Origin of the sequence: Kitasatospora sp. A2-31, assembly GCF_022288725.1 — a bacterium.
Taxonomy (GTDB): Bacteria; Actinomycetota; Actinomycetes; order Streptomycetales; family Streptomycetaceae; genus Kitasatospora.
Window position 1 is genome coordinate 798,294 of the sequence record NZ_JAKNTA010000002.1, and the last position, 48,653, is coordinate 846,946.

Genomic DNA, 48,653 nt, shown 5'->3' on the forward strand with positions numbered 1-48,653 from the left:
GGCCTCGACATGGAACCCGATGAGGTCGGTGTCGGCGGTGTGGCCGGAGGCGGTTCGGAACTGCCAGATGTCGACGTGGTCGTTCATGCGCTGCCCTCTCGCTCGGGACCGGGTCGGACTGACCGGTCTTCGGGCTTCCGCGTGCCCCCACCCGTGCGTTCCATGTGCTTCCGGCCCTTCGGCGGGATCGGCACGGCACTGACGCGACCTCGGCGGCAGGGGGGACGAGGTGACCGCGGCGCGGCGTCAAGATCACGTTCGGATCGTGGCCGGCCGCGTCAGGGTCCCGTCAAGGCCGCCCGGACCGGCCTCCTCCTGCGGCTTGGCTGGTGGCCGTCGGCAACGGCCGACGAAGGACGGGTCGACCGCAGGGGCGTGAGGACGGGGCATGAACGGCAGCCACGGGAAGGACGAGCGGCCCAGGGGCCGTGTGGTGGTCGGCGTCAGCGGCTCCCTGGGCAGCCTGGCCGCCCTGCACCGCGCGGTCGCCGAGGCCCGCCGGACCAGGGCGGAGCTCGTCCCCGTACTCGCCTGGGAACCGCCCGGCGGTGAGTACGGCTACCGACGCTCCCCGTGCCCGCCGCTGCTCGCGGCCGTCCGGGAGGCCGCCGCGCAGCGTCTGCGCGACGCCCTGGACGCGGCCTTCGCCTGCGGCGACCCGAACGTTCCGGTGCATCCCCTGGTGGTCCGCGGCGAGACCGGCCCCGCGCTGGTGCAGACCGCCGACCGCCCCGACGACCTCCTCGTGGTGGGGCCGAGCGGCGGTCTGCTGCGCCGTCGACTGCAGGGTTCCGTGACCGCCTACTGCCAGCGGAAGGCCGGCTGCTCCGTGCTCGCCGTCCCGCGGCCGGAGTTGCTGCAGAGCCTGGAGGCCCTGCACCGGCGCAGACACCGGCGCCTTGCGCTCGGGCTCGGGTCCGAGCCGGTCCGCGTGAAGGGATAGCCGGTCGTGCGGATGTACTCGGCCCGCCCCGGCGGGCACCGCTTCCGTCCGGCGCTGGACCGGCTGCCCGTCGCGGTGTCGGGCGCGGTGACGGTGGTCGCCGGCGGCGTCCTGGCGCTCGGCCTGGGCAGGCTCGGCCAGCTGCACTGCGGCTGGTTCGCCTATGCCGCCTACGCGGGGTTGAGCGCGCTGCTCGGCGCCTTCTCCCGGCCGTCGGCGGCACCGGTGATCGGCATGGCCGCCTGGCTGTGCTGCAACGCCTTCGCCGAGCACCGCCGCGGTGAACTCGGCTGGTCCGACGTCGGCGCGGAGAGCGGCCACTTCGCGCTGTTCGCGGCAGCCGCGCTGCTGCACTCGCTTCCCGCGGCCCTGCCGCGCCGGGCCGTCCGGGTCACCCGACTGCCGATCGCCTGATCGTAGCCAGTGGGCCGGTGCCGCCTCCGTCCGAGGCGGCACCGGCACGCCCGCGTGCGGAGCGGCGTGACGGATGGGGACTCCCAGGCCGTAGGAGCCGGGACCGGTGGCGGCGTGAAGAGGGACCGACGGCCCCTGGGCGCGGGTCGCCCCGCCGATCGACGATCTCTACCAGCGGACGGAGACGTTCGACCGCAGCGCCCGCCTTCCCGCTCACCGCTTAAGGAGCCCGCTCATGTCCGCGTCCGATCGCGCAAGACCAGCAGCCGAACAGCCGACCTCACAGGGGGACAAGGCCTTCGGGCTGCCCGCGGCGACCGCTCTGGTCGTCGGCAGCATCATCGGGACAGGGGTGTTCGCGCTGCCGTCGGCGCTCGCGCCGTACGGGCCGATCGCGCTGGTGGCGTTCGTGCTGGTGACCGTCGGGGCGCTGGCCCTGGCGGTGACGTTCGGGCGCCTGTCGGAGCGGGTGCCGGGCAGCGGTGGCCCGTACGTCTACGCCCGGGAGGCGTTCGGCGAGTTCGCGGGCTTCCTGACCGCCTGGTCCTACTGGATCACTGCCTGGGCCGGGAACGCGGCCATCGTGGTGGCCTGGGTCGGCTACGTCGAGGTGTTCGTCAACAAGGGCCACCACACGGGGACCTCGATCGCCATCGCGCTGGCGGGCCTGTGGGTGCCGGCCTTGGTGAACCTGGCCGGGGTGCGCAGCATCGGGGCCTTCCAGGTCGTCACCACGGTGCTGAAGTTCCTGCCACTGGCGTTCATGGCCACCGCCGGCCTGCTGTTCGTCAAGTCCGGCAACTTCGGGGCGTTCAACGCGAGCGGCAGTTCCGCGCTGGGAGCCGTCTCGGCTGCCGGGGCGATCGCACTGTTCAGCTACATCGGCCTGGAGACCGCTTCGGTGGCGACCGGGCGGGTGCGGGACCCGAAGCGCAACGTGCCCAGGGCCACCGTGTACGGCACCCTGGCCTGCGCGGCGATCTACCTGCTCGGCACCCTGGCCGTGTTCGGCCTCGTCCCGCACGCTGGACTCGCTTCCTCGACCGCGCCGTTCACGGACGCCATGAACAACATCGCGGGCGGCCAGTGGGCCGGGAACCTGGTCGCCGCCGCCGCCATCGTCTCCGGGCTCGGAGCCCTGAACGGCTGGACCATGATCTGCGCGGAGATGCCGATGGCCGCCGCACGCGACGGACTGTTCCCGGGGGCCTTCGCCGGAACCCGCGGACGCGACGCGGTACCCGTGTTCGGCATCGTCTCGGCGACCGTCCTGGCGTCGGTGCTCACCGTGGTCAGCTACACCAGCTTCACCCGGGTGTTCACGGAGATCGTGCTGCTGAGCGTGCTCACCGCCGTCATACCCTATCTGGTCTCGGCCGCCGCCCAGCTGTTGTGGCTGGTCCGTCGGGGGCGGGAGGAACTGGACCGGCGCCGCCTCGTGCGGGACACCGTCCTCGCCCTCCTGGCGCTCGCCTTCTCCTACTGGTCGATCCAGGGCAGCGGCTACCAGACGGTCTACTACGGCCTGTTCACCATCCTGCTCGGCATCCCGGTGTACATCTGGCTGCAGCGACCGCACACCCGAGCCGTGACCGGCGCCCTGACCGCCGCCGGCGCTGCGCCTGCCGCGGACGCCCCGCCCACCGCCGGGACCCCGCCCACCGCGGACGCCCCGCTCACCGGCGGCGGAGCGACCCACCGCGGCGGCCCGCTGCCGAAGGCGGCCCGGACCGGCCGGCCCGTCGGCCTGCCGACCGTCCTCCGGCGCGTGCTCGCCCTGCGCCACCAGCACTGACCCCTCATCGCGCCGACCGGCGCCGACCTTCCCTCCCCGCACCGACGTACCAGGAGCTCCTCCGATGTCCACCCTGCGTGTCGATTCCGAAGCCGGCCGCCTGCGCCAGGTGATCCTGCACCGCCCCGGCCTGGAACTGGCCCGGCTGACCCCCCGCAACGTCGACGACCTGCTCTTCGACGACATTCTGTGGGCCAAGCGCGCCCGCGAGGAGCACGACGCCTTCGCCCAGGTCCTGCGCGACCACGGTGTCCGGGTCCACCACTACGCCGACCTGCTTGCCGAGACCCTCCAACTGCCGCCGGCCCGAGCCTGGTTGCTGGGCCAGGTGGTCACCCCGGCCGCCGTCGGCCCGGCCCTGGTCGAGCCGGTGCGGGAGCTGTGCGAACGCCTCGACGGCGACACCCTCGCCGAGTACCTGATCGGCGGCGTCCTCAAGGAGGACCTGCCGCTGAAGAACCCCCACAGCCTGCTCTGGAACACCCTCGGGGAGCAGGACTTCGCCCTCCCGCCGCTGCCCAACCACCTCTTCCCGCGCGACAACTCCTGCTGGATCGGCGCCCGGTACAGCCTCAACCCGATGGCGAAGCCGGCCCGCCGACGGGAGACCCTGCACACCGCGGCCATCTACCGCTTCCACCCGCTGTTCGCCGAGACCGCGCCCCCGCTGCTGGACGGCACCACCACCGCGTCCGGGCTCAGCGTGGAGGGCGGTGACGTCCACGTCCTCGCCCCTGGCGTGGTGATGGTCGGGATGGGCGAGCGCACCACCTCGGCGGCCGTCGAAAGCCTCGCCCAGCAGCTGTTCCTGACCAACACCGCGCACCGGTTGATCGCCGTGAGGCTGCCGGAGAGCCGGGCGTTCATGCACCTCGACACCGTCATGACGATGATCGACCGGGACACCTTCACGCTCTACCCCGGCCTGGCCGGCGCGCTGCGCTCGTGGACCCTCACCCCCGCGCCCGAGCGCCCCGCCGGCTTCGACGTCCGCCCCGACGCCGACCTCGCCGCCTCGCTCGCCGAGGCCCTCGACCTGGACAAGGTCCGCTTCCTCTCCGCCGAGCAGGACGCCCGCGCCGCCGAGCGCGAGCAGTGGGACGACGGCAGCAACTTCCTCGCCCTCGAACCCGGCGTCGTCGTCGGCTACGAGCGCAACACCACCACCAACACCCACCTGCGCAAGCAGGGCATCGAGATCGTCACCATCGCCGGCTCCGAACTCGGCCGCGGCCGCGGCGGACCGCGCTGCATGAGCTGCCCGATCCAGCGTGACCCCGTCAACTGACCACCCGTCCACCGAGGAGCAACCGCCATGACCATCGACCTCACCAGCCGCCACTACCTGCGCGAACTCGACTTCACCGCTGCCGAGATCCACCACCTGCTGGACGTCGCCGCCGAACTGAAGGCCGCCCGCCGGACGGGCACCGAGACGCCCCGGCTGGGCGGCCGCAGGATCGCCCTGATCTTCGAGAAGAACTCCACCCGTACCCGCTGCGCCTTCGAGGTCGCGGCCGCGGACCAGGGCGCGACCACCACCTACCTCGGCCCGGACAGCTCCCACATCGGCCACAAGGAGAGCACCGCCGACACCGCCCGGGTGCTGGGACGGATGTACGACGCCATCGAGTACCGCGGCTTCGACCAGGACACCGTCACCGAACTCGCCGCCCACGCCGGCGTCCCCGTCTACAACGGCCTCACCGACCAATGGCACCCCACCCAGAGCCTGTGCGACGTGTTCACGATGCGCGAGCACAGCGACAAGCCGCTGGAGGAGATCTCCTTCTGCTACCTCGGCGACGCCCGCAACAACACCGCCCACTCCCTGATGGCCATGGGCAGCCTCCTCGGCATGGACGTGCGCATCGCCGCCCCGCGCGACCTGTGGCCCGACCCGGCGCTCGTCTCCGAGTGCCTGCTGCTCGGCAGGGAGAGCGGTGCCCGGCTCACCCTCACCGACGAGGTCGAGGAGGCCGTGTTCGGCGCGGACTTCCTCTACACCGACGTGTGGGTGTCCATGGGCGAGGACCACGCCCAGTGGCCGGAGCGCATCGCGCGGCTGCTGCCCTACCAGGTCAATGCCAAGACGATGGCGGCGACCGGAAACCCCGACACCGCCTTCCTGCACTGCCTGCCGGCCCTGCACGACCGCCGCACCGACCTCGGGGCCGAACTCGCCGGGGAGCACGCGCTCGAAGGCCTGGAAGTCACCGACGAGGTCTTCGAGTCGCCGGCCTCACTGGTCTTCGACCAGGCCGAGAACCGCATGCACACCATCAAGGCGATCCTCGTCGCCACCCTCGGGAGGAAGTGACCATGCGCATCGTCGCCGCCCTCGGTGGGAACGCCCTGCTCCAGCGGGGCGAACACCCCGACGCCGCCGTCCAGTCCCGACACGTCCACGACGCGGCCCGCTCGCTGGCCGAACTCGTCACGGCCGGGCACGAGGTGGTGATCACCCACGGCAACGGCCCGCAGATCGGCCTGCTGGCCCAGGAGAGCGAGACCGACCCGGCGCTCACCGCCCCGTACCCGCTCGACGTCCTCGGGGCACAGACCCAGGGCATGATCGGCACCTTGCTCGTCCGGGAACTCATGGGCCGGCTGCCCGGCCGCGCCGTCACCGCACTGGTCACCCACACCGAGGTCGACCCCGACGATCCAGCCTTCCACCGGCCGGGCAAGTTCATCGGCGGGCAGCTCACCGACCGTCAGGCCCGGATGATGCAGATCGAGCGCGGCTGGGCCACCGCGCGGGACGGCGAGCGCATGCGCCGGGTGGTTCCGTCCCCGCAGCCGAAGGCGATCGTCGAGGTGGCGGCCATCCGTGCCCTGCTGGCCACCGGAACGGTGGTCGTCGCCGCGGGCGGAGGAGGCATCCCGGTCACCCGTGATCCGAACAGCGACCTGGTGCGCGGCGTCGAAGCGGTCGTCGACAAGGACCTCACGGCCGCCCTGCTCGCTCGCCGGCTCGACGCCGACGCGTTGCTGATCCTCACCGACGTGACCCACGTGTTCACCGGGTACGGCACGACCCGCCCGCGCCCGCTGGTCGCCGTGACCCCCCGGCAACTGCGCGCCCTCGACCTGCCCGAGGGCTCGATGCGGCCCAAGGCCGAAGCCGCCGCCGGATTCGTCGAGCAGACCGGGCGGATCGCCGCCATCGGCCCCCTCGACAACGCGCTCGGCATCCTGCTGGGCACCACCGGGACCACCGTCCGGGCGGCCGTCACAGGCGCGGGGACCGCCCCCGGGGCCCTGCCCGCCGGTCCGCCGTCGGCCCGGCACGCCGCCGACACCCGCACCACCGTCTGACGCAACAGGAAAGGACGCACGATGAATCCGCTCCGGACCCGACCCGCCGTCGACCTCACGGTGACCACCCGCGGCGAGGTCACCCTGGCCGCGCCGGACTACGCCAGGACGAAGCTGCTCAACGTCATCGAAAGGCTCCACGAACCGGTTCTGGCCGCCCGGGTGAAGCTCACCCAGGAACCCCACCACACCGTCACCAAGCCGTCGATCGCCCAGGCCACGATCGACCTGAACGGCCGACCGGTGCGTGCCCACGTCGCGGCCGCGACCATGCAGGAGGCCATCGACCTGCTCCAGGAGCGGCTCAGGGCCAGGATCGAGCGCGTGAGGGCCCACGGGCACCACGTCCGACACCCCGAGCGGTTCGCCGCCGGGCGGGAGCACCGGCCGCAACGTCGCGAGCCGGCCGGCGAGGAACACCGCATCGTCCGGCACAAGTCCTATGCGCTCGGGCGTCGGACCTCGTGGGAGGCGGTGTTCGAACTGGAGTTGATGGACTACGACTTCCACCTCTACACCGACGCCGCGACGGGCGACGACCGCGTCGTCCGGCACGACGGGGCGACGGGGACGTACCGGATCGCCTCGGCCGGAGCACCGCCCGAGGCCGAGCCGGGCATCTCGGTCAGCACCCGCGCGGTGCCCGAACTGACCGTGTCCGAGGCCGCTCTGCGGCTCGACCTGGGCGGCCTGCCGTTCGTGTTCTTCATCGAGGCCGGGACCGGCCGCGGCAACGTCCTGTACCACCGGTACGACGGCCACTTCGGCCTCATCACTCCCGCCCGCTGACCGGCGCGAGGTACGAGCGCGCCGAAAGCCGGATGCCGCGCCCACCGTGAGGTGGGCGCGGCATCCGGCTTTCGGCGCGGCCAGGTGTCGCGGCGCGCAGCTGCGGTGTCAGTCGTGCGGGATGACGGCGACCGGCGCCTGGGCGTGGTGGATCACCGCGTGGGCAACCGGGCCGAGCCGCATGCCGGGCCGGTGGCGGCGCAGCCGGCGGCCGACCACGAGGAGTGCGGCGTTGCCGGAGGCGTCCACCACCGCGCCGGCGCCGCTGCCGATCCGGCTGTCCTCGATCACGACGACCTCCGGGTACTTCTCCCGCCAGGGGGCGAGCGCCTGGCTGAGCAGCTCCGCCTCGATGCTGCGGAACTGCTCGGTCTCGACCTCCGGGGCCGTCCAGCTCGCGTATCCCCAGACCGCCGGCGGAGTCCAGCCGTGGACCGCGCGCAGCACGGCGTCCCGGGCCGCGGCCTGCCGGAAGGCGAAGTCGACGACCTCGTCCGCCGGAGCACGGGTGTCGACACCGACGACCACTTCGGCGGTCTCGCCGGCGCCGGCCTCCTGTGGCCGGGCGGCCCGGACCAGGACGACGGGCACCTCGCACCGTGCCGCGACGTCGAGACCGACCGATCCCACCAGCAGGCCCTCGAAGCCGCCCAGGCCCAGCGAACCCACGGCCAGCAGCTCGGAGTCGGCCGCGGCGGCGAGCAGGGATGCGGCCGGCTCGTGACCGGTCAGCAATCCGGTGTGCAGCTCCAGCTCCGGGTGGGCCGAGCGCACCTTCTCTGCGGCGCGGCCGAGCATGCAGTCGGTCAGGGTGCGCACGTGCGCCGGCTGGCCGGGATCGGCGTGGATGTCGTCCTGCCAGGTCCAGGCGTGGACGAGCCGCAGCGCGATGCGGCGGCGAGCCGCCTCGTCCGCCGCCCACAGCGCCGCCGCGGTGCTCTCGGGCGAACCGTCGATGCCGGCCAGTACGAACCTGCTCATGGTGGGGCCTGCTTTCCGTTGCCGGGGTCGTGCCCCGGGTGCAACTGCTCGGGGTGCGGTACCAGCGTCGCCCGGCGTGCCCCCGGGCCCCAGGGCCTGTCAGGACCCCGTACGGGGCCCAAGGTCCCGGGTGCGTGCGCGAAGCGCGCACCCGGGACGTCCGCAAGACCCGGTCTCGGCGTACACCCGAACGCACGCGGTCACGTACAGGTGAACGTGCTCACGGCTCAGGGTCACCGCCGGCTGGTGGACACGACCGACTTGCACACCCCTCGCATGCGCAGCACCGCGTGTGTTCGTGGTGCGGCCGCCATGCCCGGGTCCTGCCAGGGATCGTCGCCGAGCGCGGCCCCGGCCCGGTCGCGCACCGTCGCCAGCGCTCCGACCAAGGCCGACGCGTGAGCCCGGACGACCGTCACGTCCCGAGTGGTTGGCACGTGGTCCCAGACGGTCGACGCGGCGGTCGCCGCAGTCCAGGGATCCACCTCCGGTGCGCCTCCGGCTGACGGGGGACCGCCGTAGAGGTGTAGGTTGACGGTCCCGCCTTGGACCACCGGCCCGTGGAAGGTCCCGCTGTCCACGAGGTTGCGGATCTCTGTGTCCCCCATAGCGGTAGTCATAGCACGGACGGTCAGCGGCATGTGAACCAGGATGGGCCCCGTCCAGGGGGCCAGAACGGCCGTTGCGGGCGCGCTCTTGGCTGTGTCAGGCCATTGGGATGTGGCGGCTGAGGGGATCGCGTCCGGGCGAGACCGGGTCGAAGGGGGAGTCCTCAAGCACCGCAAGGGCGACGGCGAGGGCGGCTGCGGTGAGGACGGCGGTGACGGCGTTTTCCCATGGGTCGCCGGGCTCGGTGTCCTCCAGCAGAGCGTGGGCGCCGGGGAGGTCACCGGTGGTGGCGCGGGCGAGGACGGCGACCTGGCGGCCGTCGAGGATGCGTCGGCCGATGCCGCAGTGTTCTTCGATGTGGCGCAGGGCTCGCTCCAGCGGCCGGCGGTGGTGAGGGCGCGGGTGCCGTCGGCGATGACGACGCGCCACAGCCGTGCGACGACTTCGGCGCGCTGTTCGGGGGTTTCGGTGAGATGGGCGGGGAGGGTGATGCCGTCGAGCGTTGCCTGGGTGGAGGTGATGACGGGGCGGTAGAGGTTGAGGAGGAGTTGCGGACGGGTGCCCGGCTGCTGTGCGTCGGCGGGGGCGTCGCGATGAACTGCGTCAGCATCGGAAAGATCATCGCCTCCGGGCTGTTCGACAGGTCGCCGTCCCGCCGGCTCCTGGCGACCCCGGCACGGCGATCGGGGCCGCGGCCGCCGTCCACCTCGGCCGGCACCGGAACGGGCCGACAGGTCATCGGCATCCCGCCGTCGGCCGCAAGGTCCTGCTTGTCGCCGCCCCCGACGTCGCGGACAGCCCTGTCTCGCCGACCGCACGGTCGCGGAGGCTCACCGGTCTCGCCACCGCTGCTCACCATTGCGCAGGCCGGACCGGCTTCACAGCGCACCTGCGCACGGGGATGGTGCGCAGCGCAAGGTGGTCCCTTTTCGCGTCAGAAGTGCGTCACGGTCCTGGGCCTGACCGCTCCGTCGGTGCTGGATCACGTCCAGCGGGACTTCTCCGCCGGCTTGGACGAATGTCGGTGCGGCGGCATCACTTCCATCCGGGCCGCGGCATGCTGTTGGACCCGCCGGGCGGTGTCCACGCACGGCCCTCGGAGCACGCCTACCCCGCGGTCGACTTCCGGACGGCGTCGAGGACCGAGCCGGCGCCGAGGACGGCGAGCTTGTCCCGGACCAGCACGATCGGCCCGCCGAGCTGGAGGCGGGTCCTCAGAGGACGATGTCGGCGGCCTCGTCGAAGGCGCTGGAGCCGCGGGCTCCCATGGCCGCGCCCACATCGGCGGCCGCCCGAAGGGCGCGTCGTTGACGCCGTCGCCGACCCTGACCGTGACGGCGCGGTCGCGTTCGCGTTCGGCGCGAACGGCGGCCACGGGCAGGGGCGCTGCCGGTGGTGGCGAAGGCGTCAGCTCCCGTCGGGCAGGTCCTGCTCGGTCCAGATGGTCTTGCCGGTGGTGGTGTAGCGGGTTCCCCAGCCGCGGGTCACCTGGGCGATGATGAACAGCCCGCGTCCGCCCTCTTCGTCGGTGGCGGCGTGGCGCAGATGGGGCGAGGTGTGCCCGGTGTCCGACACCTCGCAGACCAGGCCGCGGTCCCGGATGAGGCGGATGCGGACTTGTCCGCGGGCGTACCGGACGGCGTTGGTGACCAGCTCGCTGACGATGAGTTCGGTGGTGAACGACAGTTCGTCCAGGCCCCAGTCGCGCAGCTGTCCCGAGGTCAGCCGGCGCGCGGTGGAGACGGAGGTGGGCTCGGCGGACAGTTCCCATTCGGCGACCTGTTCGCGGTCCAGGAGCCGGGTGCGGGTCAGGAGCAGCACCGCGTCGTCGTCCACCGGGCCGGGCAGCAGGGTTTCCAGGGCCCGGTCGCACAGTTCTTCCAACGAGTGCCGGTGGGGCTCGAGGACGCCCGCCAGCAGCTCGCGGCCCTCGTCGGCGGCGTGGTCGGGGGTGTGGATCAGGCCGTCGGTGAGCAGGGCGAGCAGAGTGCCCGGGGGGAGGGCGAGCTCGGTGCTCCGGTACGGCGGTCCGTCGACTCCGAGCGCCGGCCCGACCGGGAGCTCCGGGTGGATGACGAGACCGCTCGCCGGGTCGACGATCGTGGGCTGAGGGTGTCCCGCGAGGGCGAGGCAGCACCGGCCGGTGACCGGGTCGTACACCGCGTAGAGGCAGGTCACTCCCACGGCCCCGGTGGCGGGGTCCTCGGTCCGGTTTCTCGTGGGGTCCTCGGTGTCCTGCCGGACGGCGTCGTCGAGACGGCAGAGCAGGTCGTCCGGGTCGAGGTCGAGGCGGGAGAGCACGCGCACGCTGGTCCGCAGGCGTCCCATGGTCGCCGCTGCGGCCAGCCCGGACCCGAGGACGTCGCCGACGACCAGGCCGACCCGGCTGCTGGAGAGCGGGATGACGTCGAACCAGTCCCCGCCCACGCCGGAGCGGCCGTCGGCGGGAACATAACGGTTGGCGTGCTCGACGGCCGGGTGCGGCGGCAGCAGGCGCGGCAGCAGCCGCCGCTGCAGGCGAAGGGTCGCCGTGTGCTCGCGGGTGACGAACGGCATGAGCAGGGCGCCGATCAGCAGCGCTCCGAGCCCCATCACGGTGACCCCGCCGGTCCGGCCGATGACCGGCAGGTCCACCGTGGTCGCGCCGTAGCCGGGGGCGGCGTACACGTCGAAGGCCGCGTAGCAGAACAGGCCGAGCATGATGAGCCCGCCGATGCCCGGCAGCACGCCCTTGAACAGGAGGTCCCGTCGGCTGCGGGTGAGCACCCGGCGGTAGAACCAGACGCATGCGAAGCCGGTGAGGCCGTAGTAGAAGGCGATGGCCAGGCCGACCGAGGCGATGGAGTCCGCCAGGACGTGGTGGCTCACCGCGGTGAGCACCACCAGCAGGCCGACCGACGCCAGGCCCATGCCGACCGTGGACCAGGTCGGGGTGAGGTACCGGCGGTGCAGGCGGGCGAAGCGCGAGGGCAGCGCCTTGTGCGCCGCCATCGAGAAGACCGTGCGGGCCACGGGCAGGATCGTGGTCTGCGTGGAGGCGGCCGCCGAGGTCAGGACCATGAAGATCAGCAGCTTGGTGAGGAACTCGCCCGTACCCTCCCCGCCGAAGACCGACCGGCCGAGGCCGGAGAGCACGTCGTCGGAGTTGGCGGCGTTGCCGAGGCCGATGCCCTCGCTGCCGACTCCGGCGAACGCCTGCGCGGAGGTGGACACCAAGGTGTAGACGATCAGGAGGAGCACCGTCGACATGACGGCGGCGCGGCCCGGGATGCGCTTGGTGTCGGCGGTCTCCTCGTTGACCGCGACCGCGGTGTCCCAGCCCCAGTAGACGAAGACGGCGGCCAGGAAACCGGTGGTGAACGCCTGCGGAGAGGCGATCCGGGTCGGATCGAACCAGGACGCGGAGACGTGGACGGCCGTCGCCGGGCCGTCGGCGCTGTAGGCCTTCACCAGCGCGACGACGGCGAACAGGAGCAGCACGGCCACCTCGATGCACAGCAGCCAGCGCTGCACGGCGGCCGAGATCTCTATGCCGAGGTAGCAGATCGCCGTCATCACGGCGATCCAGACGGCTCCGGCCACCGTCGTCCACAGCCGGTCGTCCGCGAGCGAGTCCGCGCCCACCAGGCGGAAGCCGTAGATCCCGGCGATCTCCGCGAGGTTCGCCATCACGAGGACGTCGGCGACGATGATGCCCCAGCCGCCCATCCACCCGGCGCGGGGCCCGAACGCGCGAGTCGCCCAGGTGAACGTCGTCCCGCAGTCCGCGTCGGTGGCGTTGAGCTCCCGGTAGGCATGCGCGATCAGCAGCATCGGCACGAAGGCCAGCATGATGACCACCGGTGTCTGCAAGCCCACGCCAGCGGCGATCAGGCCGAGCGTCGCGGCGAGGCTGTATGCGGGGGCGGTCGACGAGATCCCCAGGACCACGGACGAGAAGAGCCCGAGGGCACCGGCCCTCAGCCCCTTTTCGCCGGCGCCCGCACCGGGCGCCAGTGCCCCGGGGGACGCGGCGGGACCACCGAAGAGCTTCACATCCGCAATCCAGACACCGGCTGTTCGTGATCACCATTATCCGCGCCCCCGCCGGGGCCCGCCACGGCACCGTCGCGGGCCACGGCCTCGCCGCTGGTTCCCGGCACGGCCTGGGTCACACCGCAGCACACCGGCCGACCGCCGCCGTGAGTCCGGCCCGGACGCGGCCGGGCCGGACGCGCCCGTAAACCGCCCGCCGCGTCCGTACGTCCCGGCCGCCCCCCAGCACGTCGAGCAGGGCGGAGGCTCGAAGGGGCCCGGCTGGGGAACCCGGCCCATCGGGCCTGCGGGGCGGGTCGGCGGGCTCTTGCTGACAGAGGGGGCTCGGAACGCCCCGCAAGGCCGAGTCTCAATAACTGGCCTGGAGCAAGATCGTCGGTGGGGAGCGGACGGGGTGGTGGTGGTCTTCTCCGGCTCGCGCCGCTCCGGTGGTGACCGCCGCGCCGGTGGGGACCGTCCTTCGGCGGCCGGCGAGGGGACGGGGTCGGGGCATCCGCCGGTTCTCGCGGCGGTACCCGGCGATGACATCCCGGGCTGCGTGAGTGTTCCGGTCATTTCTGATGGACCGTCAGCAAACTCAGCAGTGGGTCAGCATTGGTCCTGGCAGGCGCTGTCACGGATGGTCGAACGATGTCACGCGTCGAGTGCGGCGGCTCGTGTCGACAGGGGTGGCTCGGGGCGGCCCCAGGGAGGTTCCGACTCGGGGGTGCGGTGGGCCCGGTTGCCGCACCCCCGACTGGCAAATGCCCTGGTCAGCGCTTGTTTCCGCGGGGCTTGAGGGGGATTCCGGGGAGCTCCGGGGCGGGGAGGCGGTCGCCCGGGTAGCCCTCGACGGCGCCGAAGCGGGCAGGGTTCGCGGAGCCCATCCACTCCTCGCGGGCTCGGGTGATGTCGTCCATCGACCGTCCGATAAAGTTCCACCACATCACGATCTGCTCCTCGAACGGCGTTCCGCCGAGCAGGATCAGGCGGGCGGGCGCGTCCGAGGTGTTGGTGATGGTCAGGGTCTCGGCGCCGGGAGCGAGGTAGCCGAGGTCGGCGGGGCGCAGTGGGGTGCCCTCCAGCAGGACGTCGCCGCGGTCGACGAGGAGGCCGTGCTCGAAGGCGGGGTCGACGGTGAGGGTGGTGGCGGCGCCGGGGGAGAGGGTCAGCTCGGCGCCGAGCAGCGGGGTGAAGGTGGGGACGGGCGAGGTGTCGCCGGCGAGGGAGCCGAGGAAGACCCGGGCCTCGCCGCCGGGGACGGGCACCGGGCTCGGGGCGTGGTGGTGGAAGTCGCGGCCGGTGTTCCGGTGCTCCTCGGGCAGTGCCAGCCAGAGCTGGACGCCGTGCAGCACGGTGGTCGCGGGGGTCGAGACCTCCGAGTGGCTGATGCCGTGCCCGCTCGTCATGAGGTTGAGCTCGCCCGGGCGCACGAACGCGTGGATGCCGAGGCTGTCCCGGTGCTCGATCTCCCCGGTGAACAGCCAGCTCACCGTCTGCAGGCCGGTGTGGGGGTGCGGGGCGACGTCCATGCCGCCGGTGTCGGCGACGTCGTCCGGCCCGTAGTGGTCGGCGAAGCACCAGGCGCCGATCAGGGAGCGGTTCCGCTGCGGCAGGGTGCGCCGTACCGTCATCGCCCGGGGCCCGCCCAGGGGCACGTCCCGCGGGGAGAGGACCTCCACGCGCGGTGCGGACGGCCGGGCGGCGGCCTCTGGCGCTTTTGTTTCGGATTCAACTACCATGGAGTCGATCATAGCCGCCGAGACCGGTCGGCGCACCCATGCCCGAGCGGCCGATGCCGGCCGGCCCGGCCGAAGGGCCGTCAGCGGCCCGCCCACCGAAGGAGTCCACGTGACCACCGCGAGCCAGACCCGCGTCTTCGTCGACAAGCAGAGCCCGAAGGCCTTCCACGCGCTGGTCGCCACCTCCGAGGCCGTCCGCACCGTCGCCGCCGACGCCGGACTGGACCGCAGGCTCGTGGAGCTGGTCAACGTCCGTGTCTCCCAGATCAACGGCTGCGCCTACTGCCTGGACGTCCACACCCGGGCCGCCCAGCGTGCGGGGGAGACCGCGCAGCGGCTCGGCGTGCTGCCGGCCTGGCGCGACACCGAGGTCTTCACCCCGCGCGAGCGCGCCGCGCTCGCCCTGGCCGAGGCGACCACCAGCCCCGCCGACCGCGCCGCGCAGGACAGCTCCTACCAGCTCGCGCGCGAGGTGCTGACGGAGGACGAGATCTCGGCGGTGATCTGGGTGGCGATCACCATCAACGCTTTCAACCGCGTCTCCATTCTGAGCAAGCACCCCGTGCACCCCGCGCAGCCTTCTCCGGCGTCCTGAGCCGGAGCAGGCACCGGTCCGCGGGTCGGCTCGCGGGCCGGAGGCCGCCCCCGCGGTGGGCGGCGTCGTCGGCGGCGTCTGACCGACCCTAGGCGCCCGGTCGGGATCCGCTTGCTCCCCGGTGCCACGGTTCCGGCCCCGGAGCGCCCTCTGGCGGGCGCCGCCCGGGGCCGGTTCTCACAGGGTCGCCCGAGTGATCACGCCGACGAGGCGGAGGATGGCCTGGCCCCAGGGGGTCGCGGCGATGAGGACGCCGAAGACGGTGCAGAGGACGACGGTCAGCCGCTCGTCGGAGCGGCTGCGGGACTCCGTTCGGCGGGCCAGGCGGATGAAGATGACGACGGCGAGCGCCGCGGATGCGCTGATGGTCATGCGAGGTCCTCGTCTCTGGGGGGCGGTGGCGTGGCCGGAGCGGTGACCGGCTCGCCGGCTCAGTGGCGGTGACCGCTGCGCGGTGCCGGGATCCGGGGGAGCAGTTCCCAGAGCGGCAGGCCGCTGGAGGCCCAGCGGCCGAGGAGCGCGCGGTCGACGAGGGCGACGTTCTGGTCGAGGCCCCACCGCACCGCCGGCGCCGAGAACCTGCCGTTGGTGACGACGACGGGCACCTGGGCCCGGTGCACGCGCTCGTTGGCGCCGACCAGCGCGTACAGCACTCCCACGCCGACCGCCGCGCCACCGACCGGGTCCTGCTTGTGCTTGCACTGCAGGACCCAGCGCCGCCCCATCGGGTCCGTGGCGAGGACGTCCGCGCTCTGATCACCGCCACCGCCGACCTGCTCCGCGCGGCAGCCGTCGCGGCGCAGGAGGTCCCGCACGGCGAACTCGAAGGCCCGGTGGCCCATGTGGTCCAGGCCGCCGGGGCCGGTGAGGGCGAGCCGCAGGCGCCGCTGCCGTTCCAGGGCCGCGGCCTGCTCCGCCAGCCGGGCCCGGACCACCACCGCGGCGACGGCTCCGCCCGCCACCAGCAGCAGGAGCGGGATCCACCAGTGGGCGAGCAGCCAGCGGACCAGCGCGAGTGCGAGGCCGAGGGCGAACACGGCGCCCGACAGCAGTGCAACGGCGGACTCGCCGCCGCTCTTCCCCGGACGTCGACGACGCGCCGGTGGTCTGCGCGATCCCACCCGTACCCCCGTGATTCAGCCGGCAGTCGAACGATTCATGACACCAGCCGTCACGGGTGGCGCAGGAAGCGCGCACGGGCGCACGGGGGCGGCGTCCGGCCGGCGCGTCGATCGAACGGTCGGCGTTCCGCTCCGACTTGGGCTCGGTTCGGCCCAGTTCGGCTCGGTTCGGTTCGGTTCGGTTCAGTGGGGATCGGGTTCGGTCGGGATCAGCCGGACCGGCGCGGCACGGCTTCGGCGTGGCACCGCTCCGGCTCGGTTCGGCTCCGGCACGGCTTCGGCCCGGGTGGGCCCGCCGCCGAACCGGACCTCCCGCTCAGCCGGCGTGGTCGGCGAGGACCTCGGCGACGGCGCGCAGTCCGAGCTCCGCCATGGGCGGATTGCTGTCGCGGTAGTAGTCGATCCCGCTGACGAAGGTGAGCGCCCAGCCCCGGCCGCGAGCCCAACTTGCCTCGTCGAAGCCTCCCGCCGTACGGAAGGTCCGGCGGGTCTCGGCGGTCAGCAGCGTCCAGGCCGCGATGGCGTCGCAGGACGGGTCGCCCACGCCGGCCGTCCCGAAGTCGATCACCGCCTGCAGCCGGCCGCCGTCGGCCAGGACGTTGCCGGGGATGAGGTCGCCGTGCGCCCAGACCGGCGGCCCGTCCCACTCCGGCTGGGCGAGCGCGTGCTCCCAGGCGGCGAGTACGGCGGGAGCGTCGATCACGTCCGCCGCCTTGGCCGTCCATTCGCGCACCGACGTGTCGCGGCTGCGCAGCGGCACGCCGCGGTAGCCGCGCGGGGCGCCGGTGGGATCGGCTGCGCGCAGCGCCGCCACGAACTCGCCGAGGTCCCGGGCGAACCGGTGGTCGGCGCGGTCCTCCTCCGTCAGGTGCGCGCCGTCGATCCACCGGCTGACCGCCCACGGGAAGGGGTAGCCGAGTCCCGGCTGTCCGACGGCGATCCGCTCGGGGACGGCGACGGGCAGGAGGGGGGCCAGTCGCGGGAGCCAGGTCTGCTCGAACTCCACCTGCTCGACGGCTGCTTCGAGCCTGGGCAGCCGGACGGCCAGGTCGTCGCCGAGGCGGTAGATCGCGTTGTCGGTGCCGGCGGACTGGATCACCCGGACGGGCAGGTGTGCCCACTGCGGGAACTGCTGGGCCAGCAGGCGCGTCACCAGCGCCGGGTCGGTGGGGGTCTCGTTCGCATGCATCATAGGTCGGCGATGCTAGTCGGGAGGCGGGCTGTGCGGCATCGATTAATCGACGGTCTCCGGAGACCTGCTCTCCGCGTTTCCGAGCCGCGCCCGTCCACAACTTGCTTGTATTGCAGAGGGTTTGACGTCAGATCCACTCCGGCCTTTGGTCCAGACCATTGACGGAGTCGGTGGGTGGAGCCTAGGGTGTGGGGCGCCGCTCTGGCGCAGACACGCCAAGAGATCCGTGGCAGGCGCACCCCCACGCGCTCTCTGTGCCGGGCCTCCTCGTACCCATATCCGTACTCGCACTCGCACTCTCCATCCACCCCCACGGAGGAGCACCATGCGCAGGCGTCACATCGTCGGTGCCGTTCTGGCGGCCGCGGCCGTCCCGCTCGCGACGGCCTTGCCGGCCCAGTCGCACGGCTTCATCAACCTCCCGCCCAGCCGTTCCGCGCTCTGCGGCGCGGGCGTCGTCACCGACTGCGGCGACATCCAATGGGAACCGCAGAGCGTCGAGGGTCCGAAGGGCTTCCCGAGCAGGGGCCCGCCGACGGGACCATCTGCGCCGGAGCCGACGCCCGCTGGGCGCCGCTCGACAACCCCCGGAACGGCACCTGGCCGACCACGAAGGTGACGGCCGGCCAGCAGCTCAAGTTCACCTGGGAGATCGAGGCCAGGCATGCGACCACGAACTTCAAGTACTACCTGACCAAGCCTGGTTACGACCCGGCCCAGAAGATCACCCGGGCCGGCCTCGACCTCACCCCGTTCCTGACCGTCCCCTACAACGGCCGCCAGCCCGCGGCCACGACCACCCACACCGCGACCCTCCCCACGGGCCGCACCGGGCACCACGTGGTGGTCGCGGTCTGGGAGATCGCCGACACGGCCAACGCCTTCTACTCCTGCACGGACGTCCTGTTCTGAGCCGCGTAGCAGGGGCGGAGCCGGTGCGGACTGCCCCCGCACCGGCTCCAACCCTGCGCGGCCCCGCGTCGCCCCGCGTCGCCCCGCGCCATCCCCGCACGGGCCGGGGCGGGTCTCAGGACGCGACGGGCGCCGGCTCCAGACGCTCGGCGCCCGTGTAGACGTTCATCGACGCCCCGCGCAGGAAGCCGACCAGCGTCAGCCCGCTTTCGGCGGCGAGGTCGACGGCGAGGGAGGAGGGGGCGGAGACGGCCGCCAGCATCGGGATCCCGGCCATCACCGCCTTCTGCACCAGCTCGAACGAGGCTCGGCCGCTCACCATCAGTACCGTCCCGCGCAGTGGCAGCATGCCCTCGCGCAGCGCGTGGCCGACCACCTTGTCCACCGCGTTGTGCCGGCCCACGTCCTCGCGCAGGCAGAGGAGCTCGCCGTCCGCGGAGAAGAGCCCGGCCGCGTGCAGACCGCCGGTGGTGTCGAAGACCCGCTGGGCCGCCCGCAGCCGGTCGGGAAGGGCGGCGAGTACGGCGGGCGTGGTGCGCAGCGGGTCCTCGTCCACGGACCAGGCCGCCGTGGTGCGGACGGCGTCGAGGCTGGCCTTGCCGCAGAGCCCGCAGGACGAGGTGGTGTAGAAGTTGCGCTCCAGCGAGGCGTCGGGCGCGGGCACGCCCGGGGCGAGCGCGATGTCCACGACGTTGTAGGTGTTGCTGCCGTCGGCCGTGGCGCCCGCGCAGTACCGGATGGCCGCCAGGTCGTCGGCGGAGTGCAGGGCTCCCTCGCTCACCAGGAAGCCGGCCGCGAGGTCGAAGTCGTCGCCGGGGGTGCGCATGGTCACGGTGAGCGGGCGCCCGTTGACGCGGATCTCCATCGGCTCCTCGGCCGCCAGGGTGTCGGGGCGGTGGGAGTGCGCTCCGTCCCGGATGCGCAGCACCCGCCGTCGCACGGTCACTCGCCCCATGGTCTCGCTCCTTCGTCTGTTGCCGGTGCCGCCCCGGCGGCCGCGCCGGGTCGTGATCGCCGGGCACGGCAAGCCTACGGCCGGTGGCGTGTCGCGGGGACGCGCGGGTACGGGGAGCCGGGCCGCTTTCCCATTGTCCCTCTTCATCGGGGGGCTTTCGAATTCGTCGGCGGAAGTCGGGCTGCAGATTTCTGGAATGATCGGCGTGAATCCTCCGGGAATTCGGTGATCGTGATTTGTGGGATCGAGGGGATGCGCCAAATCCACTCGAACACACGGTGATTGGGGAATCGGCAGGCGTACTCTCCTGGTCACGGGCTTGACCGGTCATGCGTTCTTGACGGGCCTCGGCGGAGGTGTCGATGATGGTCGCCGGGCAGAATTCCTTGAGAGCGGGGGAGTGCGGGAAAGCGCCGTCCTGAACGACCGATGAACGCAGAAGGGTGCACCGGATGAAGGACTGGCTCGACGCGGTCAAGGCCGGCCTGGGGGTCGACCTCGACATCGACGTGGCGGGGCTGCTCGACATGACCAAGGTCGTCGCCCACGGCGTGGCCCGTCCCGCAGCCCCGCTCACCGCCTTCCTGGTCGGCTACGCCGCCGCGCAGACGGGCGGCGGGCCCGCCGCGGTCGCCGAGGCCAACCGCAAGGCCGCGGCCCTCGCCGAGCAGTGGACGGTCGAGCAACGATCGGCCGAGCCCGAGCCCGAGCCCGAGCCCGAGCCTGTGGCGCAGGCCCAGGCCCAGGCCGGGACCGGGACCGGGCAGGCCGGGAGCGGGCCCGTATGACCAACGCGATCGGAGCCGACGCCCGGCCCGTCGCCGCTCCCCGACCCGGCCCCCGCAGAGCCGGCCCGACGCCGCGCCCCGCCGTCCCGTGGGAGGAGGCACGGGACACCGCCCGCGACAGCGCGGGCCGCCCCATGCCCGCCGTCATCCGCACCCTCTCCGACGCGCTCGGCCACGCCCTCGCCGAACCGCTGACCGCTCTCACCGACCTGCCGCCCTTCGACACCTCCGCGATGGACGGCTGGGCCGTCGCCGGCCCGGGCCCCTGGAGAATGCCGCCCGGCCGGACCGTCCTGGCCGGCGTCCGCCCCGAGCCGCTGCCCGACGGAACCGCCGTCCCCATCGCCACCGGCGCCCAACTCCCGTGCGGTGCGACCGCCGTGCTACGCCGCGAGGACGGCGCCCCGCACCCGGTCGACGGCCTGCTGCACCGCCACGCGCCGGACCCGCTGCCGCTGCGCCGCGACATCCGGCCGCGCGGCCAGGAGTGCCGCCGCGGCGAGCCGCTCCTGGCCGCCGGCACCGCCGTCACCCCCGCCGTCCTCGGTCTGGCCGCGGCCGCCGGCTACGACGCGCTCGCCGTCCACCGCCGCCCGACCGTCGAACTGCTCGTTCTCGGCGATGAGTTGCTGGAATCCGGCCGGCCCGCCGACGGCCGGATACGCGACGCGCTCGGCCCGCTCCTGCCGCCGTGGCTGCGCGCCGCGGGCGCCGACGTGATCGATGTCCGCCGCGTGGCCGATGACCTCGCCGCGCTCGGCGAGGCGCTCCGGAACTCCCCGGCCACCGTGCTCGTCACCACCGGTAGCACCGCCGCCGGACCGGTCGACTTCCTGCACCGCGCCCTCGCCGAGGTCGGCGCGACCGTCCGCGTCGGCTCCGTCGCCGTCCGCCCGGGCCACCCGATGCTCCTGGCCGAACTGCCACCGGCCACCGGAGCGGGGCGGCCCCGCCACCTGGTCGGCCTGCCCGGCAACCCCTTGGCCGCGGTCGCGGGCACCGTCACCCTGGCCACGCCGCTCCTCCAGCGCCTGGGCGGCCGCACCGACCCGCCGGTCCGCCTCCTCCACGCCGCGACCGACCTCCCCGGGCATCCGCACGACACCCGCCTGCTGCCCGTCCGCCTCACCGACGGGACGGCCACCCCGGTCACCTTCAGCGGCCCGGCGATGCTCCGCGGGCTCGCCCTCGCCGACGCCCTCGCCGCCGTCCCCCCGGGCGGCCTCCCCCCGGGCGCCCTCGTGGAGGTCATCACCGTCCCCGATCGCTGAACCGGCCCGGTCCGGGCCCGTCGAACGGGGCGGCCCGGCCCGGCCGACAGGGTGTCGTTGCAGGCCGGCGTGGTTTCGGCGGCAGGGCGGGGGACAGGAGTTCGTCATGACCCGCGATCTGACACCCCTCCGCACGGACCTGCCCGTCTGGGCCGCCCCGATGGCCGGCGGCGCCGGCACCCCGGCCCTCGTCGAGGCCGCAGCGCGGGTCGGTGGTCTCGGCTTCCTGGCCGGCGGCTACAGGACCGCTGCCGACCTCGCCGCCCAGATCGCCCGGGTCCGTGCCAGCCGTGCGGTGTTCGGCGTCAACCTCTTCGCCCCCAATCCCGTCCCCGTCGCACCGGACGCGTACCGCACGTACGCCCGCGTTCTGCAGCGGGAGGCCGACCGCTTCCACCTCACCCTCCCCGCCGAGAACGTGACCGAGGACGACGACGCCTGGGAGGAGAAGCTCGCCCTTCTCCTCAAGGCGCCCGTGCCCCTCGTCTCGTTCACCTTCGGCATGCCTCACCCCGAGACCGTCCGCGCGCTCCAGGACGTTGGCAGTCTCGTCGCCCAGACCGTCACCACCCCGGCGGAAGCGCTTGCCGCCGCCGAGAAGGGGGCGGACCTGCTGATCGTCCAGGCCGCCGCAGCCGGCGGACACTCCGCCACCCTCACCCCTTCCCGCCCCCTCGTCCAGACCCCGCTGCCCGACCTGGTCGGCGACGTCCGGCACGCCGCCCCGCTGCCGGTGATCGCCGCAGGCGGTATCGCCACCCCCGCGGACACCGCGGCCGCCCTGCGGGCCGGCGCCGACGCCGTGATGGTCGGGACCGTCCTGCTCCGCACCCACGAGAGCGGCGCCTCCGCACCGTACAAGGCCGCCCTGGCCGACCCGGCGTTCACGGACACGACACTGACCCGTGCCTTCACCGGCCGCCCCGCCCGCGCTCTGCGCAACCGTTTCACCGACACCTACGAACAGGCCGCGCCGCTCGGCTACCCGGCCGTCCACCACCTCACCAGCCCCTTGCGCAAGGCGGCCACGGCCGCGAACGACACCGAGCTGATCCACCTGTGGGCGGGCACCGGCTACCGCCATGCCCGCGACGAACCCGCCGCCAGGACCCTCACCCGCCTTGCCGCCGGACGGTGATGCCGGTGGCGGTACCGGGGTGTCGTCGAGCAGGGTCTCGAACCGTCCGGTCGCGACTGACGCCGCGTCGCAGTGCCGAGCGGGCGGGTTCGGCGTCGGGCATCGTGGGGGCTCCGAGCGGTCTGCGCTTAGGACCCGGGGTGTCGGCTGAACACGTTCGTGTGGCGCGGACCGCCGGGTCCCTGCCGCCGGGGCTCGCAGCCGGCAGCTGGCAGCTCGCGGCTCGCGGCCGACCCCGCCCGGCGAGTCCCGTCCCGGGCTCCCGTGCCGCGCGCCGCGCGGTCGGCCGGCGAGGGGCGACGCTAGTGTCGGGGCATGCGACGGGGCGAAGCGGTTCTGCTCGACATCGACGGCGTGCTCACGGTCGACTGGGAGCCACTGCCCGGCGCCGTGTCGGCCGTGCAGGGACTCCGCGCCGCCGGCGTGCCCTTCGTCCTGCTGACCAACACCACCTCCCGCACGAGGCGTTCGATCGCCGCGACCCTCGCGGAGGCCGGCTTCCCCGTCGGCATCGAATCCGTCCTCACCGCTCCCGCGGCGAGCGCCGCCCGGCTCGCGGGCTCCCGGTGCCTGCTGCTCAACAGCGGCGACATCGGCGAGGACCTGGCCGCCGTGGAGCTCGTGGAGCGGCCGGAGGACGCCGAGGTGGTGCTGATCGGCGGGGCCGACCCCGAGTTCGGGTACGAGGCGCTCAACCGGGCGTTCGCCGCGCTCCAAGAGGGAGCGCGGCTGGTCGCGATGCACCGCAGCGCCTACTGGCGCACCGGCGCGGGACTGCAACTCGACAGTGGCGCCTTCGTCGCCGGGCTCGAGTTCGCGGCGGACGTCCGGGCCGAGGTGCTCGGCAAACCGGCCGAGGCGTTCTTCGCCGGCGCCCTCGCGCATCTCGGCGCAGCGGCGGAGGACGCGGTCATGGTCGGCGACGACATCGAGTCCGACGTGCTGGCCGCGCAGAGGTGCGGAATCACCGGCGTGCTCGTCCGCACGGGCAAGGCTGCGTCGGGCGGGCCCCGGCAGGGCAGCGGCCGGCCGGACCACGTCCTCGACTCGGTGGCAGACCTCCCGGACCTGCTGTCACGGCTACGCCAGGGCTGAGCCGGCTCTGCCGATGCTCCGGTGCTTGGGTCGAGGGGTCCGGTGTCCACCCGCAAGGAAGCCGGGCCCACCTACTGCCAGGCGATCACACGCACATCGTTCCCGTCTCCGTCCGAGCCGGTGGGGGCCTGGGCGGTGAGGGACGCGATCCGAACCGGCGCCGAACCGGCGGACAGGTCGAGCCGGTAGAGGTCCACGGTGCCGGCCCGGTCCCGAAGGAACGCCAAGGACCGGCCGTCCGAGGACAGGACCGCGCCGCGGATGAGCGCCTGCTCCTCGGGTATCAGCGTCCCGACCTCGTCGACCTGGCTGTGGTCCGGGGCGAACGTCACCCGGAGGAGGGTGCTGCGGGCATTGCACAGCAGCGAGCGGTCGTCGAACCAGAGCCGGGCGGCGCACGCCGGCACCGCCTCCGAACCGGGCAGCGACGTCCGGCCGTTGACCGCAGGCCCGAGGACGACCGGCTCGACGTACTGATCGGCGAAGGACGCCGCCGGATCGGTGCGTCGCCACAGCAGGTTGCCGCCCACGGCGACGGTGCCGCCGGGTGCCACCGCCGCTTGATCGGGCTTCACCTCCAGCGGCATGCGTACCCAGGCCTGCTCCCCGGCGAGGAAGAAGCTCTGACCGGGCGCGGTGCCGTGGTCGGTCGGTGCGGCCGAGGGGTGTTTCAGGTCGCGGCCGGTGAGGTGGCGGTCGCCGGTCACGTACCAGAGGGTCGAGGTGCCGCTCTGGAACAGGGGCGCGCGGTCGTCCGCTGCCGACCCCGACCCGCCGGACAGCGGCGCGCCGCCGGACACGGAGAAGGCCGTGGCGACCCTGCCCTTGCGGCCCGGCCCGGGAACGGTTCCGGCGAGCAGGGTGAAGTCGTCGTTGAAAGCCTGTCGTTCCGCCGCGGCGGAGAGCCAGGGGTGCGTCGGATCGCACAGGGAGTCCGACGCGCCACCGTCGGGCAGGGTGGCGACCTGACGGGCCACCTCGCCCCCGTCCGTCACCGCGTACGCGGCGACGGTGACCACGTGCACCCGGGCATCGGGCGTGGTCGGTGAGGCTGCGACGAACCTGTCGCACCAGGCGAGCACCACCCGCCCCGGTCCGGCGATCTGCGGCCCGGTCCACGCGGGTGCGACTCGCTCCTGCGGCTGCTCCCGTCCGCCCTGGCTGTCACAGCCGGCCAGCGCGGCAGCGGCCAGCAGAAGAGCAGTGCCCCGAAGCCCGAAACCGCTGCGCACCCGTACCCCCCATGATCAGATGATCCTCCGATCCTAGGTGTGAACGTCCGCCTGCTTCCCCATCTTCGATCACCTTCCCGTCACAATCCTCACCCCTTGGTCACGCTTTCCAGGGAGAGGCGTTCGTCATCGGGGACGGCCGGGGCGGTTCGTGAGCCTCAGGGGTTCCGTGCGGTCCGGTCGGAATCGCTGCGCAGCACGCAGAACTCGTTGCCCTCCGGGTCGGCGAGGACCGCCCAGCCGGAGCCGTCGGGATTGCGGTGGTCGGCGACGAGGGCGGCCCCGAGGCCCAGCAGCCGCTCCACCTCCTGATCGCGCGAGGTCTCGGGGCGCAGGCACAGGTGGATCCGGTTCTTGATCCTCTTCGGCTCGGGCACCTGGTTGAAGTACAGCACCGGGCCCTCCGCCAGCAGCACCCGGGTCTCCCGGTCACCCGGTCGGCTCTCCGGATCCAGCGGACGGCCGGTCACCCGGCTCCAGAACCGGGCCAACTCGTAGGCGTCCGCACAGTCGACCGCCACGTTCTGCACCACCGAAACCATGCCCGCGATCCTTCCCGACTTCCATGTCCGGCGCCACCGACGGGCCGTCCGGGCCGCCGGGTCAGCCGCGGGGGCGCCACCGGACGTGCAGGTGCTTGAGGCCGTTCTGGAAGTTCGACACCAGCCGGGCGGGCGCGGGCCCCGGAGCCAGGGTCAGTTCGGGCAGTTCGGTGAGGAGACGGCCGAGCATCGACGTCATCTGCAGGCGCGCCAGCTGCGCGCCGACACAGAAGTGCGGGCCGTAGCCGAAGCTGACGTGGTCGTTCGGCGTGCGGGTGACGTCGAAGCGGTCCGGGTCCGGGAACACCGTCTCGTCCCGGTTGGCGGAGGCGTGGTAGACCACCACCTTCTCGCCGCGCCGGATCCGCCGGCCGCCCAGCTCGACGTCCCGCGTGGCGGTACGCCGGAAGTCCACCACCGGCGGCCAGTAGCGCAGCATCTCCTCGACGGCCGAGGCGACCGACTCCGGTCGCCGCCGCAGCAGCCGGTACTGCTCGGGGTGGCCGAGCAGGGAGTACAGGCCGCCCGGCAGGGCGTTGCGCACCGTCTCGTTGCCGGCCACCGCGAAGAGGAAGAACATCGTCTCGAACTCCGCGGTCCCCAGCCCGCCTTCCCGCATCCGGGCGAGCATGCTGCCGGGGCGCGGCCGCTCGGCGAGCGCGTGGGCGTAGGCGAACATGTCGGCCAGGGCGGCGCGGGACCGCGGGTTCACCGGTCGGCCGTCCGGCGCCGTCCAGGTGGTGGGGCGGTGCGCGAGGGCCGCCCGGCCGGTGTCGGTGAGCGCGGCGGGGTCGACGCTGCCGGAGTGCGCGTAGTCGGCGTCCTGGTAGCCGATCACCCGGTTCGCCCAGTCCTGCAGCAGCCCGCGGTCCTGCTCCGGTACGCCCATGATGCAGGCGAGGGTCCGCACCGGGAGGTCGGCGACCAGGCGGACGACGTCCGCCTCCCCGTGCGCCCGCACCTCCCGGACGGCGGTCGCCGTGTGGTGTTCGATGCCGACGGCCAACTCCCGCAGGGCGCGCGGCGTGAAGGCGCCCGCGACGATCCGGCGCAGCCGGGCGTGGTCCGGCGGATCCTGGTTGAGCATCATCGTCCGGGCGAAGTCCAGCTCGGCGGGGGAGTCCGGGTCCCGGATCTGGGTGGCGCCCAGGTGGGAGGAGAACACGTCCGGGCTGCGGAGGACGTGCTTGACGTCAGCGTGCCGCAGCACTGCCCAGTACCCGGGCCCGGCCGGCCACGGACCCACCGCCGGCTCCTCCACCCACCACACCGGGGCCGCACTCCGCAGCTCCCGGAAGAGCTCGTACGGCACGCCCTCGGCGTACGTCGCGGGCAGGAAGATCCGGTTCACCTGTGCCTGGTCGAGGATCACAGCGCCCGACGGTACGACAGACCGCGGCGGCGCGCCAGGATGCCGTCGACGGCGGACGCCGGCCGCCCTGGCCGCGAACGAGCGTGTCAGCGCCGATCAGTAGAGTCCGGGGCATCACGTGGACCACCCCGCCGCGCCCGTTCGGCCGGGGCCCGAGGACATGCGGTGGTGCCGGCCCACGGGACCGGCCGTCCGCGGTGGCGAGCGTGTGGCGGTACGGCGCTCCGGCTTCCCCGGCTGTGTCGTGCTTGACTCGCCGTGACGACACCAGCACAGTGCGAATCCATGACCACCGACCAGATCCTCCTGGGCCTGGGGCTGATCGCCGTGCTCGCGGTCGGTTCGCAGGTGCTGGCGAGGTGGCTGCGCATCCCCGCCCTGATCGTCCTCCTCCCGGTCGGCTTCGGCGCCGGCGTGTTCACCGACGACATCGACCCCGACGCCCTCCTGGGCGCGGCGTTCCCCCCGCTGGTGTCGCTCTCGGTGGCGCTGATCCTCTACGACGCCGGTCTCGGCCTGGACCTGAAGCACCTCCAGGGGCACAACCGGCGAGTGGTGGTGCGGCTCCTCCTGCTCGGCACGGTCGTCACACTCTTCTCCGCAGCCCTGCTCGCGGCGGCCTTCCTCGGGATGTCCGCCAGGGCGGCGCTGATGCTCGGGGCGATCCTCGTGGTCAGCGGTCCGACGGTCGTGGGGCCGCTGCTCGGCTTCGTGCGGCCGGTGGAACGGCTCCAGTGGATCCTCATCTGGGAGGGATCGCTGATCGACCCGATCGGCGCCATCCTGGGCGCGCTGGTCTTCCACTCGGTGGTCGCGAGCACCCGCCCCGTCCTGGGCGAGCGGATCGGCGAGCTGCTGCTGAGCGTCGTGGTGGGGCTGGTCGGGGCCTTGGTGGGAACGGCGCTGCTCTGGCTGTTGCTGAGCAGGTTCCGGATCCCCGAGCCGCTCGGCACGTCGGTTCAGCTCGCCACGGTGATCGGCACCGCAGCGGTCTGTGACGTGCTGCGCGACGACACCGGGCTGATCGCGGCGGTGGCCATGGGGGTGGCCGTCGCCAACCTCCCGGCCTTCGACGTGCCCTCGCGCAATCCGTTCTTCGAGACGCTCGTGCAGCTGATCATCGGGCTGCTCTTCATCTCCATCTCGGCGACGATCGACCCTGACTCGCTCCAGGGCGTGGTGCTCCCGGGCCTCGGTCTGGTCGCGGTCCTGGTCCTCGTGGTCAGGCCGCTGGTGGCGGCGCTCGCCACGGTGCGGACGGACCTCGGTCGCGGCGAACGCGGTTTCGTCGGGTGGATGGCGCCGCGCGGCATCGTCGCGGCCGCCACCGCGTCGACGTTCTCCGCCACGCTGGTCCAGAAGGACGTCGCCGGGGCTTCCGACATCCTTCCCGTCACCTTCCTGGTCATCGTCGCCACGGTGGCGGTCTACGGCTTCACCGCGGTGCCGGCGTCGAGGCTGCTCGGCGTCAGACGCCGCGCCCGGTCACGGCCGTTGCTGGTCGGTGGTGCCCACTGGGTGGTGGAGCTGGGCCGGGCACTGCGGTCGGCGGGCCTGGACGTCCTGATGTGGGCGGGCCACGAACCGGAGCGCGAGCTGATCAGGGAGTCCGAGCTCGAACTGGCGCCCGGCGAGCTGTTGGCGGCGGTAACCGGGCAGGGCGCCGAGCTGGAGGGGATCACGGCCGTGCTGCTGCTCACCGACGAGGACGACTTCAACGCGCTCGCCGCGACGATCCTGCAGGGCAGCGTCGAGGGCCCGGTCTTCCGGCTGGGGCCGCCCCACGGCAGCCACGGGGTGGTGGCGCCGTACACGGGCGGGGAGATCCTCTTCGGAACCTCGCTGACCAGGCCGGTGCTGGCCCGGCGCCACGCCCAGGGGGCGCCGGTCGTGACGCGGCCGGGCGCGGACGGCATCCCGGCCGGGCACGACCTGCTGTTCCTGGTGCGGGCCGACGGTTCGCTGGCCCCGGTGACCGAGGGCGGTCCGCCCGAGGAGCGGGCCGGGGACGTCCTGGTCCTCCTCGGTCCTGACCGACTGCCCGCACCGGGCTGAGCGGACGCTCCGGAGTCCGCCGGACGACCTAGGTGCGGCCCGCGCGCGCGACGAGACCGGGGCTGCCGCCCGACGGCGGCAGCCCCGGTCTCACCGGGTTCCGGCTCGGCCCCGCAGGCGTTCTACCCGCCGACCGGCCAGCCGTCCACGGTGGTGATCGTGCGGTGGTAGGGCCCCTCCGGGCCGGTGGTGCGGTAGTCCTCGACGGAGCCGCCCGTGCGGACGGTGACGTCGCCGTCGTGCCGGTGGGCGGTCGGGCGCAGTGTGTGGTCGACGGTGGCGCGGTCGGTCACCCGGGCGCCGACGGCGGCCGTGGCCTCGCGGTGGTAGCCGAGCTCCATGGAGGTGCGCTGGTCGGTGTTGCCGGCCGCGTCCTTGGCGTACCGGTAACCGACGTCGAGCGGTTGTCCCTCGTGGACCGTGGTGGTGCGGTGCGGACCGGAGCCCCAGGTGGCGGTGGTGCGGGTGAGGTCGCTCCGGTTGTGCAGGGTGAGGTCGTTGCCACCGTCCCGGAACTGCTGGGCGGAGGTGAAGACGAGGTCGTCGCGGACCTCGGTGGTGACCCGCCCGTGCGAGGTCTGCACCCAGCCGCGCGCCAGGTCGTGGCGGCCCGCCGTGACGGTCCAGTCTCCGCTGCCGCCGCCGTGGTCGGCGAGGGCGGTGGCGACCGAGGCCTCCGGGGCGACCCGGTACTCGGTGAGCTGCCCCGACGTACGGGCGGCGCCCTGGTCGACGTCGGCGAAGAGGTTGACCTGGCCGGTCCAGACGTCGTTGCTCTGGGCCTCGGCGGCGTTGACGCCGATGGCGACGGTGTGCGGCCGGCCGTCCACCAGGAGCCCGACGTAGGGGGTCAGGTCGAGGCGGTAGGCGGGCAGGTCGAAGGCGAAGATGCCGGGAGTGGGCCGCCAGAGCAGCGGGTCCCACCCGCCGGTGTAGATCACCGGGTACGGCCAGACTGCGCCGGCCACCCGGCCGTCGATGCTGAGCCGCAGCTCGCGGAAGGGCCCTTTGCCGCAGACGCCGGTGCCGGAGTTGGCACGGGCGAAGTCGTCCGGCGCGGAGGCGTACGCGAACTCCTCGCAGGCGCCGCCGCCGCGCGCGTACACCTCGGCCGTGAGGTGTTCGAGGTTCTGCGGGAAGGACAGCTCGCGGCCGGCGGACGGCGCGGCCTGGGTGAGCCCGAACGCCCCGGTGGTGAGCAGCCGGTCGGCGGTGCGGGCGGCGGGCCACCGCGCGGAGGTGGTGTAGAAGGTGAGGCTGGCCGAGATCCGGAACACCCCGGTGTAGGTGTCGTCGGTGACGTTGGCGAGGTCGAACTCGAAGGGCTGCGGCCCGGCCGCGAACAGCGGTGCGTAGCGGGTGACGTCCCGTTCGAGCGACCACTCGATGCCGTCCTTGGACGGTTCGGGGGTGGAGGAGAGCAGCACCTGGACGCCGCCGACGCGGACGGTGAACAGCCGGTCGAACTGCCGGCCGGCGACCTGGCCGTGCAGGTCCAGCACGACCGACGACCAGGGCCCGGCGCAGGCGGCCGGCGCGGTGGCGGTGGCCGTGAACGGGGTGTCGGGCGGGCTGCCGTAGCCGTTGCGGAACGGCTGGTCGTGCATCACCTCGACCGTGCAGGAACGGGTGTCCGGCCGGGTGAGCGGCTTCGTGGCGGTGAGCGGGTCGTGGTAGTCGGTGCCGAAGTCGGCGTGCGCGGGCCCGGCGGCGGCCAGCGCCCCGGTGAGGGCGAGGACGACGGCGCCGGCCAGACGGCCGACGCGGCGGCCGGCTCGGCGGATCAGCGGGTGGGCGGCCAACGGTGTCCCTCTCGGTCGGGGCGGAAGCGGACGGTCGGTCCCGGGCATCCTTCCCATGGCGGCATGTGCGCGTCAACCCGCTCGCAGTCGCCTCGTGCGCCTACGGCCAGCCCGTCGGCTTCGCGGTGGCGCTCGCCCTGGCCGCGGTGATCGCCGTGCAGGCGCGCCGGACCTCCGTGGCGACCCAGCCGGACGGCAGCGGCCCCTGGGCCCTGAGGGCGGCGGCCTGCCGTTGGAGCTCGCGGAGTGCGCCGCCCTGCGCGCTGGAGAGGCCCATCTCCTGGTAGTCGCCGAGGTCCGTGCCGCCGTCCAGGTACGTCTGCAGCCAGGGAGCGATGCTGAGGACGCAGTCCGCGATTGCGTCGGCGGCCGGTGGTGGCGGCGCCGTCGTCGGGGTGGCCGTGCGGGGAGTCGCGGAGTGCCCGCCGCACCCCGACACCACCGCAGCGGCAGCGACGACCAGTCCGACCGCGCGCCCCACCCGATTCCGCATGCCCCGCATTCTGGCCTTCGCCGGGCGGCCGCACCAGGGTTCGGACGGCCGGGCGGTCAGGATCGGGACCCCGGCCGGCCGGCCGGGTGGGTGGCGTGGGCGTGTTGCCGGTCTGCCGGGTTGGGGGGCGCGGTGCCGGCCGGGCGGGCGGCGTCGGAGCACGCGCTCCTGGCCGGCGCGGGCCTCGCGTGAGCGTCAGAAGTCCCGGTGGACCGGGTCGAACGGGCCGTATGGTCGAGTGCATGGCCGACGAGATCTTCACCCATCCCCGACTCGCCGCGATCTACGACGCGTTGGAGCCGGACCGCAGTGACCTGGACGCCTACCTGGACCTCGCCCGCCGGCTCGGGGCCCGGAAGGTGCTGGACATCGGCTGCGGTACCGGCGTGTTCGCGCTCCTGCTGGCCGCGGATGGCGCCGAGGTCGTCGGCGTGGATCCCGCGGCGGCGCTGATCGAGGTGGCGCGGGCCAAGCCGGGCAGCGACCGGGTCGAGTGGATCTGCGGCGACGCCACCGCACTGCCGCCGCTCCAGGTCGACCTGGCGACCATGACCGCGAACGTGGCACAGGCCATCGCGGCGCCGGCGGCCTGGCGATCGACGCTCTCGGCGGCCCACCGGGCGCTGCGTCCGGGCGGCCACCTGGTGTTCGAGACCCGGGTCCCGGCCGCGCGCGCCTGGGAGCGGTGGAACCGCGCGGACTCGTACGCGGTGACGGCGCTGGCGGGCGTCGGCGCCGTGGAGAGCTGGGTCGAGGTGATCGACATCGACGGGCCGTTGGTGACGTTCCGGTGGACGTACGGGTTCGCCGTGGACGGGGCGGTCTTGACCTCGGACTCCACGCTCCGCTTTCGCGAACGTGACGAGGTGGAGGCCGACTTGGCGGCGAGCGGGTTCGCCGTCCAGGAGGTTCGTGACGCCCCCGACCGGCCGGGTCGGGAGTTCATCTTCCTCGCGCGGCGACCTGAGCAGTGATCAGGAGGCGGGGGTCCCGGAGCCCTTCCCGGCCGACCCGTTGCCGCCTCCGCCCTTCGTTCGCGCCGCCTCCGCCTTCCGTTCGTACCGCCCTTCGCCTTCCGTTCCCGCCGTCCCACCTGGCGCCGCCGGAACCTGCGGCCGTCCGGCGCGCGCCGCCGTTCGGCCGGCACCAGCCGCAAGGCCGGACAGTCGCCCCCGGGCCGCGGAACCGGTCGATCATCCGGTCCCGCGGCCCCGGGCCGCCCGTCGGCCAGCCGCCCCGGCGCTCGCTTGCCGCGCGCCCGCGGTCAGCTCCGGCCGACGAAGGTGAAGCCGGCCTCGTCGACCGCGCTGCGGAGGAGCGCCTCGTCGAGCGGCCGGGCGGACGCGACGGTCACCCGCCCGGTCGGGGCGTCGGCCGTGACCTCGGTGACGCCGGGGAGCGCGGACAGCCCGGCGCTGACCGTCCGCTCGCAGTGGCCGCAGCTCATGCCGTCGACGCTGAGGACCGTGGTGATGGACATGGGGATGCCTCCGTTGCCGTGCGCGTGTGACAGGGGTGCCGGTCGCTGCCCGAGCGGGGCGGGGCCGGCGGACGACGGTTCCCACCACAGCGCAGGATCGGGCGGCGGCCCAGGGACACGCCGCGCAGGTGGCACCTTCGAGTGGATCGTGGAACCGATCGGGCCGCGCGTCCGACGGAGGCCTCCGTCGGGCTCCGTCGGGTTCCGTCGGATGCCGTCAGGGTGATTCGGCGGCGGGGAACACCCGGTCGAGCAGGTCGAGCAGGGTGGCGCGCTCCTCGTCGTCGAGGCGGCCGAGGCCGGGCAGGCCGGCGGCGATCTCGGCGCGGATGCCACCCACCGCGGCGACGCCGGCCTCGGTGAGCACCACGTTCTTGATCCGCCGGTCGGCGGAGTCGGGCTCGCGGTGGACCAGACCCCGGGACTCCAGGCGGTCGACGATCCCGGTCACGTTGGAGGCGTCGCAGCCGAGCGTGCCGGCGAGCGTGCGCATGGGCATGGGCCGGCGGAGCAGGCTCAGCACCTTGCCCTGCATGAGGGTGAGGTCCTGGCGGGCAGCGACGGTGGCGAAGTTCCGGTAGTAGTCGGCGGCGGCGCGGGCCAGCCGGTCCATGATCTGGACCGTGTCGGCGGCCGGGGCGGACGGGGGAGTGGTCCTAGTCATGGGACCAGTCTAGGCGGCATTGCTTGACATCCTCAATTATTGAGGTCTACCGTCTCAGTATTGCTTGAGGGGATCAACCATCAAGCGCATCAACACTTCTTGTCCAGTAGCACAGGAGCACTCCCATGAAGGCCATCACCTACCGCAGCTACGGCGGACCGGACGTCCTGGAGTACGGCGACGTGCCCGAGCCCAAGCTCGGCCCGGACTCCGTCCTGGTCCGGGTCGCCGCCGCCTCGGTGAACCCGGTCGACTGGAAGATCCAGGCCGGCTACCTGGACGGCGTGCTGGACGTCGTCTTCCCGGTCATCCCCGGCTGGGACGTCGCCGGCGTCGTCGAGCAGGTCGGCGTCGGGGTCACCGAGTTCGCCCCGGGCGACGAGGTGATGGGCTACGTCCGCGAGGACATGGTCCGCCGCGGCACCTTCGCCGAGTACGTCGCCGCGCCCGTGCGCACCCTGGCCCGCAAGCCCGCGGCCCTCGACTTCGCCCAGGCCGCCGGCCTGCCGCTGGCCGGCCTCACCGCCTACCAGGCGCTGACCCGCGCCCTGGAGGTGAAGCCGGGCGAGACCGTGCTCGTCCACGCGGCGGCCGGCGGCGTCGGCTCGCTCGCCGTCCAGATCGCCGTCGCGCTCGGCGCCCGTGTGATCGGCACGGCCAGCGAGCGCAACCACGACTACCTGCGCGGCCTGGGCGCCGAGCCGGTCGCCTACGGCGACGGCCTGGCCGACCGGGTCCGCGCGCTCGCCCCGGAGGGCGTCGACGCGGTGCTCGACCTCGTCGGCGGCGAGGCTCTCCAGCTCTCGCCCGCCCTGCTCGCCGAAGGCGGACGCCTGGCCTCCGTCGCCGACGGCGCCGTGCTCGCCCTCGGCGGCCGGTACGTCTTCGTCCGCCCCGACGCCGCCGACCTCACCGCGCTCGGCGAGCTCGCCGACAGCGGTCGGCTCACCGTCGAGGTCGCCGCGACCTTCCCGCTGGAGCGGACCGCCGAGGCCCACCGCCTCAACGCCGCCGGCCACACCCGCGGCAAGATCGTCGTCACCGTTCCCTGACCCGCGCGCCCGCCCGGTCGACCCCCGCACCACCCGGAAGGAATCCGTCGTGTCCCTCGTCGTCATCGCCGACTGGCTCGCCGACACCGGCGCCGAGCAGCGCGTCGCCGACCTGCTGCCCGCCGTCACCGAGGCCGCCCTCGCCGAACCGGGCGTGCTCTCCTTCCGGGTGGTCCGTTCCCTGCGCGACCGGGCCGCGTTCGTCGTCTTCGCCGAGTACGAGGACGAGTCGGCCCTGGTCTCCCACCGCGAGAGCGGCCCCTACCAGGACCTCGTCCTGGACGGGATCACCCCGCTGCTCATCGACCGCCAGGCCGAGGCTTACGCCCTGGTGTGAGGGTGCCACGCACCGGCTCCCGCGCCTCCCCGGGCCGCCCCGCCGGGAGCCGAGGCCGAGGGACCCGGTGTCGAGGTCGAGGTCGAGGGCCCGGGAGCCGAGGTCGAGGGCCCGGATGCCGGTCGGTGCGGCGGCACCCGGCCCGCCGCGTGCCGTCATCCGTCTGCGCCGGACCCTGGCTCCGCCGGGTCCTGGTCGAGGGTGGCGAGCAGGTTGGCGACCAGGGGGTCCTGCTCGTGCCTGCGCCAGGCGACGGCGACCCGGGTGCGGGCGTCACCGGGGGCCGTGCGGCGGAAGACGACCCCGTCGAGGCGGATCCGGCGGATGCTCGCCGGGGCCAGCGTGACGCCCAGACCGGCCTGCACGAGGGCGCACAGGGTCTGCCACTCGACGGCGCGCTGCGCGATGCGCGGGGTGAAGCCCGCCGCCGTGCACAGGCCGACGATCTGATCGTGCAGCCTCGGACCGACCTCGCGCGGGAGCAGGACGAACGGTGACGCCGCCAGGTCCGCGAGCCGGACCGTCCGGTGGGAGGCCAGCGGGTGGCCGGCCGGGAGCACGGCCACGAACGGCTCGCGGAGGATCGTCCGGAAGCCGAGCTCCGGGTCGTCGGCGGGGGGTTCGCGCAGCAGCCCGACGTCGATGCTCCGGTCCTGGAGGGCGGCCAGCTGGGGCGCCGTCGTCATCTCGCGGACTTCCAGTTGCACCTCGGGGAACCGCTGCCGGAACGTCCGGAGCAGGCCGGGCAGGACGGTCAGGGCGAGCGAGGCGGCGAAGCCCATCCGCAGGCGGCCCGCCCGGCCGCTGCCGACCGACCTCGCCGCGGCGAGGCCGGCCGAGACGTCGGCGAGGGCCCGTTGGGCGGCGGGCAGCAGTTCCCGGCCCGCGGGGGTGAGCGTGACGCGGCCCGGCTCGCGGTGGAACAGCGGGTGGCCGACCTTCTCCTCCAGGCGGCGGATCTGCTGGCTCAGCGGAGGCTGGGCGATACCCAGCCGCCCGGCCGCGTGTCCGAAGTGGAGTTCCTCGGCGAGCACGACGAAGGCGTGCAGCTGAAGGAGGGGGAGTTCCGGGCGCGTCATACGTCCAGTGATATCAGCCCACATCGGATGGCGTATTGGACGTATCGCGGCCGCCCGCCTAGCGTGCGGGCCATGACGGAACGGCGTTCGATTCTCAGCGGTTCGACCTTCGAGGAACGGATCGGCTACGCGCGTGCCGTGGTCGACGGGGACCGGGTGCACGTGTCCGGGACGACCGGCTTCGACTACGCCACCATGACGATCTCCGACGACGTGGTGGAGCAGGCCGAGCAGTGCCTGCGGAACATCGGGGCCGCGCTGGCGGAGGCGGGCTGCACCTTCGCGGACGTGGTGCGGGTGCGCTACCTGCTGCCGGACCGCGCGGACTTCGAGCCGTGCTGGCCGGTCCTGCGCCGCTGCTTCGGCGAGGTCAGACCGGCCGCCACGATGATGGTGTGCGGCCTGGCCGACCCGCGGATGAGGATCGAGATCGAGGTGGACGCGCGGCGGGCCGCCGCGTAGGCGGGTGGGGGCGGACGGTCCGTGGGGCGAGCCGGCGCGGACGGTCCGTGGGGCGAGCAGGGCTCGGTTTCGGTCGCGTCGGGGTCGGTTTACGGACCGTTTCACGGCTGGTCGCCTCGATGCGCACGGATGGTTCCCTGGCCGTGGCAGCATCGATGTCAGATGTGACATATCACATTGCTCAAGAAGGTTGTCGGCCCCACACGGCATGCCTCGCCGACCCTCAGGAGAAACTCCCGTGAACCGAAGCGCCCTGACCCTCACGTCCCTGACGTTCACTTCCATGGGCTTCGCGTCCCTGGCCGCCCTCGGTCCGGCGGCCGTGGCCACCCCGGCCGTGGCCGCCCCGGCGGCTGCCGCGCCCGCCGCGGCCGCGCCCGCCGCGGCCGCCAGGACGACGTGCGGTCCCTCCGTCCAGATGATCAACAGGAGCAACACCGTCTGCGTCACGGTCGACGGCACCTCCGTGCGCGTCCACGGGGCCAGTACGCAGCTGTTCACCGGAACCAGCGGCCGGAGCTTCATCTACGACGTCTCGGCGTCCGTCGTGGGCGGCGAGTCCCTCGGCCGGGAGACCGGCTCGGTGTACCTCGGCGCCGGCACCGGCTACGTCAGCGGGCCGCGTGCCGTCGCCCCCTGCGGCTCGACGGTCCGGGCGTCGTTCTCCCTGACGGACTTCGGCACGCCCCCGCCCGCCTCCGTCGTCGAGGTGCCGGTCACCTGCTGACCCGCAGCCCGACGCCGCCGGCCGGCCGGTCCCCGCACCGGGCCGGCCGGCGGTAGGCTACGGCGTGTGGTGAAGCCGGGTGCGGACGGTGGTCACGTGCCGGCGGTTCGAGCCGCCACGACGCCGACCCGGTCCGTGACCGCACCGGAAGGAGAGCTGGTTGAGTACCGTCCCTGCCGGCCCGGGCGACTACCGTCATGTCCCCAATCCGGAGCAGGCCCTCAAGTACGCGATCCAGCACATCGCGGGTGACCGTGTCGAGATCGTCGAGGGAGTGATCACGCCGGTGTCACCGTCCTGGGCCCACGAGACCGCCGTCGACCTGATCCGTGAACAGATCGGGCCGCGTATGCGGGAGCTCGGCCTCCGGGCGGGCTCGGGGAACCTCGACCTTCCCGGGACGGAGAACTTCTACGTACCGGACCTGGCGGTCGTGCCGGCCGAGCTGGCCAGGACCGAGGGGGCCCTGCTGCCCCACCAGACGCTGCTGGTGGTGGAGGTGACGTCACCGTCGAACGGGGACACCGACCGGACGGCGAAACGCCGTCGGTACTCGCAGTTCGGCGCGCCGGTCTACCTCCTGGTCGACCGTCAGGAACGCACCTGCACCGTGTTCTCCCGACCAGGTCAGCTCGGGTACACCCTGGTCGAGGGGCCGCACCCCTTCGGCGCGGCGATCCGACTGCCCGAGCCCTTCGACCTCGACCTGGACACCGGGGGGTTCTGAACGCCGCGCCCTCCACCGGCTCCGCCGTCCGGCGTCAGGACCGGGGCGGGGGAGTCGCAGCCCACCTGGCCGGCGGTTCCCGTGACCTGGGCGGGCCGGGGGTGCTTCCGGCTGACCAGGTGATGGGTCAGGGCGAGGACGGCCAGCAGCGCGAGGAGGGCGCAGACCGCCCACCAGCCGGCCTGCGTCCAGATGCGGGCGCCCAGCCAGGAGCCCGCGCTGCCGCCCAGGTAGGCGCAAGTCATGTAGGCGGTCCGCAGCCGGCCGTGGGCCTCGCGGCCCAGAGCCTGGACACGGGCCTGGTTGGCGACCATGCCGCACTGCATCGCCACGTCCAGCAGCAGCGTCCCGACGGTGAGGGCGGTCAGACCGAGCGGGCCGCCGAGGGCGCCCGGGACGAGGAGGACGGCCGAGATCAGGACGCCGACCAGGCAGACCAGGTTGACCGGGTCGGGTCCGTGACGGTCCACCAGGCGGCCGGCCACGGGGGTGCAGACCATGGTCGCGGCGCCGACCAGGGCGAGCAGGCCCAGCGCCTCGGCGCCCAGCCCGTACGCCGGGCCGGTGAGCAGGAAGGCCAGGCACGCCCACACGGCGGAGAACCCGGCGAAGACGGTGGCCTGGTAGAGGCAGGAGCGACGCAGGTGCGGCTCGGCGCGCAGCAGCCGCAGGGGTTCGACCAGCAGCGTCGCGTACCGTTCGCGCGTGGAGGCCGGGGCGGTGCTGGGGAGCGTGCGGGCCAAGGCCAGGACCAGGAGCAGGACCAGGGCGGCAGCGGCCAGGTAGGGCGTGCGCCAGCCGAACCGTTCGCCGAGGCTGCCGCCGAAGGCCCGGGCGAGGAGCATGCCGCCGGTCGAGCCGCTGAGCAGGGCCCCGATCATCGCGCCCCGGCGCTCGGCGGGCACGAGGGTCGCGGCCAGGAGGCCGACGATCTGGGCGCCGATCGTGGTCAGACCGACGAGGACGCTCGCGGCGAGCAGCAGCGGCAGGGTCGGCGCGCAGCCGGCGGCCAGGAGGGCGAGGCCGGAGAGGGAGAGCAGGGTGAGGAGGTACGGGCGGTGCGGGAGCCGGTCACCGAGGGGCACCAGCAGGACGATCCCGGCGGTGTAGCCGGCCTGGGTCGCGGTGACCACGGTGGCGGCCGCGTCGGGGGAGGCGCGCAGCCCGGTGGCGATGAGCGGTCCGACGGCCTGCGGGAAGTAGAGGTTGCCGACCGCCACGGCGCAGGTGGCGGCGAGGAGCGGGACCGGGCGGCGGATCGTCATGTCGGGGCCGGCTGACTCAGGTTCCCTCGTGTCGTCGGCGCTGTGCGCGCCCTGGCGGTCCTGGACGGATGTCATGCGGCGAGTCCACGGCATCGGCGTCGGTGCGCCAACGGATGTAGCGTGGTGCTTAATGATCAGCTTCGTGCTCGGCGTCGAAGACCTCGCGGACACCCGGTTCGCGCTGTCGCCGTTGCACGAGACCCTGTTCAGCCTCCGGGTGCTGCAGGACCCGGGTCTGTCCGCGCTGCACCTGCCCTGGCGGCGGTCGGCACTCGCCAGGCTCGGCGGACTCGACACCGGGCTGCTGATGGCTCTGGTCGCACGGCGGCGGACCCTGCCCGACTTCCTGACCCCGACTCCCACGGTCTTCGCCCCGACCTTCGAGGAGGAGCTCGCCGTCGTCCTGAAGGTCCACCCGGACCGCGTCCGCCACGACCTGCGGCTCGCGCACGCGCCGGACCCGCTGCCGGCGGCCCTGCGCGCCGCCGCCGAGGACGACGACGAGGCGGTGACCGCGCTCCGCGGACACGTCTGTGAGCTCCTGCGCCGCTACTGGGAGGTGACCGTTGCACCGCACTGGCCGCAGATGCGCCTCGTGCTGGAGGCGGACATGACCTACCGTGCGCGGCAGCTCGCCGTCGGGGGCGCCCGGCTGCTGTTCGCCGACATGCACCCCGATCTGCGCTGGGAGGGCGGCGTGCTGCACGTCGACCGGATGATCGGCCGCCATCGCGTCGAGGCCTCCGGACGCGGGCTGTTGCTCCTGCCGTCGGTGTTCGCGCACAAGCCTGCGCCGCCGGTCAGCCCTGACGAGGCGCCCCGTCTGGCGTACCCCAGCCGTGGCGTCGCCACGCTGTGGGAGGCGGCGCCGGCCGCCGGCCCCGCGGCCCTTGTGGCCCTGCTGGGCGCGGCCCGGGCCCGGCTGCTCGGCCTGCTGGAGGCGCCGCTGCCCACGGTGGAGATGGCCCGCCGCCTGCGGGTCACCCCGAGCGCCGTCTCCCAGCACCTGCAGGTCCTGCACGCCGCGGGCCTGGTCACCCGGGCGCGGGACGGTCGGCACGTGCTGTACCGGCGCAGCGCTCTGGGTGACCTGCTGGCGGGCGGGGGCGAGGGCGGGGATGCCCCGGGGTCCGGCCCTGGGCGCGCTCCCTGAGAGACACTCCTCCGCGCGAGCCCGGCACCGGGGGGCGGGGAGGTGCGGTCGCGGGGCTCGGGTTCCCGGGGCCGGCCCGGGCTGTGGGCCGTGCGTCAGCGCAGGGCGACCGCGGCGCCGGTTCGCTCGGTGGCGATCCGGACGGCGAAGCCGGCCAGCGCGGTGCCCATCACGTAGCGGTGCAGGCGCTGCCAGAGCGGGTGCCGGCCGAAGAACCCGGCGACGGAGCCGGCCGTGACGATGAAGAACGCGTTGCCCGCGACGCCCACCGCGATCTGGGTCAGTCCCAACAGCAGCCCCTGCACGGCGACGTGACCGCGCGTCGGGTCGACGAACTGGGGCAGCAGGGAGATGTAGAGGATGGCCACCTTGGGATTGAGCAGGCAGGTGAGCAGGCCCATCAGGAAGAGCTTGCGGGTCCCGTCCGGGGTCAACTCCTGGGGCGCGAGGAGGGATCGGCCACCCGGCCGGACGGCCTTCCAGGCCAGCCAGAGCAGGTAGCCCGCCCCGGCCAGCTTGACCGCGAGGTAGATCTCGGGCACCAGCGCGAAGACGGTGGCGATTCCTGTGGACACCGCGAGGAGGTAGACCTGGAAGCCGAGGGCGACCCCGGCCAGTGAGACGAGTCCCGCCCGGCGCCCCTGGGCGATCGACCGGGAGACCAGGTAGATCATGTTCGGCCCCGGTGTCAGCACCATGCCGAGTTCCACCAGCGCGATCCCCGCTATCGCTCCCAGCCCGATCACAGCACTACCTCCGTACGCGCGTTGGCCCGGACGCAACCTAGCAGCTCACCGGCGTGTCCGGCCCGTGCCGTCCTGCTGTCGTACGCCGGGGCGCGGCCGGTCGGGGCGGCCGGGAGACCCGGTGGTGCGCGATGGCCCGGACGTCGCCGGTGCCGGCGGCTCCCGGGGTGCGAAGGTCAGTTGCCCGTCGGCGCCGTGTCCTTCGCCGACCCGCCCGGGTGCTCGGGTTCGAGGACGAAGACCGGGATCACGCGGTCGGCCTTCTCCTGGTACTCGGCGTACGGCGGATACGCGGCGACCGCGCGCCGCCACCACCGGGCCCTCTCGTCCCCGGTGAGCTCGCGGGCGGTCATGCTCCGGCGCTCGGGGCCGTCCTGGAGCTCCACCTGCGGGTCGGCCTTGAGGTTGAAGTACCAGTCCGGGTGGCTCGGGAAGCCGCCCTTGGAGGCCACCGCCGCGTACCGGCCGTCGTGTTCCACGCGCATCAGCGGAATCTTGCGGATCGATCCGCTCTTCGCACCGCGCATCGTGACGATGACGACCGGCAGGCCCGTGTCCCGGAGCGTCGTGCCCCGGGTGCCGCCCGAGCCCTCGTAGAGCTCGACCTGTTCGCGCACCCACTGCGCCGGACTCGGCTCGTACTCGCCCTCAAGAGGCATCGCCTTCACCCCGTCTTCGTGTACGGATCACCTCGGGACAGTCCAGCACAGGCCTCGCGCGGAGGGGAGAGTGCGTTCCGCGCTTCCGACGACCCTTCATGCGGCGGCGAGATCCCGGCGTCGGACCCGGCTCCGCTTCCCCGCAGGTCAGCGCATCCCTCGGCGGCAGGGTGGTCGAAGACCGCGGCAACGCCACGACACCGCCGTTCGAGTGATGCTCCCCCGGCGCCTTCGCCGGAAGGCTGTCCGGGCCGGGGAGACCGGTCGGCGAGAAGCGCAGCATCGGCGTCCGGCGCGCGGCCGACGAGGCGGAGCTGCGCAGGGAGGTGCCCGGGACCCTCCCGCTGCGCCGGCTCCGGCGCATCAGGAGGGAACCGGGCGGGCCGGCGGCTCCGGTCGGGATCAGTGGGGCAGGGGCGGGGCGGTCGTGCCGAAGGCGCGCTCGGCGGTGGTCGCCACCCGGAGCGGGAACTGCTCGACGGGTATCGCCGGCGAGGCCGGGAAGTCCGGGCGGATCGACGCCGCGGGGAAGAAGGTGACCCGGCAGCGCCGACACAGCCATGCCGCCCGCCACACACGGCGGTGCTGCTCCCACTGCACGCGGGTCGGCGCCGCGCCCTGCCCCTGCTGCGCCGCGCGGCGACGGCGCTGGGCGACGGCGTTCACGGCCAGTCCCACGCCCGCCAGGATCGCGGCGAAGAGGAACGGGCCAAGGGTGCGGCCGGCCTGGTAGGCGGTGTCGGAGCCGCTGCCGTCGTCGTCGGCCAGCAGCCCGCGGACCCCTCCGAGGGCGAAGAGGCCGGCCAGACAGAGGAGGGCGATCGAGGCGCCGCTCATGCCGGCCGGCTCGGGCGGCGAGGACAGCAGTGCGCGTGTCACCTCGTCCAGTGGCCGGTCGATGTCCACGAGGGACTGCGAAACGGTGGCGCACTCGTCCGACGCGGCGCACTGCGGGCAGGGGGCGTTCATGGCGGCGTGGCTCCGGGGGAGGACTGTGGATCTTCGGTGAACGCGTAGTACACCACAGGGAACTGACCATCCGTTCCGCCGGCCCGGTCCCGTTCCCGTTCCCGTTCCCGGTCCCGTTCCCGCCGAGCGCCGCGACCGCTACTCCGCTGCGGCGCGCAGCTCCAGGGTGCAGCACTTGACGCTGCCGCCGGCCTTGAGCAGCTCGGTGAGGTCGATGCCGATGGTCTCGAAGCCCCGCGCGCGCAGCTGCTCGGCCAGTCCGACCGCCGCCTCGGGCAGGACGACCCGGCGGCCGTCCGAGACGGCGTTCAGCCCGAACACGGCCGCGTCCTCGGCGGACGCCAGCACGGCGTCCGGGTAGAGCTCCTGCAGGGTGCGGAGGCTCGTGGGCGAGAACGCGGCCGGGTAGTACATGATCTCGGTGTCGCCGAGCACCGAGAGCGCGGTGTCCAGGTGGTAGTAGCGCGGGTCCACCAGCTCTAGGGTGACGACCGGACGGCCGAGCACGCGCTCCGCCTCGGCGTGCGCCCGGCGGTCCGTGCGGAAGCCGGTGCCGGCCAGGAGGTGTCCGCCGACCAGCAGGTAGTCGCCCTCGCCCTCGTTGGTGAACTCGGCCTGCTGCACCCGGTAGCCTCGGGTGCGGAACCACTCGACGTACGCCGCAGCCTCGTCGGCGCGCTGCTCGTGGCGGAAGCGGGCGACCAGCGCCGTGCCGTCGACCACGGTGGCGCCGTTGGCCGCGAAGACCATGTCCGGCAGGCCCGGGGTCGGCTGGATCAGCTCGACGGTGTGGCCGAGGTCGAGGAAGAGTGCGTACAACCGTTCCCACTGGGCGATCGCCCGCTCCCCGTCGGTGGGCTTGGCCGGGTCCATCCAGGGGTTGATCGAGTAGTCGACGGTGAAGTGCGTCGGGCGGCACATCAGGTAGTGGCGCGGTCGGGCGGTGCGGGGGGTGGCCGCGGACATGGGCGGGTCTTCCTTCCGACGGGGTTGGCGGACGGGCGCCGGGGGATGACGGGGGTGAGGCTCCGCCCCGCGGCATCGGCCGGCCCCCCGCAGCGTCCGGCACACGCGCCGGAGGCTCACCGCGGGAGGTCGGTCGCGGTGAGCCTCCCGTCCCCGGCGATCAGGCACATGACCGGGGTGTGTACGGCGGTCGGACGGAAGTGATCCACCTCGGGCCGGCCACCCGGTGGGGGAGACGTTCGCCTCCCGGCCCCGTGACGGCCGCCTCGGCGCCCCTCCCGGGCGGGGCGGGGGCCGTAGAGTCCCGACCGTGACCGACACAGCCGATCTCGCCGCCGAGCCCGATCTCGCCCCCGAACCCGGACTCGCCGCCGATCCCGGACTCGCCGCCGACACCTCCGTCACCGTCGCGCCCGGCACCGCGTCCTGGCGCGAGACTTCGCGCACCACCGTCTTCTCGAAGTTCGGCAGGTCCGTGGACCGCGTCGACTTCCGCCTCCCCGACGGGGCCGAGGAGGTCTTCTACCTGAAGCGCGAGCGCCCGGCCGGTGCCGTGCTCGCCCTCACCCCGGACCGGCGCGTCGTCCTCGCCCGCCAGTACCGGCCGGGCCCCGGGCGCGTGCTGTGGGACCTGCCGGGTGGCTACCTGGACCCCGGTGAGCAGGCGGCCGACGCGGTCGCCCGGGAGCTGCTGGAGGAGACCGGGTACGCGGGCGACGTCGAGGCGGTCGGGGCCTACTGGCTGGACGCCTACACCGACGCCCGCCGGTACGCCTTCGTCGCCACCGATTGCGTACGGGTGGCCGAACCGCAGCCGGAGCGGACCGAGTTCATCGACGTCGTGACGCTCTCCCTGGACGAGTTCCGCTCCCGGGTGCTCCGCGCGGGACTGATGAGCGACACCGCCGCCGCCTACCTGGCCCTGGACCACCTCCGCCTGCTGTAGGGCGTGCCGGCCCCTCCCACGCGGCCGAAGGCCGGGGTCGCCGGTCAGGGTGCACTTTCGCCGTCGCCCCGTGTGTCCGCCCGGGCGGGTGGTCGGCGGCGTCCTAGCGTGGCCCGGAACGATCCGGGCGCCACGCCGCCGGGATCCCGGTCCTACGGAGGCACCTCAACCATGACCCTCAGCCTGCCCGAGCTCACCGGGGACTACGTCCTCGACCCCGTCCACAGCCGGATCGGCTTCGTCGCCCGCCACGCCATGGTGACCAAGGTCCGCGGCGCGTTCCACAAGTTCGACGGCACCGCCCACCTCGACGGCGCCGACCCGGCCCGCTCCACCGGCCAGGTGGTGATCAAGACGGAGAGCATCGACACCGGTGTCGAGCAGCGTGACCAGCACCTGCGCACCAACGACTTCCTGGACGCGCCCAACTTCCCCGACATCACCTTCCGCACCACCTCGGTCGAGCCGCGCTCCGACACCGAGTTCCGCGTCACGGGCGACCTGACCATCAAGGACACCACCCGCCCGGTCAGCATCGACTTCGAGTACACGGGCAACGCCGTCGACCCCTACGGCAACCTGCGGGTCGGCCTGGAGGGATCGGTGACCATCTCCCGCAAGGACTTCGGCGTGACGTGGAACGCGGCCCTGGAGGGCGGCGGCGTGCTGGTGGGCGACAAGGTCGTCCTGGAGTTCGACCTCTCCGCGATCAAGCAGGGCTAGCTAGCACCACCCGGCCGCGCGGCGCGCCCGCCTGCGCGGCGCGCCGGGGGCCGACCGGCGCGCGCCCCGGCGCGCCGGGCCGGCGGCGCCCCTGCGGTCGATGACCACGAGTCCGCCCCCGACCGCTGGGCCTGTTCCTCCCGGACCGGCCGGTGTCTCCGAGCCGGCGGGAGGGGCGACGCCTCATGGACGAGAATGAGGACGAGGACGCGGGCATCGGTCCTCGGCCGCACCGCTGTCTGCGCCGTTACTCGATCAGGAAGGGCCGCCCGCCCCGGCATCGGTCTCGACGGGGCGGGCGATGCGTTCCTGCCCTCCGGGCGTGTCGTCCGTCCGCACCGTCCACCCGGCACCGTCCACCCGGCGCCGTCCACCCGCGCCGTCCGTCCGGGCCGTCCGTCCGGGCCGTCCGTCCGGGCCGTCCACCCGGCGCCGTCCACCCGGGCCGGGCGCATCGCTGCCCGCCGTCGCGGGGGTGCGCACACCCTTGACGAGGTGGGGGACAGGGCGTGAGACTCCGGAAGGAACTTTCTCGAACGCAGGCGGGAGCACGGTGAGGAACGCGGAACCGGTCGCCCAGGGCGCGGCTCACGCCGTCCGCCTGCTGCCGGTGCTGACCTGCCGTCGCCACATCGACCTGTTGCGGGTGTCGAGCAGCATGGCACCGGCGGTGCGCCGCCCCGAGGGCGGTCGCGGCCCGGTGGCCGTCCTCGGCTGAGCCCGGCCGCCCTCCGCAGTTCCTCCCACAGCGGTCGCCCGCCGGCACCGCCCATGGCCGCCGCCCATCGCCGCTTCCGCCGGAATGGTTCCGGCGTCGGCTCGCCTCCCGTCGCCCCCCGCTACGCCATCCCCCCAGTCTCCGCCGAACCGCGGCGCGCCCGCACGCGCGCCTCCGCAGCCCGGGAGATCCCACATGTCCGTTCCGCACTCCTCCGCCGCCCTGCCCGCCTTCCGGGGCCGGATCGGCGGCGACGCCCGCAGCGGTCACCCCGCCGTACCGCACCGGTACCGGCTCCACCTGGCACTCTCCTGTCCGGACGGACTCCGACTCGCGGTGGCCCACAGCCTGCTCGGGCTCGACGACATCCTTCCGGTGGCCGTCCTGCCGGCGCTGCCCGACGCCGACGACGGCGGCTACCTGGCCCTTCGCCCGCTGTTCGAGGCCGCCTCGCACCACTACCGGGGCCCCGCGTCGGCGCCGGCGCTCAGCGACGACTGGAGCGGACGGATCGTCAGCACCGACCCGCGCGGGATCCTCACCGACCTGGCCCGGCGGTTCGACCGCTACGGCGCCGATCTCCAACCGTGCGACGCCGGCACCGCGGTGGAGACGGTGGAGGAGCTGTGCGAGTGGAGCATCGGCGCGCCCGCCCAGCACGCGGGCCGGGCCGACGCCGATCCGGCGTCCCGCGCGGCGGCCCTGGACCGTCTGCTGGGCGGGCTGGGTGTGGTCGAGCACCGCCTGGCGGCCCGGGAGTACCTGCTGGGCGACGGCCTGACCGTCGCGGACCTGCGGCTCTGGGTGACCCTGGTGCAGCTCGACACCGTGCACCGGTGGCACCTGGACGCCGCCGCGGTGGACCGCATCGCCGACCACCCCCGCCTGTGGGCCTACGCCCGCCGGCTCGCCGGCCACCCGGCGTTCGGGCGCCACCTCGACCTGGACGGCATCGCCCGCCGCCACCACGCCGACTGTCGCGGCCGGGAGGGTGCCGGGGCGGCGATGCCGATCGTGGCCTGGGCCGAGTACGCGCGGGGACGGGTGCGGCAGGCCCGCTGACCGGGTGACAGGACCGGCGGGCGGCGGGGACGCCGTCACCGGTCAGGGGGCGGCGATCCGCCGCTGCGCCGGCCCCCGCTGACGGAACGACACTACTGACGACGATGCCGGTGTGCGGAGCCGCACGCCGCGGATGACGGAGCCTTCACATGCCGCTCACCTCACAGCCCCTGCGGACGCTGGGCTTCCTCACGATCGGGTTGTTCGACGAGGCCGACCCCGGCCGAGGCCACGCGTCGACGCTCGAACTCATCGAGCTGGGCGAGCAACTGGGCTTCGACAGCGCGTGGGTGCGCCACCGCCACCTGCAGTACGGCATCTCCTCGCCGATCGCCGTCCTCGCTGCGGCCTCCCAGCGCACCAGCCGGATCGCCCTGGGCACCGCGGTCATCCCGCTGGGCTGGGAGAACCCGCTGCGGCTGGCCGAGGACCTCGCCACCGTGGACATCCTCTCCGGCGGCCGCCTCAACCCGGGCGTGAGCGTGGGACCGCCGATGCACTACGACCAGGTGAAGTCCGCGCTGTACCCCGACACGGACGACCGGGAGGATTTCGGCTACGAGCGCGTGCGACGGCTCCTGGACTTCGTGCGCGGCGAGCCGGCCACCGGCTTCGCCGGGGTCGAGGGCTTCGAGGTGTTCTCGGACCGGGTGCAGCCGCACGCCCCCGGCCTCGGCCGGCGGATGTGGTACGGCGGCGGCAGTCTCCGGTCGGCCCGCTGGGCCGCCGAGCACGGGATGAACCTCCTGACGAGCAGCGTGGTCAAGGCCGAGGAGGCCGAGGACTTCGGGCAGATCCAGCTCTCGCACGTCCGGACGTTCCGTGACCACCACCCCGACGGCGACCGCGCCCGGGTCTCGCAGGGGCTGGTGGTCATCCCGACCGACACCGCGACGCCCGAGCAGCGCGTGAAGTACCTGGAGTACGCCGACAAGCGGCTGCCGCGCACCCGGGAGCCCCAGGGCGCGGGCCGCCTGATGTTCGCGCCCGATCTGGTCGGGACCTCGGCCGAGATCGCCGAACGGCTCTATGCCGACGCCGCGTTCCGCGAGATCGACGAGGTCGCCTTCGCGCTGCCCTTCACCTTCGAGCACGCCGACTACGTCCAGATCCTCACCGACATCGCCACCCGCCTCGGGCCCGCCCTGGGCTGGCGACCGGCTTCCTGAACGCCGGCCGGCGGGTGACCGGCCGCCCGGCCCCCGGGGCCGGGCAGCGATGGTGGGGCGCAGTGGCGGCGGCGGTGCCCGACGTCAGACGGGCGGCCGGGCGGGACCGGAGCCGGAGCCGCCCGCCGGGGCCGGGCCCAGGCGCTTCCGGTGGACCGTGGAGCTGTGCCGGACCGTCATGCCCACCCGCAGGTAGAGGTCCAGCGCACCGGTGTCCGAATGCGTCCAGAGGGTGCAGCCGCGCCGGCCCTGCTGCCGGAAGGCGCGGAACGCGTGCCGCAGGAGCAGACGGGCGATGCCCCGGTTGCGCTGGTCACGGCGGACGGCGACCTGTTCGAGGTACCCCTCGTCGCTGTCGGGTAGGTCCAACGCGATCGCTGCGCCCACCAGTTGGTCACCCGCGAAGGCCAGGGGCGACATCGCCGGGGCGAAGCCGGGCCGCTCGACGGTGTGCCGGGCCCACTCCGCGTAGTCCATGCGCCGCGGCTGCCATTCGTCGAAGGCGTCCTGGACGAGCCGGTGGGCGGCGCGCGCGTCACGCTCACCGGCTGCGCCGCCGCTCCGGAACGCCCGGACGG

48 protein-coding genes and 1 pseudogene (1 of these 49 only partly in view) are annotated in these 48,653 nt (G+C 73.8%); 26 read left to right on the forward strand and 23 right to left on the reverse strand.

From position 1 onward, the window contains the following. A protein-coding gene (locus tag MCM47_RS08510; RefSeq protein WP_238859963.1) for a PRC-barrel domain-containing protein crosses the window boundary here: on the reverse strand, positions 1–87 show its beginning. The gene continues 282 nt to the left of window position 1, outside the view; the window shows 87 of its 369 coding nt (coding positions 1–87); it begins with the start codon at positions 85–87; its stop codon lies off the left edge, out of view. A 301-nt stretch (positions 88–388) separates the two neighbouring features. Between MCM47_RS08510 and MCM47_RS08515 the strand changes: the two genes are divergently transcribed. From MCM47_RS08515 to MCM47_RS08545, 7 genes are all read left to right on the forward strand, one after another. Beyond that, a complete protein-coding gene (locus MCM47_RS08515; RefSeq protein ID WP_238859965.1) occupies positions 389–943 on the forward strand; it encodes a universal stress protein in 555 nt (184 codons plus the stop codon). Positions 944–949: 6 nt separating this feature from the next. After that, complete coding sequence (locus MCM47_RS08520; protein WP_238859966.1) at positions 950–1,357, forward strand: hypothetical protein; 408 nt, start codon at positions 950–952, stop codon at positions 1,355–1,357. 235 nt (positions 1,358–1,592) lie between these two features. After that, positions 1,593–3,152: an APC family permease gene (locus MCM47_RS08525; protein WP_238859967.1), complete on the forward strand. Its 1,560-nt coding sequence runs from the start codon at positions 1,593–1,595 to the stop codon at positions 3,150–3,152. 64 nt (positions 3,153–3,216) lie between these two features. After that, a complete protein-coding gene (locus tag MCM47_RS08530; protein WP_238859968.1) occupies positions 3,217–4,440 on the forward strand; it encodes an arginine deiminase in 1,224 nt (407 codons plus the stop codon). Between the two features lie 27 nt (positions 4,441–4,467). Continuing rightward, positions 4,468–5,472, forward strand: coding sequence for an ornithine carbamoyltransferase (gene argF / locus MCM47_RS08535; RefSeq protein WP_238859969.1), 1,005 nt, complete (start codon positions 4,468–4,470; stop codon positions 5,470–5,472). Between the two features lie 2 nt (positions 5,473–5,474). Beyond that, positions 5,475–6,473 carry a carbamate kinase gene (locus MCM47_RS08540; protein WP_238859970.1) on the forward strand — a complete coding sequence of 333 codons (999 nt, stop codon included), beginning with the start codon at positions 5,475–5,477 and terminating at the stop codon, positions 6,471–6,473. 21 nt (positions 6,474–6,494) lie between these two features. Beyond that, positions 6,495–7,262: an HPF/RaiA family ribosome-associated protein gene (locus MCM47_RS08545; RefSeq protein ID WP_238859971.1), complete on the forward strand. Its 768-nt coding sequence runs from the start codon at positions 6,495–6,497 to the stop codon at positions 7,260–7,262. Positions 7,263–7,370: 108 nt separating this feature from the next. Here MCM47_RS08545 and MCM47_RS08550 read toward each other — a convergent pair whose 3' ends face one another. The 4 genes from MCM47_RS08550 to MCM47_RS08565 form a co-directional block, all read right to left on the reverse strand. Next, a complete protein-coding gene (locus MCM47_RS08550; RefSeq protein ID WP_238859972.1) occupies positions 7,371–8,243 on the reverse strand; it encodes a universal stress protein in 873 nt (290 codons plus the stop codon). A 705-nt stretch (positions 8,244–8,948) separates the two neighbouring features. Beyond that, positions 8,949–9,281, reverse strand: coding sequence for a hypothetical protein (locus MCM47_RS08555; protein WP_308222300.1), 333 nt, complete (start codon positions 9,279–9,281; stop codon positions 8,949–8,951). Between the two features lie 978 nt (positions 9,282–10,259). Next, positions 10,260–12,887: an amino acid permease gene (locus MCM47_RS08560; protein WP_238859973.1), complete on the reverse strand. Its 2,628-nt coding sequence runs from the start codon at positions 12,885–12,887 to the stop codon at positions 10,260–10,262. Positions 12,888–13,639: 752 nt separating this feature from the next. After that, positions 13,640–14,608 carry a pirin family protein gene (locus tag MCM47_RS08565; protein ID WP_238859974.1) on the reverse strand — a complete coding sequence of 323 codons (969 nt, stop codon included), beginning with the start codon at positions 14,606–14,608 and terminating at the stop codon, positions 13,640–13,642. On the opposite strand from MCM47_RS08565, the gene MCM47_RS08570 reads away from it, so the two are divergent. Then, the gene (locus MCM47_RS08570) at positions 14,607–15,203 is read left to right on the forward strand and encodes a carboxymuconolactone decarboxylase family protein (RefSeq protein WP_374209088.1); all 597 of its coding nucleotides are present in this window, start codon (positions 14,607–14,609) and stop codon (positions 15,201–15,203) included. The genes MCM47_RS08565 and MCM47_RS08570 overlap by 2 nt on opposite strands. 177 nt (positions 15,204–15,380) lie before the next feature. On the opposite strand, the gene MCM47_RS08575 is transcribed toward MCM47_RS08570, so the two are convergent. The 3 genes from MCM47_RS08575 to MCM47_RS08585 all read right to left on the reverse strand — a co-directional run bounded on the left by MCM47_RS08575 (position 15,381) and on the right by MCM47_RS08585 (position 17,516). Next, positions 15,381–15,575, reverse strand: coding sequence for a hypothetical protein (locus MCM47_RS08575; protein ID WP_238859976.1), 195 nt, complete (start codon positions 15,573–15,575; stop codon positions 15,381–15,383). A gap of 59 nt (positions 15,576–15,634) precedes the next feature. After that, the gene (locus MCM47_RS08580) at positions 15,635–16,240 is read right to left on the reverse strand and encodes a restriction endonuclease (protein ID WP_238859977.1); all 606 of its coding nucleotides are present in this window, start codon (positions 16,238–16,240) and stop codon (positions 15,635–15,637) included. Positions 16,241–16,640: 400 nt separating this feature from the next. After that, positions 16,641–17,516, reverse strand: a complete 876-nt coding sequence (locus tag MCM47_RS08585) for an aminoglycoside phosphotransferase family protein (protein ID WP_238859978.1) — start codon at positions 17,514–17,516, stop codon at positions 16,641–16,643. 325 nt (positions 17,517–17,841) lie between these two features. On the opposite strand from MCM47_RS08585, the pseudogene MCM47_RS08590 reads away from it, so the two are divergent. Continuing rightward, positions 17,842–18,428 (forward strand): annotated as a pseudogene (locus tag MCM47_RS08590) (lytic polysaccharide monooxygenase). Between the two features lie 115 nt (positions 18,429–18,543). On the opposite strand, the gene fdhD reads toward MCM47_RS08590, so the two are convergent. Next, positions 18,544–19,383, reverse strand: coding sequence for a formate dehydrogenase accessory sulfurtransferase FdhD (gene fdhD / locus MCM47_RS08595; protein WP_238859979.1), 840 nt, complete (start codon positions 19,381–19,383; stop codon positions 18,544–18,546). A 452-nt stretch (positions 19,384–19,835) separates the two neighbouring features. On the opposite strand from fdhD, the gene MCM47_RS08600 reads away from it, so the two are divergent. The 4 genes from MCM47_RS08600 (at position 19,836) to MCM47_RS08615 (ending at position 23,675) form a co-directional block, all read left to right on the forward strand. Beyond that, entirely contained in the window at positions 19,836–20,171 is a 336-nt protein-coding gene (locus MCM47_RS08600) for a DUF6457 domain-containing protein (RefSeq protein ID WP_308222301.1), read from the forward strand. Beyond that, complete coding sequence (locus MCM47_RS08605) at positions 20,168–21,442, forward strand: molybdopterin molybdotransferase MoeA (protein ID WP_305067945.1); 1,275 nt, start codon at positions 20,168–20,170, stop codon at positions 21,440–21,442. The genes MCM47_RS08600 and MCM47_RS08605 overlap by 4 nt, the downstream gene beginning before the upstream one ends. Positions 21,443–21,548: 106 nt before the next feature. After that, positions 21,549–22,580: a nitronate monooxygenase family protein gene (locus tag MCM47_RS08610; RefSeq protein WP_238859980.1), complete on the forward strand. Its 1,032-nt coding sequence runs from the start codon at positions 21,549–21,551 to the stop codon at positions 22,578–22,580. Between the two features lie 315 nt (positions 22,581–22,895). After that, positions 22,896–23,675, forward strand: coding sequence for an HAD-IIA family hydrolase (locus tag MCM47_RS08615; protein WP_238859981.1), 780 nt, complete (start codon positions 22,896–22,898; stop codon positions 23,673–23,675). A 71-nt stretch (positions 23,676–23,746) separates the two neighbouring features. On the opposite strand, the gene MCM47_RS08620 is transcribed toward MCM47_RS08615, so the two are convergent. The 3 genes from MCM47_RS08620 to MCM47_RS08630 all read right to left on the reverse strand — a co-directional run bounded on the left by MCM47_RS08620 (position 23,747) and on the right by MCM47_RS08630 (position 26,821). After that, entirely contained in the window at positions 23,747–24,907 is a 1,161-nt protein-coding gene (locus MCM47_RS08620; RefSeq protein WP_238859982.1) for a hypothetical protein, read from the reverse strand. A 158-nt stretch (positions 24,908–25,065) separates the two neighbouring features. Then, positions 25,066–25,449, reverse strand: a complete 384-nt coding sequence (locus MCM47_RS08625) for a VOC family protein (RefSeq protein WP_238859983.1) — start codon at positions 25,447–25,449, stop codon at positions 25,066–25,068. A gap of 61 nt (positions 25,450–25,510) precedes the next feature. Continuing rightward, positions 25,511–26,821: a cytochrome P450 gene (locus MCM47_RS08630; RefSeq protein WP_238859984.1), complete on the reverse strand. Its 1,311-nt coding sequence runs from the start codon at positions 26,819–26,821 to the stop codon at positions 25,511–25,513. 285 nt (positions 26,822–27,106) lie between these two features. On the opposite strand from MCM47_RS08630, the gene MCM47_RS08635 reads away from it, so the two are divergent. Further along, complete coding sequence (locus tag MCM47_RS08635) at positions 27,107–28,876, forward strand: cation:proton antiporter (protein ID WP_238859985.1); 1,770 nt, start codon at positions 27,107–27,109, stop codon at positions 28,874–28,876. Positions 28,877–28,998: 122 nt separating this feature from the next. Here MCM47_RS08635 and MCM47_RS08640 read toward each other — a convergent pair whose 3' ends face one another. Together MCM47_RS08640 and MCM47_RS08645 are read right to left on the reverse strand one after the other, a co-directional pair. Continuing rightward, positions 28,999–30,678 carry a peptide-N4-asparagine amidase gene (locus tag MCM47_RS08640; protein WP_238859986.1) on the reverse strand — a complete coding sequence of 560 codons (1,680 nt, stop codon included), beginning with the start codon at positions 30,676–30,678 and terminating at the stop codon, positions 28,999–29,001. A gap of 100 nt (positions 30,679–30,778) precedes the next feature. Next, positions 30,779–31,171, reverse strand: a complete 393-nt coding sequence (locus tag MCM47_RS08645; RefSeq protein ID WP_238859987.1) for a hypothetical protein — start codon at positions 31,169–31,171, stop codon at positions 30,779–30,781. Between the two features lie 242 nt (positions 31,172–31,413). On the opposite strand from MCM47_RS08645, the gene MCM47_RS08650 reads away from it, so the two are divergent. After that, positions 31,414–32,145 carry a bifunctional 2-polyprenyl-6-hydroxyphenol methylase/3-demethylubiquinol 3-O-methyltransferase UbiG gene (locus MCM47_RS08650; protein ID WP_238859988.1) on the forward strand — a complete coding sequence of 244 codons (732 nt, stop codon included), beginning with the start codon at positions 31,414–31,416 and terminating at the stop codon, positions 32,143–32,145. A gap of 290 nt (positions 32,146–32,435) precedes the next feature. Here MCM47_RS08650 and MCM47_RS08655 read toward each other — a convergent pair whose 3' ends face one another. Both MCM47_RS08655 and MCM47_RS08660 read right to left on the reverse strand, forming a co-directional pair. After that, a complete protein-coding gene (locus tag MCM47_RS08655; RefSeq protein ID WP_238859989.1) occupies positions 32,436–32,651 on the reverse strand; it encodes a heavy-metal-associated domain-containing protein in 216 nt (71 codons plus the stop codon). Positions 32,652–32,868: 217 nt separating this feature from the next. Next, complete coding sequence (locus MCM47_RS08660; protein ID WP_238859990.1) at positions 32,869–33,315, reverse strand: MarR family winged helix-turn-helix transcriptional regulator; 447 nt, start codon at positions 33,313–33,315, stop codon at positions 32,869–32,871. Between the two features lie 125 nt (positions 33,316–33,440). Here MCM47_RS08660 and MCM47_RS08665 point away from each other — a divergent pair, with 125 nt between their 5' ends. Beyond that, the gene (locus MCM47_RS08665) at positions 33,441–34,367 is read left to right on the forward strand and encodes an NADP-dependent oxidoreductase (protein WP_238859991.1); all 927 of its coding nucleotides are present in this window, start codon (positions 33,441–33,443) and stop codon (positions 34,365–34,367) included. A gap of 49 nt (positions 34,368–34,416) precedes the next feature. After that, positions 34,417–34,704: an antibiotic biosynthesis monooxygenase family protein gene (locus tag MCM47_RS08670; RefSeq protein WP_238859992.1), complete on the forward strand. Its 288-nt coding sequence runs from the start codon at positions 34,417–34,419 to the stop codon at positions 34,702–34,704. Positions 34,705–34,859: 155 nt separating this feature from the next. Here the strand turns inward: MCM47_RS08670 and MCM47_RS08675 are convergent, their stop codons facing one another. Continuing rightward, positions 34,860–35,783 carry a LysR family transcriptional regulator gene (locus MCM47_RS08675; protein WP_238859993.1) on the reverse strand — a complete coding sequence of 308 codons (924 nt, stop codon included), beginning with the start codon at positions 35,781–35,783 and terminating at the stop codon, positions 34,860–34,862. 72 nt (positions 35,784–35,855) lie between these two features. Here MCM47_RS08675 and MCM47_RS08680 point away from each other — a divergent pair, with 72 nt between their 5' ends. The 3 genes from MCM47_RS08680 to MCM47_RS08690 all read left to right on the forward strand — a co-directional run bounded on the left by MCM47_RS08680 (position 35,856) and on the right by MCM47_RS08690 (position 37,699). Then, complete coding sequence (locus MCM47_RS08680) at positions 35,856–36,245, forward strand: RidA family protein (protein ID WP_238860004.1); 390 nt, start codon at positions 35,856–35,858, stop codon at positions 36,243–36,245. A gap of 283 nt (positions 36,246–36,528) precedes the next feature. Further along, positions 36,529–36,972: a hypothetical protein gene (locus MCM47_RS08685; RefSeq protein WP_238860005.1), complete on the forward strand. Its 444-nt coding sequence runs from the start codon at positions 36,529–36,531 to the stop codon at positions 36,970–36,972. 160 nt (positions 36,973–37,132) lie between these two features. Further along, on the forward strand, positions 37,133–37,699 hold the full coding sequence (locus tag MCM47_RS08690; RefSeq protein ID WP_238860007.1) for a Uma2 family endonuclease: 567 nt from the start codon (positions 37,133–37,135) through the stop codon (positions 37,697–37,699). On the opposite strand, the gene MCM47_RS08695 is transcribed toward MCM47_RS08690, so the two are convergent. Then, the gene (locus tag MCM47_RS08695) at positions 37,600–39,039 is read right to left on the reverse strand and encodes an MFS transporter (protein ID WP_374209089.1); all 1,440 of its coding nucleotides are present in this window, start codon (positions 39,037–39,039) and stop codon (positions 37,600–37,602) included. The two genes, MCM47_RS08690 and MCM47_RS08695, sit on opposite strands and share 100 nt — an antisense overlap. A 55-nt stretch (positions 39,040–39,094) precedes the next feature. Between MCM47_RS08695 and MCM47_RS08700 the strand changes: the two genes are divergently transcribed. After that, complete coding sequence (locus tag MCM47_RS08700; protein ID WP_238860008.1) at positions 39,095–40,117, forward strand: helix-turn-helix transcriptional regulator; 1,023 nt, start codon at positions 39,095–39,097, stop codon at positions 40,115–40,117. 95 nt (positions 40,118–40,212) lie between these two features. On the opposite strand, the gene MCM47_RS08705 is transcribed toward MCM47_RS08700, so the two are convergent. The 4 genes from MCM47_RS08705 to ddaH form a co-directional block, all read right to left on the reverse strand. Continuing rightward, positions 40,213–40,863, reverse strand: coding sequence for a LysE family translocator (locus MCM47_RS08705; RefSeq protein ID WP_238860009.1), 651 nt, complete (start codon positions 40,861–40,863; stop codon positions 40,213–40,215). Positions 40,864–41,039: 176 nt separating this feature from the next. Then, positions 41,040–41,522 (reverse strand): nitroreductase family deazaflavin-dependent oxidoreductase, encoded by a 483-nt coding sequence (locus MCM47_RS08710; RefSeq protein ID WP_238860010.1) that lies wholly within the window; start codon positions 41,520–41,522, stop codon positions 41,040–41,042. A 402-nt stretch (positions 41,523–41,924) separates the two neighbouring features. Then, positions 41,925–42,491 (reverse strand): hypothetical protein, encoded by a 567-nt coding sequence (locus MCM47_RS08720; protein WP_238860011.1) that lies wholly within the window; start codon positions 42,489–42,491, stop codon positions 41,925–41,927. 138 nt (positions 42,492–42,629) lie between these two features. Continuing rightward, positions 42,630–43,457 (reverse strand): dimethylargininase, encoded by an 828-nt coding sequence (gene ddaH, locus MCM47_RS08725; RefSeq protein WP_238860012.1) that lies wholly within the window; start codon positions 43,455–43,457, stop codon positions 42,630–42,632. A gap of 310 nt (positions 43,458–43,767) precedes the next feature. Here ddaH and MCM47_RS08730 point away from each other — a divergent pair, with 310 nt between their 5' ends. From MCM47_RS08730 to MCM47_RS08750, 5 genes are all read left to right on the forward strand, one after another. Next, on the forward strand, positions 43,768–44,403 hold the full coding sequence (locus MCM47_RS08730) for an NUDIX hydrolase (protein WP_238860013.1): 636 nt from the start codon (positions 43,768–43,770) through the stop codon (positions 44,401–44,403). Between the two features lie 171 nt (positions 44,404–44,574). Then, positions 44,575–45,126, forward strand: coding sequence for a YceI family protein (locus tag MCM47_RS08735; RefSeq protein WP_238860014.1), 552 nt, complete (start codon positions 44,575–44,577; stop codon positions 45,124–45,126). Between the two features lie 553 nt (positions 45,127–45,679). Continuing rightward, the gene (locus MCM47_RS08740) at positions 45,680–45,844 is read left to right on the forward strand and encodes a hypothetical protein (RefSeq protein ID WP_238860015.1); all 165 of its coding nucleotides are present in this window, start codon (positions 45,680–45,682) and stop codon (positions 45,842–45,844) included. A gap of 195 nt (positions 45,845–46,039) precedes the next feature. Further along, positions 46,040–46,906, forward strand: a complete 867-nt coding sequence (locus tag MCM47_RS08745; protein ID WP_238860016.1) for a glutathione S-transferase C-terminal domain-containing protein — start codon at positions 46,040–46,042, stop codon at positions 46,904–46,906. Positions 46,907–47,055: 149 nt separating this feature from the next. Then, positions 47,056–48,075: an LLM class flavin-dependent oxidoreductase gene (locus MCM47_RS08750; protein WP_238860017.1), complete on the forward strand. Its 1,020-nt coding sequence runs from the start codon at positions 47,056–47,058 to the stop codon at positions 48,073–48,075. 84 nt (positions 48,076–48,159) lie between these two features. On the opposite strand, the gene MCM47_RS08755 is transcribed toward MCM47_RS08750, so the two are convergent. Further along, positions 48,160–48,653, reverse strand: a 494-nt coding sequence (locus MCM47_RS08755) for a GNAT family N-acetyltransferase (RefSeq protein ID WP_238860018.1), incomplete at its 5' end; no start/stop codon positions are given.

Excerpts from the sequence above, each read along its gene's own strand:
- MCM47_RS08515 (WP_238859965.1), top strand. The coding sequence starts at position 389 with ATGAACGGCAGCCACGGGAAGGACGAGCGGCCCAGGGGCCGTGTGGTG.
- MCM47_RS08525 (WP_238859967.1), top strand. The coding sequence starts at position 1,593 with ATGTCCGCGTCCGATCGCGCAAGACCAGCAGCCGAACAGCCGACCTCA.
- MCM47_RS08530 (WP_238859968.1), top strand. The coding sequence starts at position 3,217 with ATGTCCACCCTGCGTGTCGATTCCGAAGCCGGCCGCCTGCGCCAGGTG.
- argF (WP_238859969.1), top strand. The coding sequence starts at position 4,468 with ATGACCATCGACCTCACCAGCCGCCACTACCTGCGCGAACTCGACTTC.
- MCM47_RS08540 (WP_238859970.1), top strand. The coding sequence starts at position 5,475 with ATGCGCATCGTCGCCGCCCTCGGTGGGAACGCCCTGCTCCAGCGGGGC.
- MCM47_RS08545 (WP_238859971.1), top strand. The coding sequence starts at position 6,495 with ATGAATCCGCTCCGGACCCGACCCGCCGTCGACCTCACGGTGACCACC.
- MCM47_RS08550 (WP_238859972.1), bottom strand. The coding sequence starts at position 8,243 with ATGAGCAGGTTCGTACTGGCCGGCATCGACGGTTCGCCCGAGAGCACC.
- MCM47_RS08570 (WP_374209088.1), top strand. The coding sequence starts at position 14,607 with ATGGAGTCGATCATAGCCGCCGAGACCGGTCGGCGCACCCATGCCCGA.
- MCM47_RS08565 (WP_238859974.1), bottom strand. The coding sequence starts at position 14,608 with ATGGTAGTTGAATCCGAAACAAAAGCGCCAGAGGCCGCCGCCCGGCCG.
- MCM47_RS08575 (WP_238859976.1), bottom strand. The coding sequence starts at position 15,575 with ATGACCATCAGCGCATCCGCGGCGCTCGCCGTCGTCATCTTCATCCGC.
- MCM47_RS08585 (WP_238859978.1), bottom strand. The coding sequence starts at position 17,516 with ATGATGCATGCGAACGAGACCCCCACCGACCCGGCGCTGGTGACGCGC.
- fdhD (WP_238859979.1), bottom strand. The coding sequence starts at position 19,383 with ATGGGGCGAGTGACCGTGCGACGGCGGGTGCTGCGCATCCGGGACGGA.
- MCM47_RS08600 (WP_308222301.1), top strand. The coding sequence starts at position 19,836 with ATGAAGGACTGGCTCGACGCGGTCAAGGCCGGCCTGGGGGTCGACCTC.
- MCM47_RS08605 (WP_305067945.1), top strand. The coding sequence starts at position 20,168 with ATGACCAACGCGATCGGAGCCGACGCCCGGCCCGTCGCCGCTCCCCGA.
- MCM47_RS08610 (WP_238859980.1), top strand. The coding sequence starts at position 21,549 with ATGACCCGCGATCTGACACCCCTCCGCACGGACCTGCCCGTCTGGGCC.
- MCM47_RS08615 (WP_238859981.1), top strand. The coding sequence starts at position 22,896 with ATGCGACGGGGCGAAGCGGTTCTGCTCGACATCGACGGCGTGCTCACG.
- MCM47_RS08625 (WP_238859983.1), bottom strand. The coding sequence starts at position 25,449 with ATGGTTTCGGTGGTGCAGAACGTGGCGGTCGACTGTGCGGACGCCTAC.
- MCM47_RS08635 (WP_238859985.1), top strand. The coding sequence starts at position 27,107 with ATGACCACCGACCAGATCCTCCTGGGCCTGGGGCTGATCGCCGTGCTC.
- MCM47_RS08645 (WP_238859987.1), bottom strand. The coding sequence starts at position 31,171 with ATGCGGAATCGGGTGGGGCGCGCGGTCGGACTGGTCGTCGCTGCCGCT.
- MCM47_RS08650 (WP_238859988.1), top strand. The coding sequence starts at position 31,414 with ATGGCCGACGAGATCTTCACCCATCCCCGACTCGCCGCGATCTACGAC.
- MCM47_RS08655 (WP_238859989.1), bottom strand. The coding sequence starts at position 32,651 with ATGTCCATCACCACGGTCCTCAGCGTCGACGGCATGAGCTGCGGCCAC.
- MCM47_RS08660 (WP_238859990.1), bottom strand. The coding sequence starts at position 33,315 with ATGACTAGGACCACTCCCCCGTCCGCCCCGGCCGCCGACACGGTCCAG.
- MCM47_RS08665 (WP_238859991.1), top strand. The coding sequence starts at position 33,441 with ATGAAGGCCATCACCTACCGCAGCTACGGCGGACCGGACGTCCTGGAG.
- MCM47_RS08675 (WP_238859993.1), bottom strand. The coding sequence starts at position 35,783 with ATGACGCGCCCGGAACTCCCCCTCCTTCAGCTGCACGCCTTCGTCGTG.
- MCM47_RS08680 (WP_238860004.1), top strand. The coding sequence starts at position 35,856 with ATGACGGAACGGCGTTCGATTCTCAGCGGTTCGACCTTCGAGGAACGG.
- MCM47_RS08685 (WP_238860005.1), top strand. The coding sequence starts at position 36,529 with ATGGGCTTCGCGTCCCTGGCCGCCCTCGGTCCGGCGGCCGTGGCCACC.
- MCM47_RS08695 (WP_374209089.1), bottom strand. The coding sequence starts at position 39,039 with ATGACATCCGTCCAGGACCGCCAGGGCGCGCACAGCGCCGACGACACG.
- MCM47_RS08700 (WP_238860008.1), top strand. The coding sequence starts at position 39,095 with ATGATCAGCTTCGTGCTCGGCGTCGAAGACCTCGCGGACACCCGGTTC.
- MCM47_RS08710 (WP_238860010.1), bottom strand. The coding sequence starts at position 41,522 with ATGCCTCTTGAGGGCGAGTACGAGCCGAGTCCGGCGCAGTGGGTGCGC.
- MCM47_RS08720 (WP_238860011.1), bottom strand. The coding sequence starts at position 42,491 with ATGAACGCCCCCTGCCCGCAGTGCGCCGCGTCGGACGAGTGCGCCACC.
- ddaH (WP_238860012.1), bottom strand. The coding sequence starts at position 43,457 with ATGTCCGCGGCCACCCCCCGCACCGCCCGACCGCGCCACTACCTGATG.
- MCM47_RS08735 (WP_238860014.1), top strand. The coding sequence starts at position 44,575 with ATGACCCTCAGCCTGCCCGAGCTCACCGGGGACTACGTCCTCGACCCC.
- MCM47_RS08745 (WP_238860016.1), top strand. The coding sequence starts at position 46,040 with ATGTCCGTTCCGCACTCCTCCGCCGCCCTGCCCGCCTTCCGGGGCCGG.
- MCM47_RS08750 (WP_238860017.1), top strand. The coding sequence starts at position 47,056 with ATGCCGCTCACCTCACAGCCCCTGCGGACGCTGGGCTTCCTCACGATC.